Here is a 51,643-nt window from a genome sequence, read left to right as displayed (position 1 = left end):
CCCTTTCCAGGCCGTCCAGCGCGGCCCGCACGCGGGGCGCGATGTCCACGATGTCCGTATACGGCTCGGATTCATCAGAGGCACCCTGACGCTCGACATACGCCTGTGCCCACTCACGCACCACCGGCCCCAACTGCCGGACCGCGAGCTCATAGCTCATCCAGCGCCATCTGGTGTCCCGGTTCTGGCGCCTCGCCCATTCACGCAGCCATTCACGCAGCTCCGACGCCACGTTGCCGTACGCCTCGTCGACGAGGCGCTCGGCAAGGTCTTCGAGTGCGCGCGGGTCGCTGCGCAGCGAATCGGGCAGCTTCGCCACCTCCACGACGAGACGGTTCATCACCCCGGCCCACACGGGCTCGCCGCGCAGCGCCGCCAGGTCGTGCTGGAAGCGCCTCAGGAACCGATTGAGCGGCAGGTATCGGGCCGAGCCAAGGCCCGGATCGGACACAGTCTGCGAACCCGAAGCCTCCTGCCCCGGCCTGAAGGCGAAGAGCTCCGGGCATGCCTGGATCAGGCGGGCGAAAGCCGCCCAGTCCTCAGCGGTACGCAGCCCGAGCGCATCGAACTGCGACCTCATGAACTTGACCCAGCGCTCCCACCCCTCTTCGTCCAGAGCCCCACGGCGCTCCACATACTGATGCAGCGCGGCAATGTCCTGCGGGAACAACAGCGCCAGGTCCGAGGCCTGCGGGAAAAACAGCGCCCGGTCCGAGTCCTCCAGGAACAACGGCCCCAGGTCCGAGTCGTGCTGGATCAACAGATCATCCGAGACGTTCCACAGCCGCCGCGCGGCCGCCTCCAGCGTCGTCCTCCTGAGCGCGTTGGACAACAGGACCTCAGCCCGCCGCTGGTGCTCCCGGAACGCCGCACCCGCCGCCGCCTCTGCCTCGCTCCGATCGGCCAGCCACCCCCTGACCAGCCCATCGGCACGGTCCGCCGCACGGGACCGCAGCTCCCCCAACTCCAACTCGCTCCGCCGCACGAAACTCCGGAAACTGAGGAGATCCTGCACGCGCAGCTGCAACCCGGACCCCGCGAACCAACGAAGGTCCTCCGGGACGAATGCCGCCTCCGCCAGGCGTCGGCGCAGCACATCTGCACCGCTCGCTACCCGCTCCTCCGACGGGACACCGTCCAGCAGCCCCGACAGCTCGTCCGCCACCAGCACCAGATGCTCCGGCAGCACACCCAGCAGCCTCGCCAGCTCGAAGACCTGGTTGGGGCCAACACCCAAGCCATCAGTCAGGCCGACGACCTCGGCGGGGAAGCGCCCCAGCGTCTGAACGTGCGCCACCAGCATCGCGGCCTGCTCCGTATCGAGCCCCCAGCCGTGCGCCAACTCCATCACGTTGGTGACGTCCACACCGTCCGGCAACGAGTACCGGGCGAAGACCCGCGCCACTGCGTGGTCCATGCCGAGGCGGTCAGCGTTCTCCCGGACAGCCTCGGCGCCATCGGGCCAGCCCGACGCAGATTCCGAGTCCGAGTCCGAGTCCGAGTACGAGCCCGAGCCCGAGCCCGAGTCCGAGTCCGAATCGTAGGCCAGGGTGTCCACCTCCAGCCAGTCCCTGACCAGCTCACGGGCGTCCACCGCACCGGACCGCAGCTCCCCCAACTCGTACCCGACATCCTGCACGAAACTCCCGAAATCGCGGAGGTCCTGCACGCGCAGCTGCAACCCGGATCCCGCGAACCATCCAAGGTCCTGCGGGCCGAATCCCGCCCCCGCCAGGTACCGGCGCACCGCGGATGCGCCGCGCACCGCCTGCTCCTCCGACGGGAGATCGTCCAGCCCCGACAGCTCGTGCGACACCAGCACCAGATGCTCCGGCGGCACACCCAGCCGCCCCGCCAGCGCAAAGACCTGGTTGAAACCAACACCCAAGCCATCAGTCAGGCCGACGACCTCGACGGGGAAGCGCCCCAGCGACTGAACGTGCACCACCAGCGTCACGGCCTGATCCGCATCGAGCCCCCAGCCGTGCGCCAACTCCATCACGTTGGTGACGTCCACACCGACCGGCAACGGACGCTCGACGAAGACCGTCGCCACTGCCTGGTCCATGCCGAGGCGGTCAGCGTTCTCCCGGACAGCCTCGGCGCCATCGGACGAGCCCGACGCAGATTCCGAGCCCGAGCCCGAGCCCGAGGCCGCTCCCGCTTCCGATCCCGCTTCCGATCCCGATGCCGAGCCCGATGCCGAGCCCGAGCCCGAGTCCGAGCCCGAGTCCGAGTCCGAGCCCGAAGCGTCCCGCAGCCGCTGCGCGGCCGCCCTCAGCGTCGGCGCCCTGTCCGCGTCGGACAACGGGGCCTCAGCCCGCGCCCTGTGCTCCCAGAGCGCCACACCCGCCGCCACGCGCGCCCCCCTCGGTTCGGCTCGCCACCCCCTGACCAGCTCACGGGCGTCCACCGCACCGGACCGCAGATCGTCCAACACGAACCCGCGCTCCCGCACGAAACTCCGGAAGCCGACAAGGTCCTGCGCGCGCAGCTGCAACCCGGATCCCGCGAACCATCCAAGGTCCTGCGGGACGAATCCCGCCCCCGCCAGGCGCCGACGCAGCACATCTGCGCCGTGCGACGCCAGCTCCGCCCACGGCGGGACAGGGTCCGGCCCCAGCAGCTCCGACACCGTCACCAGATGCTCCGGCGGCACACCCAGCCGCCCCGCCAGCGCGAAGACCTGGTTGGGGCCAACCCCCAAGCCCTGGGCCAGGCCGACGACCGCTTCGGAGAAGCGGTCGACGGACGAGCCAGATACGGAATGCGACCCTGATGCGAATCCAGAACCCGAGCCCGAACCCGAGCCCGAGCCCGAACCCGAACCCGAACCCGAACCCGACGCAGATCCTGATCCCGAGCCCGAATTGAGGAATTGGTTGGCGCCGCCCGGTGTGCGGGCCAGCCGCTGTTCCTCCGTGCCGATCCACAGCTCGCCGTTTTCGCGGGCTTCCCGCGACCGCTGCGCGGCCAGTCGTTCGGCGGCATCGTGTCCGGAAGTCAACATCGCCCGGCCCACTGCCTTCGAGACCTCGGCGTGGAGTGCCCGGCAGCGCTTGGGCTCCTCTTCCATACCGATGATTGGCGGCCACCGCAGCACACCGGAACCCAGCCGGCGCTGCGCCGTCCCGAGCTCGCTCAGCGCCCAGCCCACCAGGGCTTGTGGTGTCGTCTCGGGGTTGGCGCCGGCGAGTTCCACGAGACCCCACGGCATGGCCTGCAACCGTTCGGCAAGCTTGACGAGGTCCCTCAGGTCCTCGCCCAGCCGGAGGCTCTCTCCCAGCTGCCGGAGCCAGTACGCGTCGAACCACGGCTGCCCCGCCAGCGCCTCGTACCGTTCCGACGACATCCCGAGCTGATCGGCCCGCCACGCGGACAGGAACTCAGGGTCAAGGGCCTGACTGTGAAGGAAGGACCGCCACATCACGCGACGCTGGTCGGGAGTGAGATCGCCGTAGGCGCCCGGTGCGACGATACCGCTCGTCCACTGCAGCGGCTGCACACGCTCGCCCAGGTCCGGCAGTTCGTCGAGGTTCAGCCCCAGCCCGTGCAGCCGCTCCAGCAGCCCCCGCACGAACCTCGCCTCAGGCTCGGACCCTTCGCGCAAGGCAACGACATCAATGCCCTGGCCCTGCAGGAGCGACTGGAAGACCTCCCCCACCCAGGCCTGCGGCCTCTGCCCGTGGCGCAGGCTGTTCAGCAAGGGCCCGCGCACCACACCCAGGAGGTGGAACTGCTCCTGTTCCAGCCCCAGGGTGTTGGCCAGCCGGCGCAGGAACGGTCCCATGGACGGCCCAAGCCCGGCCGCCTCTGCCGCCGCCCGCATCTCGTCCTCGGGCAGGCGTCCCAGGACCATGACGAGGTTGGCCAGATCCACCAGGTCGCCGGTGCCGACCTGGTGAAGCGGCACATTGTCGGCGCCGAGCCCCCGGACGTCGAGGCCCACGGGCTCCATGCTGATGGCGCGCAGGTGACCCATCACCTGAACCGGCGTCACACCAGATCCACGAAGCTGATGGTATTCCCCATCGCCGAGGCCCATCATGCCGGACACCCACGCTTCGAGGTCGCGCAGCACCCTGGACGGGGCAGGGCGCCCCGGCTCCGCCCAGGCCATCCGGCTCCGGCCCTGTGCCCTCTCCAGTGCGAACCGCTCGTCCTGCTCGAACCGCCCGGCAAGGTCGGTCAGATACCTGACGGCGGCGTCGGGCTCCAGACCACGCAGCTCCGACAGCGTCCGCCCGCTCCCGATCGGTCCTCCGGCCTGGATATCGGCCCAGTGCAGAAGCTGAACCAGCCGGACAGGCGCCAGCCAGGGCACGCCCCGCCTGGTGGGGTCGCCGAAGCCGCGCTCACCGAACACAACCGCCATGCGAGACAGCAATTCCAGCCCGCCCGGGGTCAGCACACCCGCGACAGCGGCCGCATCGGCGAACAGTTCCTCCAATCGCAAGTGCCCCGGCACATCGAAGAGCTCCCGGAAACGTGCACTGGTCCGCTCGAAGAAGTCGTGGAAGCCCACCACCGTGCCCGCGGCGCCGGAGCCGACCGGAAGGTCCTCATGGACGGACCTCCCCATGTGCCTCTCGAACTCCCAGACCAAGTCGTCCACAGCACCATGCGCGTCCACGAAGCTCATCTCGCGCAGGTCCGCCACACCGCGCCCGCCACCGAGGTGCTCACGCAAGCCACCCGAGCCGGCGTAGTGCAGCACCACGATGAGCTGCGCCGGAGCCAGCCAGCGACCTGTCCACGACTGCTCACGCAGATCACCAGGCCCCGCAACAGCCGGATCAGAAGCGAAACGGAAGAACCAGGCACGATCCTCGGGCGTGTCCGCACCCGCCACCCGGGCCACATCCCGCAACAACACCGCAGTGACCTCGTCGTCCGGCAGGCCAAAGGCAACACGGAACGCTTCCACCGCCCCGCTCTCGTCACGCAGCAGTTCAGGAAGCGACGACCAGTGGACCTCCTCCAGCAGATCCGCAGCCACGGTATTCGGCACCCGCTGGGCCTCCGCATCCCCCGGCTCCTGCGGCCCGTTCCGCATCAAGGCACGCAAACGGACCGCGACCCGCTCGACCACACCGTCACGCCCCAGCGCCCCCGCCTCGTTGAGCGGCCGGAACGCATCGGCCAGCTCACGCTGCACGGCCGGCCGGTGCAGCTCACCCAGCCGGACCGGAAAACGCTTCAGCACCCGGTACAAGTCCTTGACATCCCTGAGCCCCAGGACGCCCGCGGCCCTCTCCAGATCGGCGACCGACGGCACCTCCCTCATCCCATCCACCACGCTCAGCAGATTCTCCATCTGCCGAACGCCCAGCCGCTGCCGCAACGCCTCCAGGGCCCCGACCTGGTCGGTACTGAACCCCTCGACCCGCGCTGGCGAAACCCGCCACCGAACCGCCCAGTCCCCATCACCCGGCTCCTGCGGCCCGTTCCGCATCAGAGCACGCAAACGGTCCGCGACCTGCTCGAACTCACGGTTACGCCCCAGCGCCCCCGCCTCGTTGAGCGGCCGGAACGCATCGGCCAGCTCATGCTGCCCGGCCAGCCGGTGCAGCTCACCCAGCCGGACCGGAAAACGCTTCAGCACCCGGTACAAGTCCTTGACATCCCTGAGCCCCAAGACATCCGCGGCCTCCACCAGATCGGCGACCGACGGCACCTCCCCCATCCCATCCACCACCCTCAGCAGATTCTCCATCTGCCGAACGCCCAGCCACTGCCGCAGCGCCTCCAGGGCCCCGACCTGGTCGGTTCTGAACCCCTCGACCCGCGCCCCCTCAACCCCCCACACACGAACCGCCCAGTCCCACAACGCCGTCGGCGGCCCCTGGGACGGGAGAGGCTCGGCCCCGGCGTCCCGAGAGTAGTCAGGCAGCCCGTCCAGCGCGTCCCGCATACGGGGCGCGATGTCCACGTACGGCTCGGAGTTATCACGGGCACGCTGGCCATCCACATACGCCCGCGCCCACTCGCGCACCACCGGCCCCAACGGCCGGCCCGCGAGCTCATGACCCACCCAGCGCCATCGGGTGCGCCGGTCCTGGTGCTCCAACCATTCACGGCGCTCCGGCTGCGTGTTGTTGTGTACCTCCGCCATGAGGCGGTCGCCGAGGTCTTGGAGTGCGCGCGGGTCGGTGCGCACCCGGGGCAGCTCCGACAACTTCGCCAACTCCGCGAAAAGCCTGTTCATCACCCCGGCCCACACGGGCCATTGGCGCAGCGCCACCAGGTCGAGCCGATGGAAGCTCCTCAGGAAGTGATTGAGCGGCAGGTAACGGGCCGAACCAAGGCCCAGACCGGGCTCAGCCTGCCCCCGCGAAGCCGAACCCTCCCGACCCTGCCCGGTAGCGAAGAGATCCGGGCAGGCCTCGATCAGGCCGACGAAAGCCTTCCAGTCCTCAGCCGTGGACAGCCCGAGCACATCGAACTGCGACATCATGGACTCGACCCAGCCCTTCGCCACGCTCCAACTCTCGTTGTGCTGCAGTCCCGCCCTCGAGCGCTCCCTATACAGCGCGTCAATGTCCTGCGGGAACAACAGCGCCAGGTCCGAGTCCTGCAGGAACGACAGCGTCTCCGAGGCGTCCCGCAGCCCCTGCGCGGCCGCCGCCTCCGAGGCGTCCCGCAGCCCCTGCGCGGCCGCCCTCAGCGTCGGCTCCATGATGTGCTCGTCGGACACCAGGGCATCAGCCCGCGCCTGGTGCTCCCCGAACGCCTCAGCCGCCTCATCGGCTTCCCGGCGCCGTGCCTCCAGCCACCCCCTGAGCAGCAGACCGGCGTTGGGCGCACCGGTCCGCAGAGCCTCCAACTCGAACCCGCGCTCCAGCACGTAACGCCGGAAATCGACAAGGTCCTGCACGCGCAGCTGCAACCCGGATCCCGCGAACCATCCAAGGTCCTCCGGGGCGAATCCCGCCTCCATCAAACTCGACAGCTCGCCCGACATCGTCACCAGATGCTCCAGCGACACATTCATCCGTCGCGCCAGCTCGAAGACCTGGTTGGGGCCAAGGCCCGAGGCCCGGGTCAGGGCGACGACCGCTTCGGGGAAGCGCCCCAGGTCCCGAACGTTTGTCACCAGCATCGCGGCCTGCTCCGCATCGAGCCGCCAGCTTTGCGACCACGCCATCAGCTCGTAGAGGCGCACACCGACCGGCAACGATCGCGCGGCGAAGACCATCGCCACTTCGGGGGACAGGCCAGAAGAGTGGGCATACCGGTGCACTTCGTCGACGTGCCGCTGCGACGGGGCGTCGTTTGTCGTCGCTGCGACATCGTCCGTCGTCGAAGTGGCGTCGGGCGTCGGGCGCGACGGGCCCGCCGCGCCCGACCCAGAGCCCGATCCCGATCCCGAGCCCGCGCCCGAGCCCGCGCCCGACGCAGATCCTGATCCCGAGCCCGAATTGAGGAACCGGTCGGCGCCGCCCGATGTGCGGGCCAGCCGCTTTTCCTCCGTGCCGATCCAATGCTCACCGACTTCGCGGGCTCTCTCCGACATCCCTGCGGCCAGTCGTTCGGCGGCATCGCGTCCGGAAGTCAACATCGCCCGGCCCACTGCCTTCGAGACCTCGGCGTGGAGTGCCCGGCAGCGCTTGGGCTCCTCTTCCATACCGATGATTGGCGGCCACCGCAGCACACCGGAACCCAGCAAGCGCTGCACCTCCTCGGTCTCGCTCAGCGCCCTGTGCACCATGGGGCCGACGAGTTCCACGAGACCCCACGGCATGGCCTGCAACCGTGCGGCGAGCTCGACGAGTTCCGTCAGGTCCTCGCCCACCCCGAGGCGCTCTCCCAGCCGCCGGAGCCCGGACGCGTCGAACCATGGCTGCTCCGCCAGCGCGTCGAACCGTTCGTCGAACTGCTGCGGCAGCGCCTCGTTTGTCGTCGCGGCGACATCGTCCGTCGTCGAAGTGGCTTGTTGCTCTTCGGTGGAAATCTCCTTGGAGCCCTGGTCGAAGGGCACGACGTACGTCTGGTATGCGGACAGTTCCTCCGACATGCTCTTCGCCCAGTCGGCCAAATTGTCCAGCGGGGACCGCATGTTCTCCAGATCCAGGTCCAGCCGCTGGGGCTGTGCGTGGGACGGTGCCTGCGAGAGCGTCTGCGACTGCTGCTGCAGCCCGTCGACCAGACGGTCCAGCGGGGACCGCTCCAGATCCAGGCTCTCCGGGTGGGACAGTGCCTCTTCTTGTGCGGCGATGTGTTCGCCGAACGAGGACACGGACTCGTCCGTCGGCGTCGACGGGGTCGAGTCCACCGACGGCTCCGGCTGAATCGGACCAGCGAGCACGAGCGCGATCTCGTCCTCCGCCCCCGGCTGCTCGGTACGGGTCTCCTGCTCCTTCTCCTGCCGCTGCTCCTGCTGCTGGGTGTGGACGTCCGGCTCGCCGCCCTCGGCGAGGCCGGTGTGGGCGCGAGCGTCGGTGCCGCCGTCGTCGCCGTTGTAGTGGAGGTATCCGTCGTACTGGAAGATCACGGACGTCTGCGACGGCGGTCCGATGACGGGCTCGTCGAATGTGGCGGCCGACGGACGCTTGACGAAGATCTGCACGCCGAACGCCTCGGCCAGCAGGTGCGGGAGCACGTCGCCGTACCCGTCGGCGAACCGCTCCGCCCAATGCTCTGCCGTCTCGCGCAGGGTGGCGAACTCCTGGGGGGTCCACCGGGAGGTGTGGAACCAGGAGTGGTCCACCACAGACCCCAGGATGTCGTGGTCCACGTTCGCGAGCCGTTCCGCCAGGCTCGTGCCACCGGCGAGCGGGAACTCCGCCTCGGCCACGGCACGCGCCGTGAGCAGCGCGTCGTCGGACTGCGGGTTCGGCCTCAGGTCCTTGGCACGCCAACTGAGCCACGACTCGCGCAGAGCCACGAGCTCCTCGGTGGTGATGCGTCCGTGGAGCACCTGGAGCAGATCGCTCCTGTCGGGCGCCTGATCCGGGTCGACCGGCCTGGTGCGGTACGTCCGGACGCGCTCCAGGAACGCCTGCGGCACACCGTCCACACGGTGGCCGAGGAATTCCAGCACGTGCTGGTGCGCAAGGCGGACCGCCTCGCTGAACACCGCGCCCTTGGGGTCGCGCTGCCCCAGTGCGAGGCGCCCCGCGGTGCTGCGCAGCGCGTGAGGGTCGCTCAACAGGCGGGTCACCGGGTCGTCGTCGGGCAGGCCGAGCTGCTGTCGTACGTGCTCGGGCGCGCCGACGATCAGGGAGGAGATCTGGCACCAGCCGTCCCGGGGAACCTCGATCTCCTCGCCCTGCCGGGGCCTCGGGAACATGAGCGGCTGCTGCGGCTCCTGCTGCGGCGGACGCTCTTGCTGCGGCGTCCGCTGCGGCAGAGGCTCTTCCTGCCGCTGCTGGAGCTGATGTTCCTGCTGCCGCTGCTGGTCCTGCTGCGGCCGGCTTTCCCCTTCCTGCTTCGCCGACTGGTCCTGCGTGGACGACAGGTCACCGTCGGAAGGCGACCTACCGGAGGAGGGAGAACTGAACGGGGATGCAGCGGACGACGGCTCGGACTCGTTGTCCACAGCCGTACCCCGCCGCGGGATCAGTGCCTTGACCGTCTGGTCCTCGACCACCACCGTGACCTTCGGCGTACCCGGCACACGCGGCCCGTCGGGGCCGCCCGGGTGCAAAATCTCCACGCCGACCCCGGGGCGTACGACGTGCACCTCGACGCCGTACTCCCGGGCGAAGAGCGTCGGTACGAGATACAGGTCGTCGTAGTCGTGCTCGGCCGGGTCGTCGCCAGGCAGCCGCAGCTTGTCCGGCTGCTCCAGCCGGCGGGCGAGCAGCTCGACGCGGATCTCGTGCGACATCGGGACGTTGGAGTGCAGCACGCCGTCCTGCCGGAACTCGGCCCGGTGCTCCTCCTCCATCCGGTCGGCGAGCCCGGACGCCACCAGGTCCTCCGTCGTGAAGACGTCCCGGCCCGGCTCCGGTTGCAGCCAGGTGTTCCCGGCCTCGACGCTGGAGTGCAACCACGACGCAGCGTTGGCACCGTCCTCACGCAGCCGCGCGGCCAGCGCCTGACGCAGCTGCGGCGCGACATCGGCGGGCAGGCCCACGTGCGGGAGCACCGCCAGCGGAGCGCCGGCGCTCCTGAGGTCGAGCAGGCCGGCGTTCAGGGCGAGTGGCAGGCCCTCGCCCTTGGTGTTCTCGGGAGTGATGGTGTCGTGCGGGTCCAGCACGTCGTACACGGTTCCGTCGACGTCCGTGTACGTCGCGGGCCCGTTGCCGGTGTCCTCGCCGGCCTCGAACTGCACGGGCCGGTCGAGGATGTCGAGGTACTCCAGGGCGCGGCGCTCGGCCTCGCCCCGGTTCTTGGTCAGCGGCGGTTCGGGGAACACGGACGGCTCGAGGCCCTGCGCGAACTCCAGCGCGGCCTGCTCGACGGCGGCGGTCCGCTTGAGGTCCTCGATATGGGCCGCGGCCTCCTGCACGAGGCGTTCTTCCAGGCGCGTGAGGGACTGCGGGCCGTCGGAGTTCTCCTGCGCGGCGGCGAGCCTCTGCTGGGCCTCCCGCAACCTGGCCTGCGCGTCGTTCATGTGGCGGGTCAGGTCGTCCGTGGTCCGCACCGGCGCGCCACTGTGCAGCCGCGCCACTTCGTCCGCCAGCAGTTCGGCCTGCTTCTGCGGCTCCTCGAACTGCGGGTGCCGCCGCGCCCGGGCGGCGGCTTCCTTCGCCGCGTGCTCCTTCTGGGCCACGGCGGCGTCGATGCGATCCGCTGCGGCCGCGGCGTCTGCGCGGGCGTGCCGCAGGTACGCGAGCTCCGCGCGGCGCAGGGCGATGAGGTCCTGGATCTCCTGGGCGTCCCGGCCGTCCTGGTGCTTGTTCGCGTCCTGCGCGGCGAGCAGTTCCTGCTTCTTCTCCCGCAGCGCCTCGTCCAGCGCCCGGATCTTGAGCTGCTCGCGCAGCGCGGCGTGAAGCGGCGGTACGGCGCCGCCCAGCCAGATGCCGCCGTCCGACTCGGCCCGCGACACCAGTCCCGTGACGCTGTCGTCCTGGTACGGCAGCGGTACCGGGTCGGGGTCGGCGCCCGCGAGGAACTCGTCCACCGAGGCGTCCGGATCGGCCAGGGGACGCCGCGGGGCGGGCTTGTCCTCGTCCCCGTCGGCCTTCTTCTCCCCGTCCGGCTCGTAGGGCGTCGGCTTGGTGGATTCGTCGCGCTCGTCAGGGGCCTGCTGGTACCAGTCCAGTTGCTCCTGGGCACTGGTCTTGGCCTCGCGCAGCTCCTCCAGGAGCCGCCGGTGCTCGGCGAGCAGGCCGACCCGCTCGATCTCCTGCTCGATCAGCCGTCGTTCCGCACTCCGGTAGCTCTCGGCGAGTTGCTCCGGCGTACGGTGCGGGCCGGATTCCTCGTCACCGGACGTGCGGCGCGCCCGATCGGCCTCGCGGATGACCTCGTACAGCTCTTCGTAGCGGCGTTCGACCCGGATCGCGGCGGCCTCGTACTCCTTCCCCGTCTCGCCGATCGTCTTGCGCAGGTCCTTGACGTGGTCGTAGGCCTCGGTGACCGCCTGCGGCAGGGTGGTGTCGTCGAGCAGACCGTGTGCGCGGGCCACGCTCTCGGGAATCCCCACCAGCACGCCGTCCGGCGAGTTGAACTGGACTGTGGTCGAGCCCTTGGCCGTGGAATGCACCTGCTCCTGCGGACCCTGGTCGCTCGCCTTGTCCCCGCCCCTCGAGAGGAGCCCCGCCGCATGCCGCAGCGCGTCCGTGCCGGTCTTCAGCCAGTGCTTGGTGACCTGGGCTTCGACGCGCCAGTCCAACGGAACGCGGAACAGGGCCAGCCGTTCCGGGTCACCGGAAACGGCCTGGCTGGCCGAATGGGCGGCCGCGCTCTGCGCGTTGGCGGCGTCGCCGCTCTGCGCGAGCGCCATGGTGCCGCGGTTGGTCATATTGCCCAGGGAGGGCGTGACGGCGTACGTGGGGTAGGCGCCACCGGTGTATCCGGCGCTGACGTTGGAGCCTTCGGACTGCTGAGCCGTGTTCGTGACGCGCTTTTCCTTGGTCAGCGACACGTCGTCCAGCAGGCCGAGAAGTTGTGCGCGGCCCTGGCCGGCCCGCGCGTACACGGTGACCGCGCCGGACATGGCCCCGAGGGCGGAGTCGTCATGGATCGGCGGCTGCTGGTACCCGTGCTCGCTCAGCGCCTGTTCCAGCGTCTCGCGCACCACACGGGAGGTGTTCTGCTGGGAGAGCTGCTGGGCCGCCGGGGTTCCGGGGCGGGTGAGGGAGCTGCCGCCGACGGCAGTGCCGGCGATTGTGGTGGCCGTGCTGTCGAGCGTGTTCGCCGTGGTGTCGGCGTCGTCCCCGTCCGACGGGAGCATGGCCGCTGTCGTCGTCTCCTCTGCCGCGTGATCGAGCGCCTTGGTGACGTGGTTCTTCAGCTCCTTCGCTCCGGCCACGTCGAAGAAGACCACGTTCGGGTCGCCGAGCGCCGCGGTGACGGCGTGGCGTTGTTCCCGCCAGGTGTCCAGCGGTTCGAACTCCGCGGGCGGCTGGGGCACGGCCGTCTCTGCAGGCGCGGAGACGGAATCGGAGGTGGGGTGCTCGCTTCGTCCCTCCTGGGTGTCCCTGCCGCTCTGCCCCGACGTCAGCAGCGCCTCCGGATGCAGTTGGGTCAACGTGCCGACGTCTTCCCGTACCTGCACGACCTGCCCGTTGGGCCGGATGTAGGTCAGCTCCAGCTGGTACGGCACGCCGAAGTCCGCGAAGAGCCCGGACACCGACAGCTCGTGCGAGGTGGTGATCGTCTCGGACACGGTCAGGTTCCGGCTCGTGGTGGCGGTCGCCGTCACGGTGATCGGCACGCCCACACCGACGGTCCCGGACGGCGGCTTGCCGTCTGCGGCGTTGGCGTGGGTCATGGCGGTCTGCGCGGTGTTCACGCCGAAGGTTCGGGTGCTGCTCTCGGTGACGGAGCGCAGCTGGGTCACGGTGACCGAGCGTTCCTCGTCGACCGAGACGTTCCCTCGCATCCCCCGGTACTGGCCGTTGCCGGGTACGAGCCGCACGCGCACCTCGCCCGAGGAGCTGAACCAGCCCTTCCCGTTGTGGTTCAGCGGCAGGCCCTCGCGCAGCAGTTGATAGTGCAGCCCGCTGTTCAGGGCGTCCGGGGTCATGAGGATGTGCAGTTGCGTGCTCAGCGCGCCGAGGTCCTGGATGCTGGTGTCCGGCAGCACGCCGTCCGACAGGGCACGCAACTGCTGCGCGAACACGTGCAGCGCGGGCTCGACGTCGAGCATCCCCTGCACGGAGAGGAAGGAGGACAGCCCCTGGGGCGGCAGCCACGGGCCGGGGGCGGACAGTTCCTCCAGGCCGTTGGTCACCAGGTTCAGGCGGCGCGCGTCGGTCCAGTCCAGGATCATCTCCTGGCCGCCCTTCACCGTTACCCCACCGTGCGCGGTGTGCTCCGGGGCGAGCCACCGCAGCGACCTGGCGTGGCCCGTGACGAGGTAGGTGATCTCGTCGAACGTGGTCCTGACCTTGCGTCCCGTGCGGCCTTGCGTGACCGAGGCGCCGAGGGAGAGGGACTGCGACGGGCTTTCGGTGCGGCTGCGGTTCATCAGTGACCACAGCGCGCCCCACCCTTGGGACACCTGGATCTGCCCGGGCTCCCCCGCGTGGAGGGCAGTGCCAATGGTCAGCTCTGCCTGCAGGGCACGGGTGCGGGTGGTAGATGTGCCGCTGCCGATGCTCAGCGTGCTGGGCAGGCGGTGCTTGACGTTCAGCCCCTCGTCGACGATGTCGACGACTTTCAGGCCACGCGGCCGTACCTCGAGGAGGAGCGCCGCTTCGTGGCGGAACGCGCGGTCGCGGAAGAACAGCATGTCCACGGCGCGGCCGCCCTGAGCCGCGGCGTCGAACTGCGATTCCAGCTGACCGGTGGCGAACAGCAGATCGATGTGCTGGTACTCCTGCGTGCCGCGGGTGGCCAGGGTGGTCGCCAGGCCCTTGGACAGCCGCCCGAGCACGTCTCGTGAGAGGTCCGCGACATGGAATCCGTGTCCGACCCGCGCCTGGGCGTGGAAGACGTCCTGCCAGTCCTGGTGGAACCGCTGCCTGGTCAGTGCCTGAGCTTCCGCGGGGGACAACAGCGCCTCCGCGTGTCCCGGGGGCACCCAGAGCGCGCCGGTGACGGAGCCGGACGTCTGCTGTGCGGCGTCGTCCGGCGTGGGGACGAGGTCGGGTACGCGGTGCGGCAGCCGCACGTTCGACGGCATCAGGGCGTCGGGATGCCATACGTACACCCGGCCCTCGATGACGAGCCTGCCGTCCGACCCGTCACCGAGGTTGACCTTGCGCGACTTCTGGCCGAAGGCGTTGCCGGTGAGCAGGCGTACCCACTTCCTGGGCACCACATGGTGGGACGCCTCGACCGTGAACCGGGCGTCATAGGAGTAGACGTGGGTACGCGGGCCGGCTGCCAGGGCATGCTCACTGCCTGTCGCCACACCGGTCTCGGTCTTCCGCGTGTGCGTTGTGCCGAGCGCGCCGGTGACGCCGCCCATGACCACGTTGGGGGCGACGACCCGGTTGATGCCGGCCTGGGCCCCGAGGCTCGCCTGCCAGCCTTGCTGCACTTCGGTGCCGGTGGCGACGTCGCGGCCGCCGGACAGCCCGCCGCCGGTCGCGGTGGTCTTGCGCAGCCCCTCGTACCTTCGGTCGGAGAGTTCCAGGCGGGTGATGACCGGGACCTCGCCACGGCGGAACCCGAGCGTGCGGCTGAGCACCACGGTCGTACCGGTGGCCTGCTCGACGACCGTGTCACCGTGCACCTGGCCGGAGCCGGTGATGAGCTTGGTGAACTGGGTCTCCAGCCGGGTGGAGGACTGGTGGACCTCCAGGCGCTTCCTGTTGCGCAGGATCCGGCGCTCAGAGGCGACGGGGGTGGGTTGCCGCGGCGGCGACGCCTCGAATCCGGCCGCCCGCTGTATGCGGTACACGGCCTTGCTGACGGAGTACGCCACGTTGTGCCGCACCCGGCGGAACCTCGAAGCCCTGGCGTCGACCATGGCTTTCACGGCGAAGTCGGGGTGGTTGGTCAGCGCCTCGACAGTGTTGTCGAAGATCTGGTGGGGCACCGGCCGGGCGTCGGCCGACCGGCTGACAGTGAGCGGCAATCCGGCCAGCTCGTCAGCGAACCGGACCTGGAGAGCGGTCGGCGACGTCGGCAGCGACAACGCCCCGGTCGGCTGCTCCTGCGGCTCTGGCGACGGCGAGTCCGAGGCTCGGGAGAACTCGCCCGTTTCCGTCATCGTCCGCCGGATGCTCGGCCTTGGCCTGACGTAGCCCTTCCCACGGCTCAGCACCGTATTGCGCGCAGACGTGCTGGATGTACGGTGCTCCGCGCCACCGGAGGCGCGGTGACGGAACACCTGCAATGCCCGCTGGGACAAGCTCCGGGGCACCCGTGGCTTGGGTGTGCCGCTGGTGACCACGGCCGACGCGTAGCTCACGTTGTGCAGCGCCGTGATCACCGGGACGTCGCCGAGCAGTTCGCGCGGCACGTGCGGCTCGACGAACTCCGGTGTCAACGCCTGCCCGCCGCCCAACTGCCGCGCGCCCGGCGCGGCGGAGGCGTCCTGCTGGCTCAGCTTGTACCCCGGATCCCAGCCGGCCCACTGTCGCGCGTCGTCGCGGGGAACGCGCAGCGACACCTCCGCGGGGAATTCCTGATTCAGCGCGGCCTGCGTGTCCTTGAGTTCGTTCGGCGGCTCGAACCCGGCGAGCCGGTAGCCCGGCCGGAACTCGACCTGGATCTTCAGCGGCACGTCGTACAGCCCCTGGGGAGCCTTGTTCGACAGGCCGTACTGCGCCTGGCCCGTGTCAGTGACCGCGGTGGAGTCGGTGCGTCCGGTACTGATCTGGGCGGTGCCGCCGAGCTGCCCGCGGACGGCAAAGTTCACTGCGGGGCCGCCGGAGACGGCGAGCGAGATCTGCTTGTTCAGCGCCCTGCTGCGGTCCAAGCCGATCGCGGTGTTCTTCTGGACCTTGATCTCGCTGTCGTGGATCGTCCGGATCAGGGTCGCGGGGCTGTTGTGATCGATCGTGACGCGGTAGACGAACGAGCCGATGATGTTGTTGTGCGCGTCCAGTACGTCCTCCACGCGGACCGAGCCGCGCATGGTGGACACCAGACGTTCCTGCATGGCGTGGTGGGAGAAGAAGTGCGTGATCTGGTCGAGCGCCGGCATGTCCGGAGTGAGCCCGCCGTGTTCACCGGCCACCCTCAGCGCCCAGGTCATCAGATCGCGGGGCAGCGCGAGGCGGTCGGTGGTCACCAGGTCCGGGTACTCGCCCCGCGGCATGGTGAACGTCTTCGGGAGCCCGGAGGGGACCGGCGACTCCCTCTGCGTCATTCCGTCGGGGACCCGCCACTGGAAACCGCCGCGCACGGCGAACTGCACCGCCTCGCCCGGCCCGCCGGACACCAGCCGACCGCGCTCGTCCAGCCGGTAGGTCCGCACGTCGTAGAGGACGTCGTTGACGTACGTGTGGGAGTCGCCGGAGGCGGAGACGCTGCGGGTCTCCTGTGACGTGTAGGAGTGGGTGGTGGTGTGGGTGGCCTGGTTCCAGCTGCCGGAAGCCGAGGCGCTGAACACGCCGCTCACTCCGGAGCCTGGCGCGAAGCCCGAACTCACGCCGAGCTGCCCGTTCGAGGACTCGACGAACGATATGGCGCTCCTCTCGCCGCTGCGCTGGCTCTGCTTGACCTTGAGCGAGTCCTCGTAGCGGGAGTACGGGCCGAAGTTGAGGGCTCGGAGCGCGGCCACCTGCACCGTGCCGTCCGCGCCCTTGAAGCCGAGGTACTCGCCGTCGCCCAGCGCCGGGCCGCCCCCGTCGGCGGCACGGGACGACTGCGCGAGCAGCGCGTCCGGGCGGTTGGTCATCAGGTTCACGATCGCGTCGTGCAGGCGTCCATGGTCGGAAGGGTGGACCCTCAGACCGTTGGCAATGACGCGGGCGGCGTGGTCATGCCCGCGCAGGGTCACGTGCGTGCCGCCGGTGGCCTTCGCGTGGCGCTCCAGGGTGCTGCCGTCGTCGAAGGTGTCCTTCGCGCCGCGCTGGTACGTGGTCTCGAAGCTGTCCGGCGCATGGTCCAGCAGGACGGGCCGGTCGGTGTCGAGATGGCTGATGTCCAGCGTCAGCTTGTTGTCGGCCACCGACTGCGGCGGCGCGCCGTTCTCCCCGCGGTCGGCGAGCACGACATCGCGCTGAAGCGTGTGCAGATAGGCGAGGCTGCGGTCGACGGCCGCCTTCTCCCATGCCCTGCGGTCGCCCACCGGCTCGCCCAGCAGCTCCTTTTCGAGGCTGTGCTCCTGCCATTCGCGTTCGACGACGTACTCCAGCCACTGCCGCTGCTCCTCAGCAGTGAGCGGGCGCGGCTTGCTCTGCGCGGCTGACTGGGGGGTGGAGACGTCCTTGGAGGTGCCCTCGGGGGTTTGTGTGGCGGAGTCGTTGGCGCCGGTGGGCTCGGTGGTGGTGGCGGCCGTCGGTTCCTTCGCGGGCAGCGTCGGGTACCAACTGCCGACCATCGGTTGCGGGTCGGGGCGGCCGTGCGCCCGCCACAGATGGGTGCGCTCGCTCTCCAGCGCCTGGACCGCACGCAGGATGCGCCGGATCCGGCTGATCGACGCGCTCTGGAACTGCCCGTCGGCGTACCGGACCGTCACCTCGGGGGCCCAGACATCGCCCGCGCTCTCGTGGCTGCCGTCCTTGTGGACCACGGTCAGCCGGAGGTCCAGGGCCTCGGCCGCTGCCTTGGCGGCCAGCGTGGCCATAGCGCCGTCCCAGTCCGTACCGGAACGCAGGGCCGTACGGACCAGGGCCCGGCGCTGCTCGGCGTCGAGCGCCTGCGGGGTCCTGCCCTGCTCCTCGAACCGGCTGCGGGCCTGTTCGTCGAGATTGATGCCAGCCGCGGTCAACTCCGCGTCGATTACCGGCCTTTCGGGGAGTGTGACGGTGTCCAGGAGAGCGTCGGACGCGGCATCGGCGATGGTGTCGTGCAGCGTCGGCACCTTGCCGTCGTTTCGGGCCGCGGGCGCCTTGAGCCACTGCTTGGGCACGGACTCCAGCGCCTGGCCAAGCGCCTGATGGAAGCCGGCGCTTCCGTTCCCGGTGCTCTCGCCGAGCGCGTGGGACTCACCGTCCGGGCCGGTCAGCGACGTGCCGTCACCACGGAGGACGTACTGCTGCCGGGTGCTGCGGAGCGTCTGCTGCTGCGCGGACTGCCCGTCCCGTGCGGCGTGTTCGCCCCCGGTCCGCTGTTCCCGTACGGCTGTGGTGCGCTCGTTCCCCGCCCCGTCGGCGGACGTGACCGAATTGGACACCCGTTGACGGTCCGAACCCGGCGGCGGGATCTCCTCGTCGGGGTGCAGCTCGCGCGATCGGGCCTCGTGCTGCGGATCCCCTTGGAGGCCGGAGTTGTCGGTCTCCCGTCGCAGGGCCGCCAGTCGCTGGCCCAGCTCGTCCACGACGCCGTCGTCACGCACAGTCTCGGAGGCATCGTCGTGGAGGTCCGAGGAGACGCCCCCTTCATGGTCTTCCGGCGGCTCGTGCGGGGACTCCGGGCTCGTCGGCATCGCATCCGTGTCGTTGCCGTCGGGGGTCATTGCCCCGGCCTGCTCCGCCGATGACGACTCGGTGTCGAACCGGCCGCCGTGCTCCTGCTCATGCCGCAGCCAGCGCTCGGCGTCGGTGCCCTCGGGCCCCCACAGGTCCCGGTACGTCCGGAACCACTCCTCACGCGTATGCGACCCGATGCGGGTCAGGTCGTCCTTGCTCACCCCGCGTCCGGCCACGGCGTCGCGGAAGCCGTCTGCCCACTTGCCCAGCCCGTTCGTGGCGCCGAGCTCGAAGTTCAGGTGCAGCGGCAGCTCCTCGCTGAGTTGCGCCCGGCGGACGCTCCACTGCTCGACCAGTGGGTCGAGAGCCGACGCGGGCTCTTCCGACGCGGGCTCTTCCGGTACGGCCTCCTCCGACGCGGACTCCTCCGCTACGGCCTCCTCCGACGCGGACTCCTCCGCTACGGCCTCCTCCGACGCGGACTCCTCCGCTACGGCCTCCTCCGACGCGGACTCCTCCGATTCGGACTTCTCCGACGCGGTACCGTCCGACACGACGCCGTCCACTGCGGCACCGGCAGAATCGTCTCCCTGGGCGGGAGGCTTGTCGAACAGCTCGTCGAACAGGGCCGTGGCCCGCTCGGCGTGCTCCTGCACGAACCGTTCGCGCGCATCCTCCGGCGCGAACTCCGCCTTGTGAGCGGCCAGTTGCTCGTACGCTTCCGCCTTGGCCGCGTTCTCCACCGCCGCACGGGCCACCGCGATGGCGACCTTGCGCTGCACCGCCTCGGAGCCGGTGTACTCCTCGATGATGCGTTCGACCTCGGCCGTGTTCCGGTTCTCGCTGCGCGCCCATTCGTCCAGCCTGCGGTGTATCTCGCTGCCGAGCGAGAAAGCCGCGGTGCGCTGCGCGGGCATGGTGGCCTCGCGCGCGTTCAGTTCGTCCCCCGCCTGGAGTCCGAACTTCTCCCTGAAGGCCGTGCCGAGGCCGTCCAGCGCCTGCTTCCAGGTACCGTTCGCCACCTCCTTCACGGCGTCGACGGCCTCGCGTGCTGCGCCTTCCTTCGCCATATGGAGCTCGACGTGGCCGGGCAGCTCGCGCTCTCGGGTGCTGTGGCGCTCCTCCCACTGGCGCCCGGCCTCGGACGGATCGCCGTGCCGCCGCGCGGCGCTGCCGGGCTCGCCGAAGATCTCCCGGTAGTCCCGGTCGAACCCCTCCAGCCACTGACGCCGCAGCCGCGCCCGGCCGCCGGCGGACAGCCGGGATTCCTGGTCGTCCCTCAGGACCAGCGCGCCGTCGTGCTCGGTCCGGTCGCCGCGCGAACCGTAGCTGCCGATGGAAAGCTGGTCGGCGGTGGCCTCGAAGTGTTGCAGCGCCTGCTCGCGGCGCGTGGTGTCCAAGACCGTATGGTCGAAGATCTCGTGCAGCTCGGGCAGCGTCGTACGCAGCGCGACCACCAGGTCGCGGGCCTGCGCGTCGGCCTGCCGGGCCCCCGGGTCGGCGGAACCGAGTGCGCCGTCCGTACGCGCTCGCCCGAACACCTCGTGCAGGCCGAAGATCTCGGCGTCCACGGTCAGGGCTGTCGCGTCGATCAGGCGCTGCGGCCCGCCCCGCAATGCGTCGGGGTGGGCGTGCAGGAGGTCTTCCAAGGCGACGCGTGCCCGGCGGTCGAACGCGTGCTGGGCCTGCTCCAACGCCTGCTGGGCACGGGTGGGCGGTTGCTGGCGCGATCCGCTTTCCCGCATCCCGTCCCCGTCGGTACGGTCCGAGCGCCCGCCCAAGGGCTCGGGCTGGGTCTCGTCCAGCCAGGCGCGCCGTTCCGGGCTCAGGCTGCCCTTCCAGCGCTCGAAGGCCGCGCCCACCCAGCGGTCGACCTGTTCCAGAGCGTTCTCGATGACCCACTGCCGGTCCAGGAACTCGTCCATCCCCTCACGGGTGCCGAGCCGGTCCGATCCGTTGAAGTCCTCCACACTGCGCTTGACCTGGGTGAGTGCCGCCTCATGCAGCCGGGAGACGACCCGGTTGTGCAGGCCGCCGCCGTCGTCCAGGAGCCGATGCTGGGCCCAGTTGCTCAGGGCCCGCGCCTCCTCCTCGCTGGGGCCGTTGTTCTCGGCCCAGTCGAGCACGTCGTGCACCTCGTCCTCGGACCGCGTCCGGGCTTCGTCCGTCAGGCGACGCTCGCCCCACTGGTCGAAGTGCTCCTCGAAGCCCCGCTGCCGGTCCGCGTCGCGCTGCGCCTCGGCGAGTTCGGCGTCCCGCTCGTTCGCCATACGGGCCTGCTCACCGTGCCACTGGGCAGCCTTCGCCTCGTCCGCACCGGCCGACGGCGGGGGCGGCGCGAAGTACTGTTCCGCATCCGGCGACACGGCGAACAGCGGGGTCAGGTCCTGGTGCAGGTCGTGGAGGAAAGTTTCGGCCTCGCTACGGATGCCCGCCTCGTCGATCTTTGGCTCGGGCAGCGAGTCGTTCGTGTCGCCGGCCTCCGCGGCCAGCCGTGCGCGTTCGGTGGCGCGGGCGTCCAACACCTGCTGCTGGACCCACTCCTGGCGCTCGCGCTGGGTCATCGGGCGCAGTGGTACGTCGTCCTGGTGGTGTGCCGAGTGCTCCTGGTCGGCGGTCTGCTCACCGCGGCCCTGCTCGCCGCCGTCCGTGGACCGCTCGTCCCGTGCCCGCACCATTCGCTCGACCAGCTCGGACGGGGAGGGGGGCGCCTGGTCGGCGTCGCGCGCGGTGGGGCTCTGGGAATCGTGCGGGGAGTCACCGTTGCCGTCCGGGGATCCCCCTTCGAAACCGTGCTCGCCCGAATCAGTGCCGACCGGGGAAGCGTCCTCGGAACCGTGCGGTACGGGGTCGCCGCCTAGCGGGGAAAAGTCGTCGGAGCTGCTGACCGTGACCGCCTGGTCGGGCCGCGGGGCAGGCGGCGGGACGTCCTGCGACGTCACCGGCGCTTCCCCAGTATGGGTGACGGTCTCCATGTCGCCGGATGTGGTGGTCGCGGCCGTGGCCGGCTCCTGGGGAGGCGGGTTGCCGCTTTCCGTGAGGTGCTCTGGCTTCTTCGCGTTGTTGCCGCCGGCGGAGTCCGGTGTCGCCCGCTGCTGCACGCTCTCCGTGACGATCTTCGTCGGCGCGGGCGGCGGGGCCACCGGCCCCTTGGCGGACGAGGTAGCGCCGGTCGTCGCCGTGTCCCGCTGAGCGGGCGCACTGCCGGCGGTGGCGGACGGTGTCTGGACATGGGTCCCAGCCCCGGACCCCGTTCCGGCCGCGGACCCCGTCGCCGTGTCCGTAGCGCTCGTCGTCTGCACGACCGGCGCCGTCGGGGTGGTAGGCGACCCGGAGGTCGACCCCACCGCCGTGGGCCCGTCCGACACCAGGCTCGCGGAATTGTTCGTGGTGGTGTCGACCGGGGGCGGGGTTTTGAAGTTCTTCAGGGCCGAGGTGACACTGTCGACCGCCGGGGTGACGAGGTACTTCTGCGCTGCGGGCATGGCGAACTCGCCCAGGCCGCGGCCGGCCGCGCCCATGGCCATGCCGCCCGCGAACGCCTGCAGGTCGAACTCGAACGGCTTCCCCTCGTAAATCGTGGTGACGACGCCGGCGGAGAGGGAGTTGTTGACGCCATCCAGCACGACGCCGGTACCGAACTGGGACAGCCGGTAGCCCAGGCTGCCCCCCAGGTGATCGCGCATCGCGGCGTTCAGCGCGTCGGGAACGTCGTGCGCGAACAGCTTCACGCCCTGCGCGCCGAGCTGGCTCTCGTACTTGCTGACGATGGGCTGCAGGGCCTCTTTTACCCCGATGCGCTCGATGTCGCTGGCCGACCACTTCGCGACGACGGCGCCGGCCCACTCCTTGCCGAACTGGGACGCCTCCCCCTTGGCCAGCGTCTCTCCCAGGTGCTTCTCGAACAGCTGGCCCGTCTTCTCGGTGAAGGCATGCGCGATGCTGCCCTTGCCTGCGCCCTGGCCGAAGCCTTCGAGGAACTGCGCCTGCGTATTGCCCAGCAGGGAGCCGAAGTCCTTGGCGAACGCCTCCTGCTGAACGCGGGTCAGGGACGACAGCGGACTGGAGCTCTCGGTGACGATTCCCTTCCCCGCCCCCGCGCCAACGTCCTTACCCACGCCCGCACCAACGCCCGCGCCAACGTCCTTACCCACGCCCGCACCAACGCCCGCACCAACCTCCTTGCCCACGCCCGCACCAACGCCCGCGCCAACGTCCTTACCCACGCCCGCACCAACGCCCGCGCCAACCTCCTTGCCCACGCCCGCACCAACGCCCGCACCAACCTCCTTGCCCACGCCCGCGCCGAGGTCCTTCCCCAAGACCCGACCCGCGTCCCCGGTGAACAGCTTGGTGAGGTCTGCGGTGACGGCTCCCTTGACCGAAATGCCGAGGCGGTTGCCGATCCACTTGCCGAAGCCGAGGCCGATCAGGTCGAAGGGAGCAGCGATGGCGCCTCCGATGGCACCTGCCACCGTGGCCTGGCTCAGCAGCTTGGTGTCGATCCCGCTGCGGTGTCCCTGGTCGATCTGGACCTTCTGGACGATCGCGTCCATCGCCGCGCCCACGCCCGCGCCGATGGCGGTTTGCATCGCGATGGACCTGAGGAGCGCGATGAGGAGGTTTTTAATGAATTCGCGGACCAGCGCGTATTCGAAGCTCATACCGAACATGGCGGCCGGGCCGAAGAAGAAGCCGAGGAATGCGGTGATGGCCAACTGGGCGATGAGGGCCACGGCCTGGGCGATGATCGACCACTTGGTGTGCTCGACATCTGTGGCGGTATTGTTCGCATTCTCGGCCAATTTGTCCGCCTGGGCCGCCCCCGCGCTCAGAAAGGACTCGTCGCCCGAGCAGATCGTGTTCACCCGCCAGAGGAACGCATCGGCTGCCTCTCCGCTGAATTCCTCACTGATCCGCCGGGCCACCAGGATGAACTGCTCCTGGAGCTCCTCGAATTCACGCGCCGCCTTGCCGTAGTGGGCCGCGGCCTCCCGCAATTCGTCCTCATTCGCCTGGGGCCACTTCATGCCCAAGTTCTTGAGGACGTTGATCACGTCCTGGCTGGGCATGAGGGCCATGGCTGGTCCCTTCCTTACTGTGCGGCACGACAGGCTTGAAATGAACGGAGGAGAACCACTGAATAGCGGAAAGGAGGGGCGACGAATGCCAAAGAACGGGTGAATGAGTACTCATTCACCCGGAACGAACTACTTCACCCCTAGGCGGGATGTTCTCGATCCACCACTTATTCCTTCTCTTTCCCCCGCATCTCGCCCCAATCGGCCGCGATCTTCTTGGCGTCCTCCTCGGTCGCCTGGAAGAGCTTCATCACGTCCTGGCCGCTTTCGCCGGTGGAGGCCGTGACGTCCTTCAGCAGCTTGACGATGTCGTTCAAGGTCTGTGTCCCGATCTTCGCGACACCGTTGTACTGCTCGGCGACCTCGTCGTCGTGGCCGCCGGCGGTCAGATTCAGTTTGTTGATGACCTCGAAGTCCCCACTGAGCTGCCCGATCACATCGGCGATCTGCGGATACTCGCCGAACAGCCGCTTGAGGTCGTCCGTCGTCTTGATCTCGTCAGTCATCGCCCTCGTCCTCACCCGCGGTGCGCCGACCGTGGCCCGCGCCCGGCCCGCCCTGCGGCCACATCTTCTGCCGCACCTCGTTCATCATCCGGTGCTGATCGGTGCCACCGATCAGCGAGCCCCGCAGCTCCTCGCCGAAACCCGCCATCGGGGCGACGGCCGCGTTGACCTTCTCGGCGGCCTCCGCCCTGGCCCGTTCGAGCAGCTCCACCAGCACCCGGCCCAGCTCCGCGGGGGCCTTGGAGCGGTAGGTGTCGTCGTGGAACTTGATCTCGCGCACATTGGCCTGGGTGCCCATGACGACCGTTATCGAGCGGTCCTTGGAGGTGACCTTCACTGTCTCCTTCGCGAGGCGCTGCTGGGTCTCCAGCAGCCGGTTACTGTGCTCGGCGAGCTGTCCCATGATCTGGTCGAGCTGCTCCTGGTATCCGGAGCTCATCGAGCGCCGCCTCCTTCATCTACGTTGCCCGCACCCTTGCCGGTGCTCTCACGCCTGCCACCGCTCGCGTAGGGAGCCGCCCGTACGCTCATCGGCCGATCACTCCCGGGGCCGTCCCCTCGTCGGTGCCCCAAACCCCTTCGTCCTCGTCCAGCCAGGTCTGCCGCTGCCTGTCACCGCCGCCGCCCCCCTGGGCACCGCCCATACCTCCGCCGGACATGGGCGGAACCATCGGTGTACCGCCGGCGTTGGTGCGCCCCATCACGGGAGCCTCTCCCGGCGGCAGCGACCCGCCCGCCTTCAGGGACCGCGCGCTCATGCCGGTCTGCGTCTGTACGAGTTCGCCGTTGCTGTTCCTGGCCATGTTGCGGAGGGCGTTGCGCTCGCTGAGCACGCCGCCACCGATCTCCGTCGGTCCGCTGGACGTGGAAATCTTCTTCGGCATGGAGGGCGCGAACCCGCCGCCCCCTGCCCCGCCGCCGACCTTGCTGGACGACGGCAACTTGAAGTCGCTGGGGAGCTTTTGCGACAGCCGGTTGGGTGGCTGCGTGCCGCCGCCGGTCGGTTCGGTCAACGAGCTGAGGCGGGCGCCGCGCGGCACGCTGAGCAGCTTGCCGTTGGGACCCTTGAGCAGCTTGCCGTCCGGGCCGGTCACGGTGCCGTTCGAATTGATCTTCGCGCCCGGCGGGACCATGAGCGGCATGTTGTTGGGGCCGGTGAGCGTCTCGCCGTTCGGACCGACGATCTTCTCCGAGCCGCCCGAAGGCCCCTGTGACTGGTGGGTGCTGGGCAGACCGGCGACCATCGCCTTGTTGAGGCTGCCGCCTCCAGACTCGCCGCCGATCGGCCCGAGACGGGGCACAGGTCCCGCGCCCTCGACGCCGCGCCCGGACGTCCCGTCGCCCAGGTCGCCGCCACCGTTCTGCTGGCCCGACAGGGACCGCTTGAGGCCGTTGATATCGGGCGACGTCTTGATTTCTGTCTGCCCGGTCCCCGGCGGAAGCTTCGGGCCTGGCGGGGTGGGCATCCGCAGATGGAACTGCGACAGGGACTGTGGAATCGCGCTCGTCGCGCTGCTGTACGCGCCTTCCAGGACGCCCATCTCTAGACCGGCCGGCTTGTCCAGGTTTTCCGAGACGTTGTTTTTCCACATCTCCTTGGCCCTCTGCTGGACCGCGTCCCAGAATTCCTGCGTTTTCGGATCGCCGTGGGCCGTGTTGACCACAGGATACAAGTCAGCGTCCTGTCCAATTTCAGCGCCTTGCAAATACTCCATTACGGCGTCGTGGGTGGCGCTGACCGGAGCGGCCATCCTGTCGTTGAGCCAATTCGTATGGATCCCGCGCAGGGCATCCAGCGAAGTCTTCAGCTGGAAGCGGACATGGTCGATGTCAGCGGTGAAGTCGCGGGGGTTGATCATTTCCAGCCGCAGCCGTTCCAGCGCGTTGCTCACGCCCTTGAGGGTCGCCCGGAAGACCCCCGCCGCGCTTCCCTGCCAGTTGGAATCCGGGACATCGATCCCTTTGGCCCAGCGATCGATCTCCTCCATCGCCGCCTGGATCCGCCACTCCATCCCGCGGGCCATGTTGGAGGCGGCGTCGAAACTCCCCAGACTGGTGGTGTCATTGCCTTTGACTGTGCCGGCGACGGGGACGAGGATCTGCTCTACCTCATGAATGAATCGGTACAGCGCTCCCCCTACCGCATCGACCACGCCATAGTCCATGTTGACGCCGACGACATATTGGTAGGACGTACGGAAGGCGGGCCCAGCGCTCCACTGGTAATTGAACGACCACCAGACGTCGTATATGGAGCCGAAGTCCGCTTCGGGGGAAGCGTCCTTATGGATCCCGAACCCGCTGAACCAATTGGTCGACAGGACCTCGGAGCTCTCCGTCACCTTCTGACCGCTGCCGGCGAAGGTCTTGAGCACATTGCTCCAAGTCCAGTCCGTACCCATCCCTGTGGCCTCTCTCTGTCCACTGCCGTCGCTCTTCCGGGCGTGCTCCGGCCCGCCCCCACAGCCGACGGGCGGCCGTCCGGAGGGTCCACGGGGTGCGGCGGCCGGCCACCCGCCGGCGGCCTGGCGTTCAGCGCGTTACCTACGGCTTGGTCGTCGACGGAGAACCGCCGCTCAACCCGTTCAGAATGTCTGTCAGGTCCTGCATCATTTCCGAAGCCGTCAACTCGGCTTCCTGCTCGCCCTTGTCCAGGATCTGGTTGACGCTCAGCAGGTCATTCGAGAGATCACCCATGGTCTTGGAGAATGCGTCGATCTGCTGCTTCAGGCTCGTGCACAACCCGTGGTATTTCTTCTGCAGGGCTTCCGCAGGGGCCCAGCTTTTGCCGCCGGCCAGGATTTTGCCGTGCCCCCCGGGACCAATGGGCCCGTCGGCAAATCCTGAAAGATTGCGGTAGTCGTCGTTATCCCACAGTTCCTTGAGGAATGTGTTGATGACGTTCCGGGCAAAGTTCTCGAGGTACCCCTCGGTCACCTTGAGTTTGCCAGTACCGGATTCGTTGTCGTTGCCACTCATGCGGTGACTCCCGTGTCAGCGTCCGACGACCGATCCTCGTCAGAACCCCTTGGCGCCCTGGAGGTCGTGGTGGAGCAGGCGCTCGACCATCTCGTTGAGGGCTGCGACCCCCTGCTTGTGGGAGGTGTTCATCTCCGCGATGGTGGTGTTGACCGTCGTCTGAACCTCCTGCCACGCCGAGCTGGACGCACCCTTGAAGCTCCCGGCGATCGGCTGCAGTTGCTGGACCATGTCATCCAGCGCCTGCATCATCTGGGAATTCGCCTGGTTCAGGTTGTCCACGTCGTGACGTGTGTCATTGATCAGCATGTCGATATCGGCCATGTCGGCTCCTTGGTGTCTGCGTCGGCCTGCGCTTGTCCGCGCGTTTCGTCGAACGGAAGGGGGAAGCGTATGGCCCGTCCGGGCGGGGGGGCGAGCCGCCCGGACAGGCCGGTCAGGAGGCGGAGGAACCGCCGGCGAGCGTGCTTTGGATCCCGTCGAGGTCCGTGCCCTGCCAGTTGCTCGCGTGCTGAATCGCCTCGTCCTCACCGACGTTCAGCTGCTGGTTGGCCGACTGGAGGCTCGCGTGCAGGTCGTTGACCTTCCGCGAGACCCTGTTGTAGGCGTCGATCCAGCCCCGCATCCGGTCCTGGAAGACGCGGCTGGACTGCGCCTTGTAGTGCCCGTTGACGTCCTGGAGGATGCCCTCCACGGTGTGCTCCGCGGTGCGCATCTTCTCCATCTGGCCCTCGAGGATCACCAGCGCATTGCGGATATCCTGATCCTGTTTGCTGAGGGCGTGGCCACCGGACATGGAATTTCCTCTCGACGAAGGCTGACAGACCTCGTTGGAAGCGGCGCTGCCACTTTGCGTCTGTCGCCTGGGAGCCGTGTCAAAACGGAGGGGGATCGTGCCGCGCACGAATATCAAGCCTGAGCGGTGGGAGTTCGCGGACCAGGACGTGTGAGTCCTGATCGGGAACCGGTTCCGAGGGCTCGATCAGTTGCACTGTATTGAAGCCCGTGCGGCCTGTAGTCATACCAAAGGCTGATGTTCTCACTCGCCTTGCCCGTCAGGAATTCGAGCCCGAACCGGGGCAGGGGGTGGACGACTTGGCGGCCTGGACCACTCCGCCGCGCGCGAGACTGGCCGGGTCCAGGCTCGGCCCCGTCGGCAGGAGCTGGATCCACTGCGCGGGAACCGCCACGGACTGCGCCCTCTCGTACCCCAACTGCTTGACCGCGTCGGGGAACAGCGGATGGACCACGCCCGCGTCGGTGACCAGGTACTGCGAGGAGCCCGAACCCGACGAGGACAGCGCCCGCACCAGTACGCCGCTGCCGGGCCGCACCCAGATCCGGTCCGACTGCAGACAGCTGGCCTGGACGCCGGGCTGGTTGTCGGGTGCGCCCGCCGGGACCTCCGCCGAGTCCACCACGGTGACGCTGGTGGAGGGAGTGCTGCCGTGCGGGGTGACCTTCGCGCAGACTTCCTGGTCCTCACGGGGCGCGACCAGTTGCGGCGGCATGCTCGGCAGCCCCTCCGCCAGGGCGAACTCCACCTGCTTGGACGCCTGGTGGGCGGCGAGCTCGGCGGGGCCGATGGACCGCACCTTAACGATTCCGCCGCCATACGCCTTGTCCTGCGTCCGCGGATCGCCGCGCAGCAGGTCGAAGAGCAGGGGCGTCAGCGGTACGAGGCCGTCCTTGCGCAGCAGGTAGTGCTGCCCGGCCGGGCCCTCGAACAGCTGGCCATAGGCCGTCTCGCCGCTGGCCAACTCCGGACCGGGCTCGCCTCGACCCGCTACGTCCGGGGAGGTGACATCGGTGCCGGCCGTCAGGGTGTTGAGGAAGGCATCGCTGACGGGCATGGGTGAGGAGCCCGCCCAGCCGAGCGCGGAGTGGGCGCCGTTCGCGGTGTCCAGGCGGTGCCGCATCCCCTTCCACAGCAGCTGCACGCCACCGGAGGGCGCGGAGACCAGGATGCCGTCCCCGTCGCTCAGCTCCCGCCCGACCTCGGGCCGGCCGACGGAGACGCTGAGCACTTCACGCTTGCCGCCGTGACCGTCGGAGGCGCGTCCGCCGCACGCCAGCCAGGCACCGGAGTCCAGCGACGCAGCGCCGGGCACCGAGTCGGGCGCGCCGACGATACCGATCGGCGAGCCGTGCGGTGTGGATCCGAGCGAGGCGGCGGTGACGGTCTCCACCCGCATCTGGCTGCCTGCGATCAGCTTGGCCGACGCCTCGTTGAGCACGGGGTGCAGGACGCCGTTCGCGTACAGGTAGCGGCTGGTGGAGTCGCGGACCAGCACGAGCGTTCCCGGGGTGCGCCAAGCGGTGGCGCCGCCCGGTGAGATCACCCCGTACACGGCGGTGCCGATGGCGATGAGCACTGCAATGAGGGCGCCGCCGATCAGACCTCGCCGGGTCCTGGCCAGCGGTGCGTCGGGGGTGTCGGGGTCGGCCCGCAGCATCCCCGACGACAGCCGGCTCATCACGAACAGTTGGGCCTGGACCTGGTCCCGCCTGGATTGCATGGAACTCCCCTTCCTCGGCCGAGGCTACGGCCAGTTGCGGCTGCGCGGTGCGCGTCAGCCCTTGATGGCACGCAACTGCTGGTAAACACCGGCGACGAGGATCGCCAGGGGCACGAGGACGATCGCGGTGGCGGTGTGCACGAGGTCGCCGATCCGCGCCCAGTACGGCACCAGGCGGCGTCCAGGCACGGTCCAGGTGGCGATCGCCGCGACGGCCGCCGCGGCCATCAGCACGGCGACCAGGCCCAGCCGGGCCGACAGCGGCAGGCCCGCGGCGGTCACGCACGCCAGCAGCGTGAGCCCGTACGCGCCGGGCAGCACCATGGCGAGCCGGTGCCAGAGGCTGCCGAGGTTCCGAGCGTGCAGCAGCAGGAGCACGCTGAGCACGGCCGCGCACACGGCCGGCGGCCAGCCGTCCGTCTCCGGCGCGGCGACCAGCGCGGTGATGCAGCCGACGCTCACCAGGCCGAGCGCGGTGAACAGGCCGGTCATGTACGAGTCGGCGAGCACGGCGCGGGTCCTGACCTGGTCGGCGGGGTGCGGGGCGATGCCTTCCTGGAGCTGATCGGAGTTGGCAGGCAGCACGGGCAGCCGCAGCCCGGCGAGCCGGAACCCGAGGCCCGGCACGAATCCGCCGCACACCAGGGCGCAGATGACGACGACGCCCGCGACATGGCCGAGCGGTGGTCCGGCCACCGCGACGGCGCCGCCCGCGGCGACGAAGAGTGCCACTGTCAGGGCCCCGAGGAACAGCGGAGCCCAGGCCGCGACGGCTCCCAGGGCCAGCACGGCGGCGCCCGCCCCGGCGGCGCCCGCAGCCAGGAGCCGCGCCCCGAGCAGCACATCACCGCTGCCCGCCGACGGGACCAGGGCGCCGGCCAGCGCCATGAAGGGTACGGAAACGATGCCGAGCACCGCGCCGCCCGCAGCGTCGCCGACCGCCCGGGAGGCGGCGGCAGCGCAGGCGATGAGCAGCAGGGCCAAACCGGCGGCAACCACGGCCCGCAGCACGGCCGGACCGGGCAGGGCGAGGACGACGAGCCCCGCGGTCAGCGCGGTCGCGGTGAAGCCGAGCAACAGTCGGCGGGTGAGCTGGGGGCGCCAGGAGTCCGGCCGGTCGCGCAGCACTTCCCCGATGCCGCTCACCACGTCGTCGAACGCGACCTCGGGCAGGGCTTCTTGACAGGTTCTCAGATGCAGTGTCTCGCCGTCACGCAGCTCCAGCGAGCGCGGGGTGCCTTCCTCGTCGAGGGGCGGCTCGCCGAGCCGCTGCACGGTCCAGCCGCCTTGTTCCAGTCCCCGTTCGTGCAGGTCGCCACCTGCGTAGTCGACGAGGACGGGCAGTAGGTCGGCGACCGGCACGTCGACGGGTACGCCGATTTCGAAGCTGCGGTCGGGGCATCGGACGGTTAGTCGGCACAGGCCGACGGTGTCACTCACGACGGCTCGCTCTCTTCGATCCGAAATAGGTCCGGGTCGACGGGAATTGAGGGGAACACTATCCTGCTTGCTTATCAGTAATCTTGGCTGCAGATCGTACCCCCGTCAGCTAAAGGTGTCCCACCGGCAGCTTGCTCATGGAGCAGCAAACCCCCATTCATGGCTCGCTTTTGCAAAGAATCGGCCGACCGCCCGGTGAAGGAAGATCCGTCTTGAGCACAGTCACATTCCGCCGTCCACCACGCCGCCCGGGGCCACAGATGCCCGACGGCGAGCTGAGCCTGCAGGAGCCGCCGGCCCTGCCGGAGCCGCAGGGTGCGCTGTCCGGCGTGATCACGTATCTCCCCATGGCCCTCAGCTCGATGGGCATGATGCTGGTCTTTCTCAGACCGGGAGGCGGCGGCGGGGCTCTCCAGTACGTCGCGATCGGCCTCATGGCCGTCTCCGCGGTCGGCATGCTGGTGTCCCAGTTCATGCGCAGCGCCCAGGACCGCAAGCAAAAGCTGCGCGGTGAACGCAGGGACTACCTGCGGTACTTGAGCACCAGTCGGAACCGGATCCGCAAGGTGGTCACCCAGCAGCGGCAGGCACAGGCGTGGCAGCACCCCGATCCGGCGGCGCTGTGGTCGCTGGCCCGCACCAGCCGGCTGTGGGAGCGCCGACTGACTGATGAGGACTTCTCCGAGGTTCGGATCGCCCGCGGCCCCCAGCAGCTCGCCCTGAAGCTGACCCCGCTGTCCACCAAGCCGGTGGAGGACCTCGAACCGTTGTGCGCCCATGCGCTGCGGCGGTTCATCCGCGCCTGGGGAACGGTGCCTGACCAGCCGGTCGCCGTGCGCCTGCGTTCGTACGGCCGCATTCTGCTGCGCGGCGACCAGGCCGCGGCCAGGGCGGCCGTACGGGCGCTGCTGGCGCAGCTCGCGGTGCTGCACGCGCCGGGCGACCTGGACATCGTCCTTGTCACCGACGATGACGCGCGCGCGGAGTGGGAGTGGACGAAATGGCTGCCGCACGCCCAGCACCCGGTGGAGACCGACGGGGCGGGCGCGGTGCGCCTGGTGACCGACACGGTCTCGGACCTGGAGCAGCTGCTCGGCGCGGAGTTCGCGCAGCGGCCCACGTTCGTCCCCGAGGGCGAACCGAGCCGCAGCGAGCCGTACACCGTCATCGTGCTGGACACCGCGAACGTACCGGCCGGGGCGCGGCTGGCAAGCGGCGGTTACCGCAACGCGGTCGTGCTCGACGTACGCGGCGTCCTGGAGTGGAAGGTCTCCCGTACGGTGCTGCGGCTGCGTGTGGACGCCGACGAGCTGCGGATGGTGGGGGCCGACCGCAACGGCAAGGAAACGGAGACCGTGGTCGGGTGCCCGGAGCGGCTGGGCACGGCCGCGGCGCGGGTACTGGCCGCCACGCTGGCGCCCTACCGCCCCGGCACCAGTATCCAGTCGGAACAGCCGCTGCAGACGGACATGGAGCTGACCGGGCTGCTGGGCATCCTCGATCTGCGGACCGCGGCCGTGGACCGGCTCCAGACGCGGGCCGAGGGCGAGCGACTGCGGGTGCCGATCGGCCTGTCGGCGGACGGCTCGCCGGTGGAGCTGGACATCAAGGAGTCTGCGCAGGGCGGTATGGGCCCGCACGGCATGCTCATCGGGGCGACCGGCTCGGGCAAGTCCGAGCTGCTGCGCACCCTGGTCCTGGGGCTGGCCCTCACCCACTCCTCGGAGACGCTGAACTTCATCCTGGTGGACTTCAAGGGCGGTGCGACGTTCCTCGGTCTCGACCGGCTGCCGCACACTTCCGCGGTGATCACCAACCTCGCGGACGAGACGGCGCTGGTGGCGCGTATGCAGGACGCGCTCCACGGCGAGCTGGTCCGCCGCCAGGAGCTGCTGCGGCGGGCGGGCAACTACGCCTCGGCGCTGGAGTATGAGCGGGCCCGCGAGGCGGGCACGGACCTGGCGCCGCTGCCGACGCTGTTCATCGTGGTCGACGAGTTCAGCGAACTGCTCAGCGCACACCGCGACTTCATGGAGCTGTTCGTGATGATCGGCCGGCTCGGGCGCAGCCTCGGTGTGCACCTGCTGCTCGCCTCGCAGCGGCTGGACGAGGGTCGGATGCACCAGTTGGAGTCCCACCTGTCGTACCGCATCGGTCTGCGGACGTTCTCCGCCATGGAGAGCCGCGGTGTGCTCGGTGTGCCGGACGCCTACAATCTGCCCTCGCAGCCGGGCAGCGGTCTGCTGAAGAACGATGTCGGCACGCTCACCCGCTTCAAGGCCGCGTACGTCTCGGGCCCCTACCGGCAGGTCCGGCGCAGCACGCCGCAAGCGGTCGTGGCGGGTCAAGTGGTGCCGTTCAGCACGGCGTGGGTGCCGCCGCGGCAGCTGCCGCAGGCGGATCCCGAACCGGTCGCGGTGCCGGACGACGAGGAGGCGCCGAGCCTGCTGAGCGTGGCGGTGGACCGGCTGCGCGAGTCGGGTGCGGCGGCGGCGCATCAGGTGTGGCTGCCGCCGCTGGACGACGCGCCGGCCCTGGACGCGCTGCTGCCGCCACTGGCGTCGGTCCCCGGGCGGGGGTTGTCCCCCGCGGACCCGCGCCAGGCGGGCACGCTCATCGTGCCCGTCGGTATCGTCGACCGGCCCTTCGACCAGCGGCGCGATCCGCTGCTGGCTGACCTGTCCGGGGCGGGCGGCCATGTCGGCATCGCGGGCGGGCCGCAAAGCGGCAAGAGCAATCTCGTACGGACCCTGATCGGCGCGCTCGCACTCACCCATACGCCGCAAGAAGTGCAGTTCTACTGCCTGGACTTCGGTGGCGGTTCGCTCTCCGTGCTCTCCGGACTGCCTCACGTCGGCGGAGTCACGGGGCGGCTGGATCCCGAGCGGGTGGTGCGTACGGTCGCGGAGGTGACGGGGATCATCGCGCAGCGCGAGCGGCGGTTCGCGGAGCTGGGCATCGAGTCGATGGCGGACTTCCGGCGTCGGCGTTCGGCCGGTGAGCTCGCCGATGAGCGGTGGGGCGATGTGTTCCTCGTCGTGGACGGCTGGAGCACGGTGCGCCAGGACTTCATGGACCTGGTGCCGACCTTCAACCTGATCTCCTCGCGGGGTCTGAGCTTCGGTGTGCATCTGATCGTCGCGTCGACACGGTGGAGCGAGATCAGCAGCGGCCTGCGCGACCAGTTGGGCACCCGCTTCGAGCTGCGGCTGGGCGACGCCGTCGACTCCATGATCAACATGCGTGCGGCCGAGACCGTTCCGAAGGCGCCGGGGCGCGGCCTGACCGAGGATCGGCTGCACTTCCTCACCGGGCTGCCGTGCCTGGACGGCGATCCGCAGGTCTCCTCACTCAGCGAGGGCGTTGCGGCCCTGGTGAACGCCGTAGCGCAGAGCTGGGACGGACCGAAGGCGCCGCCGGTACGAATGCTGCCGCTGGAGCTGGACGCGGCGACGCTGCCGCCTGCCGAGGGCGATCTGCGCGTTCCGCTGGGCCTGGAGGACCAGCGGCTGGAGCCGATGTGGCACGACTTCGAGGCCAGCCCGCACCTGATCGTGGTGGGCGACGCCGAGACGGGCAAGACCAACCTGCTGTCTCTGATCTGCCGGGCCATCGTCAACCGGTACACCCCGGACCAGGGGCGCGTGATGCTGGTGGACTTCCGGCGTACGCTTGCCGCCGCCGTACCGCAGGAGAACCGCCTGGGGTACGCGGTGGCCACCGACAAGCTGCGGCAGATGATCGACGGTGTGGCTCGCGCTATGCGCGACCGGGTGCCGGGGCCGGACATCTCGCCGGAGCGGCTGAGCAAGCGCGACTGGTGGACGGGGCCGCAGCTGTTCCTGGTCGTGGACGACTTCGAGATGGTCGGCGGGGGCCCCCTGTCGGGTGCCAGCCCGTTCACGCCGCTGCTGGAGTTCCTGGCCCAGGGCAACGAGCTGGGACTGCACGTGGTCGTAGCACGCAGCGCCAACGGCGCCTCGCGCGGCATGGGCGACCCGCTGCTGCGGCAGTTGCTGGAGGTCAACACGCCCGCGCTGATGCTGTCCTGCCCGCCGTCGGAGGGCATGTTCCTGCCTGGCGTGAAGCCGCGGGTCATGCCGACGGGACGCGGCCTGTACGTCACCCGCCGGGGCAGTACGCAGCTGCAGACCGGCTTCGCGGCGACGCCGCCGACTCCGTAACGGTACGGGCCCTCGGAACGTAGTGCCGCCCCGGTCGCGATCCGCGACCGGGGCGGTCTTCGTGGAGCAAGTCCGGGTGGGTCCGTTACCCGTGGAATCCGGTGACCCAACCGTTCGCAGTTGCACACCAAGGGGCGTCGAATTCTCAATATCGATACAGGTTCGAAAAATCCGGATAACAAAAGGAAGGGACGTCCACCACCCCCACTTGGAGGGTTTTGGCACCCCTTCTGAATCCCCGTACGGGATTTTTTTCCGGAAAATGGGACGGCGGGTACTGCAGGCGAAAGCGGATAAGGGCGGAGACACCGGGATGCGCGCTCAGGAGGTGGCGGGGCCACTGCTCGCAGGAACGCCACCATCCGTGGACACCTCACCGAGCACGCCGGGACGCCAGCTGCGGCGGCGCCCGCGCGGCACCACGACGGCGACCAGGGCCACCAGCAAGACGACCCCTGCGGCGCCGCCCACGACCGCCCATGCGCGGTGCTCGGCGGAGTCCGATGCGGGGGCGGCCAGCCGGAACGGCTGCTGCGCACCTGCGCCGTCGCCGTGGCTGCTGTTGGGCAGCGCGGCGGTGACCGCCGCGGCCGGGTCGACCACGCCCCATCCCACCAGCGGGCTGGGCCCGGCCACCGCGGCATGATAGGCCGTACGCTCCAGCCTGGCGACGACCTGCGATACCGTCAGGTCGGGTCGGTAGGAGCGGGTCAGCGCCGCCGTACCGGCCACCAGCGCCGATGCGAACTCCGCACCACTGCCGGTGAAATAGCCGGATCCGCCCGGTCCGATGCTCATCACACTCTCCCCCGGCGCCGCAAGATCCGGCGCGGTGCCCGGTGCCTGCGCGCTGACGACCGAGCCGTCAGGCGGTGCGAGCGAGGCGACCGCCAGCACGCCGGGCAGCGCCGCGGGGTAGGCGGCGGGCGCCTTGGTCTCGGTGTCCTGCTGCTCGGCGTATGCCGGGGCGACGATGAGCACGTCCTGCTGCTGGGCGGTCTGCACGGCCGCCCTCAGCGCCGCGCTGTCTTTCGGCAGCGCGATCGGTACGTTCACCACCCGCGCACCGCCCTTCACGGCGGCCTCGATCCCTGCGGCGACGTGCTCGGGCGTGGTGCTGCCGTCGCGCGCGGTGACGCGTACGGCCAGGATGCGGGTCTCCGGGGCGACCCCGGCGAAGCGCGCATCGTCGGATTTCCCCGCGGCGATCAGCCCCGCGACGAACGTGCCGTGACCGACGCAGTCCGTACCAGCCGATCCGCCGGAGACCACATCCGGCCCCTCGGTGACCCGTCCGGCGAGCGCGGGCGAGCCCTTTGCGTCCACGCCGGTGTCCACCACGGCGACCGTGACCCCCGAGCCTTCGGTGAGGTCCCAGGCCCCCGACGGGTTGAGGACCACCTGCTGCCACGGCGGCGCGGCGGGCCGCTTGGTCGAGGGTTTGGTGCACTTGGCGCCCTGGAGGACGGTGGGGATCTGCGGGAGGGTGGTCCCCTCGTCGGTCCCCGCCGCGGCGGCGCCGGGTACCCCGCCGGCCGTCCCGGCCAGCACCAGCCCCGCGACCACGGCCGCTCGCACGCGGTGCCGGCCTCGGGTGTATCGCGTGACCTCCGCTTGAGGCGCCGCGACCTCCACTGCCGTCTCCGGTGCACCCGCTGTGCCGGTCGCCCTGCCCTCCGTCGGCCGCGCCGTACTACGAACTCCGTCCCGCCCCATCATCTCTCCCGCCCGTCCCGATGATCTCGCGCGCTCGCTCCGACGGAACGAGGCGTCCTCCCATACATACAAGTTTGCTCGGCGCGCACCACCTACAGATGGGGGGTTTGGCGCGAGTGGTGCGGCCAGTGGCGAGGGGCGGCATCCCCCAGATGAAGATCACGCCGCCGGGTGCTGGAGAGGTCCTGGTGCACCTCGTCGGATCCGGGGCATGCCACACCGACCTCGGAGTGTGGCCACGATCACCGCTGTGGACCCACTGCCCGACCAACTGGCGTTCTCCGCGGAGCCGGGGCCACCCATGTCATCGACCCGCCCGGGACCGACTCGGTCGCAGCGGTCCTCGACATCGCCCGCGCCGGTGCCCAGTACTCCGTCGACTGCATCGGCCTGCCCGTGACCGCCCGTCAGGTCCCGGAGTGCCTGCAGTCTTCCGGCGTGTACGCCAGCGTGGGCTTCCAGGACCCGGACAACGAGATCACGATCGACCAGGGGCATCTGCCGTTCGGCCGGTCGCTGGTGGGCGTGATGGAGGAGAACACGATGCCCGGCAAGTTCATCCCGTGGCCGGCCGATCTCCACCAGGAGGGGAGGTTCCCGCTGAGCCGGCTGATCAGCACCTTCCCGTTCAGGCGGATCAACGAGGCCATCACGGCAGCGCACGGCAGGGACGGTGGTCGAAGCGGTTCCCACCTTCGACGAGTGAGAAGTACGCGACAGCAGGACGGGCCGCCCGGAGCGCCGGATGCGCACCGGGCGGCCCGCTGTCACAGCCGGTCGGTGGCCAGGTCCTCCGGCAGCAGCCGACGCAGGTCCGTCACCCCGGCCTCGGGCATCCGGCTCAGCCGCCCCGCCTGCCGGGTCACCATCGACTCCATGACCTTCCTGGCGAAGCGCGCATTGCCGAAGTCGGCGCCGCGCGGCGTGGTTGTGAAGAGATGCCGCAGCCCGTCCACCGTCTCCGGTACGCACTCGTACCCGTCCCTGGTGCACTGACCCAGCACGATGGAGACCAGCTCGTCGGCTGTGTAGTCGTCGAAGTGCACGGTGCGCGAGAAGCGCGAGGCCAGGCCCGGGTTGGAGGCCAGGAACCGCTCCATCTCACCGGAGTAGCCCGCCACCACCACCGCGACATCCTCGCGGTGGTCCTCCATCAGCTTGACGAGGGTGTCCACCGCCTCCTGTCCGAAGTCGTTGGCCGAGCCTCCGGCCGGAGTGAGGGTGTACGCCTCGTCGATGAACAGCACGCCGCCGCGTGCCCGCGCGAACATGTCCCTGGTCAGCTGCGCGGTGTGCCCGACGTAGCGGCCCACCAGATCGGCCCTGGCGACCTCGACGAGCTGCCCGCGCGGCAGTACGCCGAGCGCGCCGAGCAGCTCCCCGTACAGGCGGGCGACGGTGGTCTTGCCCGTGCCGGGCGGCCCGGCGAAGACCAGGTGGTGGCCCACCGACGTGGCGGGCAGCCCGGCCGCCTGCCGGCGCCGGGCCGTCCCCAGCAGGTTGACCATGGCCTCCACCTCGGACTTGACGGCGGCCAGGCCGATCATGCCGTTCAGCCTCTCCATGAGGGCGTCCAGCGCTCCGTTGTCCTGCTGGACGGCGGCGGCGCCGACCGCAGCGGCAGCCTGGTCGCCGACGTCCAGCGGCATGAACGTCGTCAGGTCCGTCTGCGACACCTCGACCATCGAGGCGAGCCGGAACGCCTGCCGGTCGACCATCTCCTCGAAGACCTTGCGGGCCGCGCGGGCGTTGCCGAACGCTTCATTGCGATGCATCCGTTCGAAGTGCGCGGCAAGCGCCTTCTCGGTGTCCTCCTGGAGGGTGTAACGGTGCGCGTCGCACTGCCGCCGGACGATGGTGACCAGCTCCGGGACGCTGTAGTTCTCGAACTCGATGGTGCGGCTGAAGCGGGAAGCGAGGCCGGGGTTGGACGCCAGGAAGCTGCTCATCTGGGCGGTGTAGCCCGCGGCGACGACCACGATGTCGTCGCGGTGGTCCTCCATGAGCTTGACGAGAGTGTCCACCGCCTCCTGACCGAAGTCCGGTCCCCCGCCGCCCTCTTGGGCGGTGAGGGTGTATGCCTCGTCGATGAACAGCACACCGCCCAGCGCCTTCTCGAAGACCTCGGTGGTCTGGATGGCCGTACCGCCGACGATCTTGGCGACCAGGTCGGCGCGGGAAACCTCCACAATGTGGCCCGAGCGCAGCACGCCGAGGGTCGCGAGGATGCTGCCGTACAGGCGGGCGACGGTGGTCTTGCCGGTGCCGGGCGGCCCGGCGAAGATCACATGCCGCGCGTTGGTCGGCACCGGCAGCCCGGCCTCGCGGCGTCGCTTGGAGAGCCGGTTGAGATTGACGAGCGTGTTGACCTGCTCCTTGACCGCTTGCAGCCCGACAAGAGCGTTCAGCTGCGCGAGGCCCCCTTGGGGGTCGTCCGCGGCATCTCCGCCACCGGAGCCCTTTCCGTCCCGCCATACGTCAGGATCCTGGTTGCCCGAGCTGGTCAGATCCTCGACGGTGGTCTCGCCGTCGGGCGCGGTCTGCCGTACTCCGGCGCCCTGGTTGTCCGTGGTGGTGCAGCCGATCACCTGGACGGGCCGGCTGCCCTCCAACCGCAGTCCGTCCCCAGCGTTGCCGGTCAGCTCACAGCCGTTCAGCGCACCCTGTGCCTGACGCCCTATCAGGACTCCGTTGGCGCGCCCGCCGCGCACCCGGGTGCGTACGGCGGTGAGCTCCGCGTCCTTCTCCAGCGCGACACCGTCGCCGCCACTGCCAACCACCTCACAATCGAGCAGCGTGACGGCGCCGCGCCGCCCGACGAGCACTCCGGCCCGCGCCGCGTCCCGCACGGTGGTGCCCTGGAGGGTGGGGTGCGATCCTTCGGTGATGTGCACGCCAGCTTGCCCGGCCCCGATGACCTGACAGTCCTCGAACTGGCCCCGGCCGCCGTCGCGTACGACCACGGCATGCCCGGTGGCCTCTGTGACGCTCACATGGCGCAGCACCGGGTCGGCGCCTTCGGCCACCACGATCCCGGGGCCACCGGCGCCCACGACCTCGACGCGGTTCAGGCGGGCGGACGCGCTGCCGCTGATCGCGATGCCCTGGCCCGCCGGGCTACGAACCGTGAGCCGGTTCAGCGTGGGCGCCGCAGCCTCCTCGATGACCACGCCGGAGGTACGGGACCGGTCGACCGTGCAGTCGGTGAAGGTACCGCGGGCATGCCCGGCCACGACGATGCCGTGGCTGCCGGAGCGCTCCACGACCATCCGCTGCAGGACGGGGTCGCTGTCACCGGCGAGCGTGATGCCGTGGCCGGAGGTCTCGCGCGCGGTGCAGTCCGCCAGTTCCACCCGGGAGGTGGTATTGATGTGGAAGCCAATGAAGGAGTCGCGGACCTGGCAGCGCAGAATTTTGGTGGCGGTGTCCTGTTCCAGGGCGACAGCGGGTTTGCCGGTGCCGGAGATCACGCAGTCCTCGACGGTGCCGCGGGAACGGCCGTTGCTGAGGACTCCGTTGCCGCGGGCGTCGCGCACGGTGCAGCCGCGCACTACTAGAGCAGCGTCCTCACCGATCACCAACGCGGACGTACCGAGCCGTTCGAACACGCAGTTCTCGACGACACTGGGGGAGCTCGAAACGTCGACGACGCCCGCGCCCGCGCGGTTGGTCACCCGGCAGTCGCGCATCGCCAAGGAGCCCTCCTCACGGGAGAGCAGCGCCGTCCAGGCGGAGCCGATGATCTCGCAGTCGTCCATGGCGGCCTGGCCGCGGGGCACGTCGACGACGGGGACCTCGTCGTCCTCGCTGCGCAGCCGCAGGCCCGAGAGCTTGATGGCCTCGGCCAGCACCTGGACGGCGCTGCCCGTGCGCGGGGCTATGTCCACGACGGAACCCGGTTCGTGGGCGACGACGGTGACCGTCTTGGTCACCACGAGGTTCTCCTCGTAGCGGCCGGGCCGCACACTGATCATGGCGCCGCTGCGGGCCGACTGGATTGCTTCTCCGATGGTGCGGTGGCCGTCGACCCCGTCCGGGTCCACGATCATCAGCTGGCGCGCCAACGCCGTTCCCCCTTCATGTCGATCGGATCGGCGCCCGTGCGTCGGGCGCCAGCGTCGGGAAACCGGTGAGGAAGTGCGACCCGTCCCGTCGGGTCGGCACGGTGAGGAGGGGAGTGTGGCCCGGTCGACCGCATTGGTGTCTGCGCGCCGACTGGTCGCGCGGGCGTGGAAAGGACGCTACAAGCCGACAGCAGATGGGCGAATGACGCCATCCGCCACCGCTGCTGTGGGTGACGGATGGCAGCCGTCGCGGGCAGTGTACGTCGAAACCGTTCGTGTGGACGCGAGTTGATCGTTTCCGTAACCTCCCGCAGCGGTCGCACCGGTCCGCCCGCCGCCCTATTCACGCCGCTCCCCGAGATCTTCCGGCTGTCGTACGGGCTGGTCGTGAGAGGCAGGTACGACGGCAGGGAGGGTGACGCAGGCGACGGTGCCGCCGTCGAGCGACCCGCTCTCGATCACGAGTCGGCCGCCCATGCCTTCCACCAGCCCCTTGGTCACATGCAGCCCCAGGCCTGAGCCGGCGATCTTCGTGCGTTCTGCGCCCAGCCGGTCGAACGGCACGAACAGCCGGTGCTGAAGGTGCTTGGGTATGCCGGGTCCGTCGTCAGCCACCACGATGCGCACCTGTCGTGCCGAGGGCTGCTCCGCCCGCAGCACCACGCGTCCGCCCGCACGGTTGTACTTGATCGCGTTGGTGGCCAGGTTAAGCACAACCTGTCGGATGCGCCGTTCGTCGCAGTTGGCGGCGGGGCTGCCGTCGGGCAGCTCGATCTCCACCGTGACGTCCGCGTCCCGTGCGGTCGTCGACACCAGACCGTGCACATCGGTCAGCAGCGGTCCGATCGACACCGGCCGCGGGCGCAGGTGCAGTGCCTTGGCCTCGATCGCCGCGACGTCGCTGAGGTCCTCGACGAGGGCGACAATGTGTTTGGCGGCACCGGCCATCCGGTCCAGCGCCTCAACGCTGCGCTCGGGCGAGAGGGTGCCCGACCGAAGCATCTCCCCGAAGCCGACCACCGCGTGCAGCGGGGTTCGGATCTCGTGCGCGAGGGCCGTCAGGAACTGTGACTTTGCCTGGCTGGCCTTTTCGGCGGTCCACCGACTGGCGACCGCAGCGGCCCGCGCCTGGCGATCTTGCTCAGCGGCCTTCCGGTCGGTCTCGTCGACCACGTTGACGTACCACAACACGATGGCGCCGCTTGAGTCATGCACGGCGGAATAGGTGGTGGACGTGATGAGCGGGGCGCTGCCCGCCATGTTGAAGCGCAGCTCGACATGGCAGGCGTCGCCGCGCGCCACGCCCAGCTGGGGCAGCGTCGCGCGGTCGTCGCGGTGGACGAGTTCGCCGAAGGACCGGCCGACCAGCTGGTATGCCGGTACGCGCAGCATCCGGCACAGGGCGGGGTTGACGCGGCGCAGTTGGCCATCGAGGTCGAGCAGGGCCATGCCTGCGGCGTTGTCGTCGAAGACTCGGCAGAAGCGCTCCTCGCTCTGGACGAGGCTGCCAAAGATTCTGGAGTGGTCAAGGGCGATAGCGCACAGGTGCGTGAACCGCTCGACCAACTGCCGTTCGCGCTCGGTGGGGACGTGCGGGGCCTGATGATAGACCGAGATCGTCCCCAGAACCACGCCTTCCTGGTCGATGATGGGGGTCGACCAGCACGCCTGTACACCTGCCATCTGGGCCATGGGCCGGAAGTCGTTCCACAGGTCGCTGCGGTCGATGTCGGAGACGACGACCGGTGCGGCATGGTAGGCCGCGGTGCCGCACGAGCCGGCGCAGGGGCCGATGTCCATGCCGTCGACGGCCTCGACGTAGGCGGCGGGGAGGCTCGGGGCCGCGCCGTGATGCAACCGCTTCGTGCGTTCGTCCAGGAGCAGCACCGAGCACCTGGCTTCCGGGAGCAGTTCCTCCAGCGTGCTCGTCACCGCGTTCAGCGCCTTGGAGAGATCGGCCCGCATCTCGGCCTGCCGTGCCAGCAGGCGTGGGCCGTCGTCGGGCGGGGTCATCGTCTCGGGAAGTCGGCATGTCCGGGCAGAGGGAATGTGTGGGGGCAGCCATATCACGGCTCGAACTTGTATCCGACACCTCGCACGGTGCGCAACCATCTTGGCTTGTATGGGTCTTGCTCGAGCTTGCGGCGCAGCCGGTGGACGTGCTGTGTGACGGTGGCCGGCTCTTGCCAGTCGCTGGAGGAGTGCCAGACGTGTTCCAGGAGCTGCGCGCGGGTGAAGACGCGGCGCGGCGCGTCGGCGAGGAAGGCAAGGAGGTCGAACTCGCGGGCCGCGAGGTCCACGAACCGGCCGCGTGCCGTGACGGTCCTGGTCAACCTGTCGACCACCAGCTCCCGTATCTCGCGCTCCGGCGGCTGTCCCGGGGCCTGCGGCGCCTGCTCCGCATCGCCCTCCGAGCCGTCCTGCCGCCCGCTGCGGCGCAGCACCGACCTTACCCGCGCGGCGAGTTCGGCCGGGGAGAAGGGTTTCATCACGTAGTCGTCGGCGCCCAGGTCCAGGCCAATGATACGGTCGGTTTCGCCGGTACGGCCGGAGACCACGATCACCGGGAGGTTCCCCGACCGCCGGATGTGCGTGAGCACGTCAAGGCCCGCCAAGAGTGGCAGAGTCAGGTCCAGCAGCACCAGATCGGGCCGGTCCCGCTCGACGGCCGCGAGGGCGGCGTGCCCGTCGGACACCGCCGTGACCCTGAACCCCTCCGCCTCCAACTGCCAGCCCGCGAGTGTGCGCACGTCTTCGTCGTCGTCCACCACAAGGACATGAGAAGTAGCCGTTGTCGGCATCAGTCCCTCTCCGTTTCTGCGCTCAACGCGCCTGCGCGAGAGCCCCACGGCGACTTGATGCATATGTCTCGTCACTGAAGGATCTACTGGCGGGCGCGGCCGGTAACTTCACACATCGGCATGGAGATCGATAACCGGCTCGCGACGGCATCGAAATCTCACGATGCGGACGCCGGATCAAGATCCGACTCTACTTCGAACCCCGTCAATTCGAGCGTTCGATTTTCACTCTTTCGAGTGACGCGCGCAGGTCGAGCCCAGCCTGGTGAGGGGCCAAAAGAGACGGCTGGGCGCCCGCCCGGTACCGCCCGGCCTGGGGTGAACAGCTTCGGCAGGACCGACTGTCACAGCAACTCCGTACGCATGGGGATTCCCCGAATATGACGTGTGTGAGAAGGGCCCGGGCCCGGCCGTGCCGCTGACACTCGCAACTCTCCAGCCCACCGCTCACGTCCTGCTGACGTTCCGCTGACGTTTTGCTGATGTCCATATGAGCCCTAAGCAAGTCCGTGAACGAGCAAACAGGCACTGGGGGTTGCTTCGCCGGTCGGCGGCAGACCACTGAGACGCTCGATGTCCACCACGATGGCCGTAAAGACGTGTTTGCAGGTGGGCCTTGGGTAGCGGCAGCGGCGCGGTCTCTCACCCACATCGCCGTCGTACTGCCCGGATTGCTCGCCCGCGCGATCCGCACAGTCAGAGACGGGACCTGCTCACCGGAACGGGGACAAAGGGACAACGGACACCTCAACAACTGCATCGGCCTTTGGAAACAGCCCTGAGCATGCCCCCTAGGGTTCTCGTCCTGGCTGACCGGGCGTATCGCGGAGCCGGCGCGACCGGAGTGTGAATGCCCTCCTGTGGGCTCTCGGCGAGCATGCCTTCGCACACCCGAAGCAGTGGCAGATCTTCAGCAGAGCCCGGTGCAGCACGAGTCATTGAGAAACACTCACTTTGGCATCCACCGACTCCTCGTTAAGCAACTCTTGATGATCCGTTACGAGAGGTGTGAGGAGCGAGGTCGATGGTTCCACTGTGAAATCGAGAGCTGCTGCCACCGTTGGCGCCGCGCTGGCCGACGGCGCCGCGCTCCAGGGCGACAAAGCCTTCCTCGTGATGACGGCCGCGTCAGGCGAGCTACGAAGCATCGGCTGGGCGGAGATGGACGCACGAGCCACTCGCACGGCCCGTCTGCTGCGCTCGCTGGGGCTGCGGGTCGGCGACCGCTTCAACGTGCACACCACCAACTGCCCGGAGTTCTTCGACCTGTGGTTCGGCGCCGCCCGGCTCGGCGCGGTACTCGTCCCCACCGACCCCCGGTGCACCTCCGACGAACTGGCCTACGTGCTTGGGCGCTCCCGTTGCCATCTCACAGTCACCCGGCCTGAGTTGCAGGAGGTGGTCGCCCGTGCGCAGGTCCAAGCCCCCGACTGCGGGCATCTGCTCGTGATCGGGGACAGCGGTGACGAAACCTTCACCGCGGCGCGCGATGCACAGGCCGACGCCCCGTGGGATCCGCTGCAGAACCCCGAACCCCGGCCAGAAGACGTACTGGGCGCGCTGTGCATCGCAGAACCGGGGCAACAGCCGAAGAACGTGCTCGTCACTCATGCCACGTACCTCGACGTCGGTCGCACTGCAGCCGCGCACCTGCGCATGGGCCCGAACGACCGGCAGTTCATCGCACTGCCGCTGTCGGACCACGACACGCAGTGCCATGCATCGATGTCGGCACTGGTCAGCGGCGGGTCCATCGCGCTGGTCCCGCGCTTTTCGGTCGCGCGCTGGTCCGCCCAGGCCGGTGCGATGGGAGCGACCTTAGCGTGCTTGGTCGCGGAACCAGTCCGCCAACTGTGTACGCGGGGTGTGCGCCCGGCCGACAGCGCGCACACCCTGCGGGCGGTGACCGTCACCCAGCCCGGCGCCGAGGAGTATGTCGCGCGCTTCGAGGAGCAGTTCAGCGTGCCTGTCGTCAGGGGCCATGAGCGACCCGCCCGTCAACACCGGAGCACGACCCGCACGACCCGTACGTCCTGACCCCCCCGCCCGCCCGCACTTCACCGGAGAACCCGATGGCCACGCGATTTCAGCCAACCACCGACACCGCATCCGAGCCCACCGCCGGCACCGAGTTGGCGTTCCCCTTCCGCCCGCCGTTCCGCCGGACGGAGCCCCTGGCGGCGCAGCAGGTCCTCGAAGCGGTCCGGCAGCAGTGCCATCATGGCAACGCGGCCCTGGTCCACGCTGCGGTCTTCGCGGCACACGATCGGGCACCGTGGTGATCGACTGCGGAATCGGCGCCGCCCGGCTGTGGGTCACCCTGGCCGACGAGCTGGCATTGGACGACGAGGAGGCCGCGACTCGCCTGGCCTTGCGCGTGAACACCGGGAACGACGTACGGGCCCATGGGGTCCGTGTCTGCCCGGACCTCGACACCGCGCTGTTCGCGCTCAGCGGCGACCGGGCCGATGCCGCAACGGCGTTGGGTCCGCAGGCACTGATCGCCCAGAAGCTCCCGGTCGGCGGCTGTGCTCCGGTCGCGCTGGCCGGTGTCGTACTCGGCATCGCCGCCCCGCAGCCGGTCGCTGCTGGGCCGGACAGAGGTGTACGTGTATGAGCGTCATCGAAAGCGGCCCGGCAACCCTTCCTGGAGAGAACCCGGTGGTCACCGACCGCACCACCGTCTTACACCAGCAGACAGCGCCGCGTACGGTGCCCACACCGGCGGCGACCGCAACGCAGCCCAGTTCTCTGGGCGTGCGCGGCGCCGCCAGCCTGCAGGTAGGCCTGAAGGACGGCCGCAGGGCAGTCAGTACCGTCTTCACGTTCTCCGGGCTCTCCGACCGGGGCGAGCATCTGGCTCTGTCCTTCGGCGATGCCGCGCAGCCCAGCAACGACCGCGCTCCCTTGGTGGGAGTGCATATGCAGTGCCTGAACGGCGAGGCGCTGGGCTCGCTTCACTGCGACTGCGGCGACCGGCTCCAGGACCTGATGCAGGACGTGTGCGATGCCGACGGTCTGCTGCTGTATCTGCGGCACACAGGCCGGGGCACCGGATGCTACGGCGAATCGGACGTCTGCCCGCGGCGCGCCGGGAAGCCAGTCACCTATGACTCCGGTCGGCCGCCAGGTCGATCGGAGGCGGACGCGGACTGCACACTCGCCGCGGAGATGCTGGCCACACTCGGGCTGCCGCGGATCCGGCTGAGGACCGACGACCCGCGCTTGGTCCGTGGTCTGGTGCGGCTGGGGATCACCGTCGGCCAGACGGTGCGGCCGGGCGCACCGACACCCCGGCGGAAGCTCAACTGTTCGCAGGAGCAGGGGGATTCGGCTTCCCTCGACACGCTCGTGACGCCGCGCGAGTACGACGTGCTGCGGCGGGTGGCGCTCGGCCAGAGCAACCCGGAGATCGCCGCTGCGCTGTTCATCTCCCGTAACACGGTCAAAGGCTATCTGCAGAACGCCCTGCAGAAGCTCAACGCGCGCAACCGGGTGGAAGCCATCGCCAAAGCACGCGAACTCGGCATCCTGCTGTGAGCCAGGAGCATCCTGCCCGAGTCGTCCGGACACCACCCACAGGCCCTCGATCTTGGCCTGTACTCGGCCGACGGCACCACCGAGATTTCCCGGGGATACACATGACGGAAGACTTCGGTACCCAGATTCGTACAAGTGAGAGCGTACCTGCCGGCGCGCAGCCGCTGTACGAACAGGAAGAACACTTGGCGGGGCTGCACCGGGTCCTCGCCGAATGCCTCACCGGGACGACCCGTTTCGCGGTCGTCTCGGGCCCGGCCGGCTGTGGAAAGACCAGGCTGCTGCGGACGTTCGCCGCCCAGGTCGTCGCCTCCGGCGCCGTCTACCTGGGCGCCACGGCGTCCCGGGCCGAGCACCTGGTGCCCTTCGGCGTGCTCTCCCAGCTCTTCCGCGACGCCAAGAGCGCCTTCCCGTCCGCAGGACCCGGCATTCCACGCCTGGCGGACGGGGGCACCCTGGGCGGCGAGGATGTACAGACCGAGGCCTCCCCACTGTCGGCCGGTGTCGTCAACGGCGTCTGCCTGCCGATGGTCGACCTCGTCGAACACAGCCGTCGGCCGGTGGTGATAGGGATCGAAGACTTCCAGCACGCCGACGCCGTGTCCTTGCAGTGTCTGGCCGCTGTGGTGCGCCGGCTGGCCCGTACGCCGCTGCTGATCGTGCTCAGTGAGTCCTCCGACCGCTCCTCGGCCGACACCGTCCTACAGGCCGGACTTCCGCCGGACGCGTACGCCCGCCGGATCCGTCTGCGGCCGCTGTCGCAGGACGGCGTGGTCACCCTGCTCGCCCGGCACCTGGGTCCGCACCCCGCGCGGCGCCTTGCAGCGGAGGCGTACGCGATCACTGGCGGGAATCCGCTAATCCTGCGAGGCCTGATCGCCGACCAGCACAGGACTGAAGCGGCGTCCCCCAGCCTCATCGTGGACCATGGCTTCAACGAGGCACTGCTCGCCTGCCTTTACCGCTGCGGCGCCCAAGCCCTCGCGCTGGCCAGGTGCACGGCGCTGATGGACGACTCGGCAACCCCGCGCCTCCTCGGCCAGCTGACCGGCATCGAAACCGAGTCCGTCATCCGCACCATCAGCGCCCTGAATTCGGCTGGCATCCTGGCCGCTGGCACGTTCCGTCATCCGCAGGCCCGCGCGGCGGTCGTCAATAGCATGGCGGCCGAGAAACATGCGGAGCTGCGCGCGCTGATCGCCGACTCCCTCTACCAGGCCGGAGCGCCGCCGACCGCCGTCGCCCGGCAGTTGCTCGCCGTCGGCCGCGTGAGCGCCGACTGGGCCGTACCGGTCCTGGTCGAGGCAGCCACGCAGGCGCTGCACGACGGCGAACCGGACCTGGCGCGCGACTGCCTGCTGCTGGCCCGGGAGGCCGATACCGACGACGAGGCGCTCAAGGCTGCCCTGATGGCCACACTGTTCCAGACGGAATGGCGGATGGATCCGTCTGCGGCCGTCCGGCGGCTGCCCCCGCTCGCCGACACGGCGCGATCGGGGCTCCTGACCGGTGCGCACAACTCGATCCCGGTCCATTCACCGCTGTGGTTCGGCGATGTCGGCTCGGCCGTCAGCTCTCTGACGGACATCTCCGCGTCGCCGCAGGCCCAGGCCCGGGTCCCGGAGACACTTGCCCTCATCCACTGCTCGCGTCTGTGGATGAGGGTCACCTACCCCGCGGTGCCCGCCGGGGTTGAGTCGCCCGCCGATACGATCGGCCAGGTGCCGGAGGGGACACCGGACGCGCTGGCCTCGCAGCTGCGCGGGGCGGTGCTGCTGAACGACGTCTTCACCCGCGGCCCCGACGCGGCGGCGGCCGACGAGGCCGAACGGCTGCTGCGCAGGTACCGCCTGGGTGAGCGAACCGCCGCCGCGCTGGTGGCGTCCGTCCTGGTCCTGATCTTCGCGGACCGGCTCACGGAAGCCGAGCGGTCGTGTCAGCGTCTGATCGCCGAGGCGACGGACCTCTCAGCCCCGACCTGGCGCGCGCTGTTCACCTCGTTGCTGAGCGAAGTCGCGCTGCAGCAAGGAGAGTTCGCCGATGCGACCGAGCACGCGCGGACGGCTCTGACGATGTTGTCGCGCAAGGGCTGGGGAGTGGCGATCGGCGCCCCTCTGAGCGTGCTCCTGAACGCCCACACCGCGCTGGGAGAGTACGACGCCGCTCTGGACACGCTGGAGATTCCCGTGCCCGACGCGATGTTCCAGACCCCGGTCGGCCTGTTCTACATGCTCGCCCGCGGGAGCTACCACCTCGCCACCAGCCAGCTCTCCGCCGCACTGGACGCTTTCCTCACTGTCGGCACGCTGACGCGGAAGTGGCAGATGGACTTCCCCGCACTGCTGCCGTGGCGCGGCGGAGCGGCGGAGGTGTACCTGCGGCTGGGACGCGCCCAGCAAGCCCGAGATCTGGCGCATGAGCAGCTGGATCGGTGCGGGCCACGACACGGCCAGGCGCGGAGGGCCGCGCTGGAGGTGCTCGCCGCGGCGCGCAACACACCCAGCACCGTGTACGGGGAGACGGCGAACCGGCGGGCGCAGATGCTGCCGCTGGGCGGAGCGGGCCTGCGTGACCGTAAAGGCGGAGAGGCCGAGTCGCTGCCGCTCCTCAGCAGTGCCGAAAGCCGGGTGGCGGCGCTCGCCGCGCGTGGGCACAGCAACCGCCAGATCGCCCGTCGGCTCTGTATCACCATCAGTACGGTCGAACAACATCTGACCCGGGTGTACCGCAAGCTCAATGTGAAGCGGCGCACGGACCTCCCCTCCGATCTCTGCCTCATCGGCTCTCCGCCCACAGGCGGGCCGCCGGACCTCGAACCGTCGGCTTACCGACACCGGATCGCCTGACATGCGCACGGCTGTGTACCGTCGGAGTCGGGTTCCCGACTGCTCCTGTCGAGGTGTCTGCGCGCCCGCGCGTAAGGTCACGAATCCGTCTGGCCCCCACGTTCCTCGCCCGGTTCGCAGACGAAGCCATGCCGGCGGCCGGGGCGCTGCTGGCGACGTATCGCACCGGCAGGGCATTCAGGTGCTGAACCCGTGGCTGGCGTCGCATGGGCCGACCGCACCATGTGACGGCAGCCTGGCCGGACGGGGTGCGGCGGCCACGACTCTTCCACGCGGAGGCCTGGGGTGCTTCGGCTTCGGTCTCTGAGGGGTGAACACCACCACGTGGAAAGGGTGGTTCTTGAGACTCCACTCCCACAACCACAACCCGCCCATCCGGACCTGGATCAGCTCACGCATCTGGTCCTTGACCTACCACCACATCCACGCGACCCAGCCCGGGCCAGAGGCACCAGTCTCAACAGGGCGATCCCCACCGCGGCAAGCTGCACGATGGGCGTAGCTCGCCGTCCAGCGGAGCCCCGCCGACGAACCACCCGAAGACCACGGCTCCCTGCTCCAGGCCGCCTTCGAGCTGATTATCGGACTTAATCTGCGCCACGCTCATTACCGCTTTGGTGGCCCCGCAATGGGGCGCCCGGCCTCTGGGGTTGGCATGTCTTCCTCCTTGTCGATCGCATGTCTTGGGGGGGCACCGCCTCGGCAGATCGCTGATCAGGGGCCTGGCCACCGGCCTTTCCGTAGGCCGGGGGGCTCTTCGTGATGTGGATGCAATGATCGGTGCCGCGGGGCGGCTGGGCGAGGACGACCGGGGGAAGCACGCGATCGACGTCAGCGATATCGGCGCCTTCCTCGGTCTGGGCGAGGCGATTCCAGACGGCGTCCTGCTGAGCGCGAGCGAGTTCACCGTCGGTCGACAATGGGCGGTGCATGCACATATCGGTGCGCATGATGTTCGCCAGGACCAGAGCATCGCCGGGGTCGGACTTCTTGCGGGAGACACTGTGGCGGTCGCGGTAGCGGACCGCGATGAGCGAGCCATCCACGAACCCCAGCCCGCCCCATTGCCTTGGCTAAACCCATAGGGCACCCTCCCTCCCCTTCGCTCCGCGTGACACTGCTGGGTACCCCGGGTACCCCGGGTACCCGCCACCTCTCCACTCCCCCGTACCACGCTGCTGCCGGGTACCCGGGGTACCCACCACCGTCGGCCGCGGCCCGGTACTGGGTACCCGGGGTACCCGGACCTCACACCGCCCTCCTGCCGGGTACCCGGGGTACCCGCCGCCGTCTAAATCTGACGCCGGGTACCCGGGGTACCCGCCGCTGTCGAGATCTGGCGCCGGGTACCCGGGGTACCCGCCGCTGTCGAGATCTGGC

The 51,643-nt window shown here is 69.6% G+C and carries 19 protein-coding genes and 2 pseudogenes; 7 read left to right on the top strand and 14 right to left on the bottom strand.

From position 1 onward, the window contains the following. The 9 genes from ACIOHC_RS39365 to eccD all read right to left on the bottom strand — a co-directional run. On the bottom strand, window positions 1-23,668 hold a 23,668-nt coding region (locus ACIOHC_RS39365), incomplete at its 3' end, for a hypothetical protein (RefSeq protein ID WP_401846352.1). A 167-nt stretch (window positions 23,669-23,835) separates the two neighbouring features. Next, a complete protein-coding gene (locus tag ACIOHC_RS39360) occupies window positions 23,836-24,174 on the bottom strand; it encodes a hypothetical protein (protein ID WP_351081794.1) in 339 nt (112 codons plus the stop codon). Next, complete coding sequence (locus ACIOHC_RS39355; RefSeq protein WP_351081796.1) at window positions 24,167-24,613, bottom strand: YbaB/EbfC family nucleoid-associated protein; 447 nt, start codon at window positions 24,611-24,613, stop codon at window positions 24,167-24,169. The genes ACIOHC_RS39360 and ACIOHC_RS39355 overlap by 8 nt, the downstream gene beginning before the upstream one ends. 88 nt (window positions 24,614-24,701) lie before the next feature. Next, window positions 24,702-26,549 (bottom strand): hypothetical protein, encoded by a 1,848-nt coding sequence (locus tag ACIOHC_RS39350; protein ID WP_401846350.1) that lies wholly within the window; start codon window positions 26,547-26,549, stop codon window positions 24,702-24,704. Between the two features lie 169 nt (window positions 26,550-26,718). Further along, complete coding sequence (locus tag ACIOHC_RS39345) at window positions 26,719-27,153, bottom strand: hypothetical protein (RefSeq protein WP_351081800.1); 435 nt, start codon at window positions 27,151-27,153, stop codon at window positions 26,719-26,721. A gap of 39 nt (window positions 27,154-27,192) precedes the next feature. Beyond that, window positions 27,193-27,477 (bottom strand): WXG100 family type VII secretion target, encoded by a 285-nt coding sequence (locus ACIOHC_RS39340; protein WP_351081802.1) that lies wholly within the window; start codon window positions 27,475-27,477, stop codon window positions 27,193-27,195. A gap of 112 nt (window positions 27,478-27,589) precedes the next feature. Beyond that, complete coding sequence (locus tag ACIOHC_RS39335) at window positions 27,590-27,949, bottom strand: hypothetical protein (RefSeq protein ID WP_351081804.1); 360 nt, start codon at window positions 27,947-27,949, stop codon at window positions 27,590-27,592. A gap of 259 nt (window positions 27,950-28,208) precedes the next feature. Then, entirely contained in the window at window positions 28,209-29,672 is a 1,464-nt protein-coding gene (eccB, locus tag ACIOHC_RS39330; protein WP_401846349.1) for a type VII secretion protein EccB, read from the bottom strand. A gap of 54 nt (window positions 29,673-29,726) precedes the next feature. After that, entirely contained in the window at window positions 29,727-31,112 is a 1,386-nt protein-coding gene (gene eccD / locus ACIOHC_RS39325) for a type VII secretion integral membrane protein EccD (protein WP_389637991.1), read from the bottom strand. Window positions 31,113-31,324: 212 nt separating this feature from the next. Between eccD and eccCa the strand changes: the two genes are divergently transcribed. After that, the gene (gene eccCa / locus ACIOHC_RS39320; protein WP_389637990.1) at window positions 31,325-35,296 is read left to right on the top strand and encodes a type VII secretion protein EccCa; all 3,972 of its coding nucleotides are present in this window, start codon (window positions 31,325-31,327) and stop codon (window positions 35,294-35,296) included. A 321-nt stretch (window positions 35,297-35,617) separates the two neighbouring features. Here eccCa and ACIOHC_RS39315 read toward each other — a convergent pair whose 3' ends face one another. Next, window positions 35,618-36,874, bottom strand: coding sequence for a S8 family serine peptidase (locus ACIOHC_RS39315; RefSeq protein ID WP_351081811.1), 1,257 nt, complete (start codon window positions 36,872-36,874; stop codon window positions 35,618-35,620). Between the two features lie 309 nt (window positions 36,875-37,183). Here ACIOHC_RS39315 and ACIOHC_RS39310 point away from each other — a divergent pair. Next, window positions 37,184-37,531: pseudogene (locus tag ACIOHC_RS39310) on the top strand (zinc-binding dehydrogenase); the annotation flags it as partial. Window positions 37,532-37,779: 248 nt separating this feature from the next. Here the strand turns inward: ACIOHC_RS39310 and ACIOHC_RS39305 are convergent. The 3 genes from ACIOHC_RS39305 to ACIOHC_RS39295 form a co-directional block, all read right to left on the bottom strand. Beyond that, the gene (locus tag ACIOHC_RS39305) at window positions 37,780-41,076 is read right to left on the bottom strand and encodes a right-handed parallel beta-helix repeat-containing protein (protein WP_401846346.1); all 3,297 of its coding nucleotides are present in this window, start codon (window positions 41,074-41,076) and stop codon (window positions 37,780-37,782) included. Between the two features lie 339 nt (window positions 41,077-41,415). Next, window positions 41,416-43,089 carry an ATP-binding protein gene (locus tag ACIOHC_RS39300; protein WP_351081815.1) on the bottom strand — a complete coding sequence of 558 codons (1,674 nt, stop codon included), beginning with the start codon at window positions 43,087-43,089 and terminating at the stop codon, window positions 41,416-41,418. A 53-nt stretch (window positions 43,090-43,142) separates the two neighbouring features. After that, on the bottom strand, window positions 43,143-43,877 hold the full coding sequence (locus ACIOHC_RS39295; RefSeq protein ID WP_401846344.1) for a response regulator: 735 nt from the start codon (window positions 43,875-43,877) through the stop codon (window positions 43,143-43,145). A gap of 1,035 nt (window positions 43,878-44,912) precedes the next feature. Here ACIOHC_RS39295 and ACIOHC_RS39290 point away from each other — a divergent pair. The 5 genes from ACIOHC_RS39290 (at window position 44,913) to ACIOHC_RS39270 (ending at window position 50,263) form a co-directional block, all read left to right on the top strand. Beyond that, window positions 44,913-45,914, top strand: a complete 1,002-nt coding sequence (locus ACIOHC_RS39290; RefSeq protein WP_351081819.1) for an AMP-binding protein — start codon at window positions 44,913-44,915, stop codon at window positions 45,912-45,914. 35 nt (window positions 45,915-45,949) lie between these two features. Beyond that, the gene (locus ACIOHC_RS39285; RefSeq protein WP_365692705.1) at window positions 45,950-46,159 is read left to right on the top strand and encodes a hypothetical protein; all 210 of its coding nucleotides are present in this window, start codon (window positions 45,950-45,952) and stop codon (window positions 46,157-46,159) included. After that, window positions 46,153-46,494 (top strand): hypothetical protein, encoded by a 342-nt coding sequence (locus tag ACIOHC_RS39280; protein ID WP_351081823.1) that lies wholly within the window; start codon window positions 46,153-46,155, stop codon window positions 46,492-46,494. The genes ACIOHC_RS39285 and ACIOHC_RS39280 overlap by 7 nt, the downstream gene beginning before the upstream one ends. Next, the gene (locus tag ACIOHC_RS39275) at window positions 46,491-47,417 is read left to right on the top strand and encodes a LuxR C-terminal-related transcriptional regulator (RefSeq protein ID WP_401846341.1); all 927 of its coding nucleotides are present in this window, start codon (window positions 46,491-46,493) and stop codon (window positions 47,415-47,417) included. Before ACIOHC_RS39280 ends, ACIOHC_RS39275 begins: the two co-directional genes overlap by 4 nt. A 101-nt stretch (window positions 47,418-47,518) precedes the next feature. Next, window positions 47,519-50,263 (top strand): AAA family ATPase, encoded by a 2,745-nt coding sequence (locus ACIOHC_RS39270; protein WP_365692709.1) that lies wholly within the window; start codon window positions 47,519-47,521, stop codon window positions 50,261-50,263. Between the two features lie 866 nt (window positions 50,264-51,129). Here the strand turns inward: ACIOHC_RS39270 and ACIOHC_RS39265 are convergent. Further along, window positions 51,130-51,312, bottom strand: a pseudogene (locus ACIOHC_RS39265) (IS110 family transposase); the annotation flags it as partial. Window positions 51,313-51,643: the final 331 nt, after the last annotated feature.

It is taken from the genome of Streptomyces sp. NPDC088252 (genome assembly GCF_044740965.1).
Taxonomy (GTDB): domain Bacteria; phylum Actinomycetota; class Actinomycetes; order Streptomycetales; family Streptomycetaceae; genus Streptomyces.
This window is presented reverse-complemented; position numbering and strand designations above follow the sequence as displayed.

What these genes read in the sequence shown, in the direction of transcription:
- ACIOHC_RS39275 (WP_401846341.1), top strand. Translation starts at nt 46,491, where the DNA reads ATGAGCGTCATCGAAAGCGGCCCGGCAACCCTTCCTGGAGAGAACCCG.
- ACIOHC_RS39335 (WP_351081804.1), bottom strand. Translation starts at nt 27,949, where the DNA reads ATGTCCGGTGGCCACGCCCTCAGCAAACAGGATCAGGATATCCGCAAT.
- ACIOHC_RS39360 (WP_351081794.1), bottom strand. Translation starts at nt 24,174, where the DNA reads ATGACTGACGAGATCAAGACGACGGACGACCTCAAGCGGCTGTTCGGC.
- ACIOHC_RS39285 (WP_365692705.1), top strand. Translation starts at nt 45,950, where the DNA reads ATGGCCACGCGATTTCAGCCAACCACCGACACCGCATCCGAGCCCACC.
- eccB (WP_401846349.1), bottom strand. Translation starts at nt 29,672, where the DNA reads ATGCAATCCAGGCGGGACCAGGTCCAGGCCCAACTGTTCGTGATGAGC.
- ACIOHC_RS39345 (WP_351081800.1), bottom strand. Translation starts at nt 27,153, where the DNA reads ATGAGTGGCAACGACAACGAATCCGGTACTGGCAAACTCAAGGTGACC.
- ACIOHC_RS39340 (WP_351081802.1), bottom strand. Translation starts at nt 27,477, where the DNA reads ATGGCCGATATCGACATGCTGATCAATGACACACGTCACGACGTGGAC.
- ACIOHC_RS39300 (WP_351081815.1), bottom strand. Translation starts at nt 43,089, where the DNA reads ATGACCCCGCCCGACGACGGCCCACGCCTGCTGGCACGGCAGGCCGAG.
- ACIOHC_RS39355 (WP_351081796.1), bottom strand. Translation starts at nt 24,613, where the DNA reads ATGAGCTCCGGATACCAGGAGCAGCTCGACCAGATCATGGGACAGCTC.
- ACIOHC_RS39295 (WP_401846344.1), bottom strand. Translation starts at nt 43,877, where the DNA reads ATGCCGACAACGGCTACTTCTCATGTCCTTGTGGTGGACGACGACGAA.
- ACIOHC_RS39270 (WP_365692709.1), top strand. Translation starts at nt 47,519, where the DNA reads ATGACGGAAGACTTCGGTACCCAGATTCGTACAAGTGAGAGCGTACCT.